We start from the raw sequence: 56023 nt of genomic DNA, 5'->3' as shown, positions 1-56023 counted from the left end.
CCATCTGGCCGGGTTCGGGCCGGACCTTGCATGCGGTCGACGAGATCAGCCTCGACGTCTATCCCGGCGAAACCTTGGGTCTCGTGGGCGAATCCGGCAGCGGCAAATCCACGCTCGGCCGCTGTCTGACACGGCTCTACGATGTCACAGCCGGCCGGCTGACCTTCGATGGCCAGGACATTTCAAAAGCTGAGAAGCGCGCCCTCATGCCTGTGCGGCGTAAGATGCAAATGATCTTCCAGGATCCCTCGGCCTCGCTCAATCCACGCCGCAAGGTGCGCGACATGCTGGGGGAAGTGCTGAAGGTGCATGGCATCCGCAAAGGAATGGCAATCGATGACCGGCTCGCGGAACTGATGGAAATCGTCGGCCTGCGTCGCGAATATCTCGATCGTTACCCGCATGAATTCTCCGGCGGTCAGCGTCAGCGTATCGGTATAGCGCGAGCGCTCGCCGTCGAACCGGCGCTGATCGTAGCGGATGAGCCAGTGTCGGCGCTGGACGTTTCGGTGCAGGCGCAGATCGTCAACCTGTTCGCCGACCTGCGCCAGCGGCTCAATCTGACCTATGTGTTCATCGCCCATGACCTGGCGGTGGTTCGGCAGGTGTCGAGCCGGGTTGCGGTCATGTATCTCGGATCGATTGTCGAAATCGGCGAGACGGATGCGCTCTTCAGCACACCGCGTCATCCGTATACGCAGGCACTGCTCTCGGCCGTTCCCCAACCGCATAACCGTGGCAAACAGAAGCGCATCTTGCTCAACGGCGAGATCCCGAGCCCGCTTAATCCGCCCAGGGGATGCAAATTCTCGACCCGCTGTCCCTACGCCAATTCGCTTTGCTACGAGGTCAGGCCGCTGCTGACCGGCGAGGCGGGCCGTCACGACGTCGCCTGCCATTTTCCGCTTGCGTGACGGCTGCAAGTAGGCTTTTCAGGCAACGGGCTTCAGGTCAGGCATATCGATGACGTCTTGGCGCAGCCACTAACGGCCGTTTTTCATCGATGAAAAATATCCTGCGGATTTGGCTGTTTATCAGTCGGGCATCTCTTCCTATTTCTACCTGCAACGGCAGACGATTGCGGAGGATGACATGCTGACTAAGGCCGATAGCGCGACCACAATGACTCTCTGGAACGGCCGAGAAATTCCACGCCTGGGCATGGGATGCTGGGCGATCGGCGGTCCGTTTTATGCCGGCGACGTGCCGCTTGGCTGGGGCGAAGTCGACGACAATGAATCGGTCCGCGCTATCGAGCGGGCGGTGGATCTCGGCATTCGCTTCTTCGACACCGCCTCGAACTATGGGGCCGGGCATTCCGAAGAGGTGGTGGGCAGGGCGATCGGTGATCGAGACGATATCATCATCGCCACCAAATTCGGCTTCGCGACGGACGAGAAGACCAAACAAGCGACAGGCGCCTTCGCCGATCCCGCTTTTATCCGTCAGTCTGTCGAGACGTCTTTACGTCGTCTGCGCCGCAAGCGTTTGGATTTGCTGCAATTTCATCTCAACGATTTTTCGCTCGAAGCCTCGGACGAGGTATTTGGGACACTCGAGACGCTCAGGGGCGAGGGTAAGATCGATGCTTTCGGCTGGAGCACGGACTATCCGGATCGCGCCGCGCGTCATGTGCATCGAGCAGGCTTCGTGTCGATCCAGCACACGATGAATGTCTTCGAGCCGGTTCCGGCGATGATCGACGTCATTGAGCGCAACGATTTGATTTCTATCAATCGCGGCCCGCTCGCCATGGGGCTGCTCAGCGGCAAGTTCACCCCGGACAAGACCGTCGGCGAGAAGGACGTGCGTGGTGCAAGTCTCGATTGGATGGTCTACTTCAAGGATGGCAAGATAGCTCCAGAATTTGCTGCGCGCCTGGAGGCGGTTCGCAATCTACTGACCGAAGACGGCCGCACGCTTGCGCAGGGTGCGCTTGCATGGCTCTGGGCGCGCTCGCCGCGCACGCTGCCAATTCCCGGTTTTCGCACGGTTGCTCAAGTCGAGGAAAACGCTGGTGCCCTGGCGAAGGGTCCATTGCAAGCAGATGTGATGGCGAAAATCGATCGAGCGCTGTCTGAATTCCATGCAAGCTAGCCAGGCCCGAGCGGCTTATGCGGAGTTGCCCAGCCGTTGCGGATGCCCGAAGCCGATCAACATGACGTGGCGTCGCAGTCTTTGCTGAGTTGACGTGACCACAATGCCAGAAAGCAGGGGCCACAGTTACCTACGAGGTGATGTGGAGTAGTGATGTCACGCTTCCTGAAATGCGGAAGAAGGAGGGGTTTGTACGCAAGGTGCAGGCTGGTTACACTTTTAGACAGCTGGAAAACTGTCGCGCTGGTAGTAGATTTCTAGTCGCTCCTTCGACACGTGGAGGGAAATGCGGTTAAGAGCGCCGGTGCGCTCACCGGTCCAAGAAAGCCGGGCTAGGCGGTTCGACTCCGCGGCCGCAACCACAGGCGTCCAACGCCGCCAGTTGTTGCTACGCGTTATGCCCTGTGAAGCACATTTCAACGTTTCTTTTGATAGACGCTTTTGTTGCCGACCCCGACTTATGTGGGAGTGGCCGATCGAATAAGGATGCTGTGTATTCTGCGTGGTGGGCAGATATGGCCCGACGAGTTGCGATCCGACTAACGTCAGTTACGGGTCCGTCTCGGCCGGGACGGCTCGGTTCCGTCGCAAGAGATCGGCAGCTAAAGACGGGATACGTCTACGATTATCCGTGTGTGATTTTCGGGGTCGACCAGGACGGGCAGCCTAGTTCCCGTCGCGGTGCGCTTTAGACGGCGTTCGGGACTGCTGAACGACATGCGCGTGATTGCGTCCCAATTCGGGCCGCCATTCGGGTCGGTCACCAGGACGGTAATGTCCCATGTGCCGCCCGGCGCGGAACTTGGCTTTACTTCAGTGGCACCCAACACTTTTGCCATAGCCGGCTCCAGCCCGACCGCAGCGCCGGCGCCAGCAAGTGCTAGTTCCGTTTGCTGCGCGGAGAGGCCGTTGACGAGTTCCGGCGAGATCACGTCGTGGTTTGGTTCGCGCCAAACATGGGGGAAGGGGGAAGGGCCGGTCCTGTCGACCTGTTCCGTGGCGCCTAACCTCGCCGCGAGGTTCTCGGTGGCCTGCCGCCACGTCGGAACCTTTTCCCATTCGATCCTATAGTGGCTGGGATCGGCGAGATCCACAGTAATCGGAAGTAGCATCCCCGTGCGGGGCCATTTCGACTTTGGTACATTGTAACCGCTGAAATGGACCGCGGTCGGTGTAACGCGCTCGGCGATGATGATTCCGTCGATGTCGCATCGCGAAAAGAATGTCACCACACCAGCGAGGTCGGGAGACGGCGAGCAGGCCACGACTTCTAACTGCCCGCTCACCGGGTTGATGATCCTGCTTTGCTTGACTTTGCTGAACAAGCCCATGCGCGCCACCTGATCAATCCGCTTCAGCCATATCTCTATTGAATCATGCTGAGATTGGTTGTTCAAGACCTGCCGGTGCGTCCCACCGCCGACCTGGGCTTGCCACTATATATTCAAGCCCGCCCTCGACCGGGGACGATCGGAGCCGCCACTCTATTTCGGTCGGTAGCGGCACGCGCTTATGCCTCAAGGGGCAACTCAAACTAACTCACAATCCACACACAAGATTTTTATAAATTAGATTCACCTAAATTCAATCTCGCTATTTTCTTCCCGGCGCCCCTACCTATCTCGCAAGTGCGAAATGATCGCGCATTCCAACCCGCCGGGCATGGGTACGCCCCCTGCCTGCCGTCCGGCCCATCACAAGGACTCGACAATGGGTGATTTGCTAAAGGGTATCTCCAGTTTTCGTGGGGCCGTCTTTCCCGACCATCAGGCACTTTATCGCAAGCTTGCGGAGGAGGGACAGCAGCCGCAGGCGCTGATGATTTCCTGCGCCGACAGCCGTGTGATGCCTGAAACGATTACGCAGTCCGGTCCCGGTGAACTGTTCGTCTGCCGCAATGCCGGAAATATCGTTCCTCCATTTTCCACGGCAAATGGCGGTGTATCGTCGGCGATCGAATATGCGGTCGTAGCCCTCGGCGTTCGCGATATCATTGTCTGCGGCCATTCCGATTGCGGCGCCATGAAAGGGCTTTGCCATCCTGATCTTCTGAAACCCATGCCGAATGTCGCTGCCTGGCTGAAGCATAGTCACGCCGCCCATTCGATTGTTTGCGAGGCCTATCCCGTCGACCTGTCCGAGCGCCAAAAGGTCAGAGCCGTCGCGATGGAAAACGTTGTTGTCCAGCTCGACCACTTGCGCACGCATCCTTCCGTCGCGGCCAAGCTGGCGACCAACGACATCGCCCTGCATGGCTGGTTCTTCGATATCGAAACGGGGGAGGTGCTCGTCTATGACGGTGCGGCCGCTCGCTTCACGGAAATCCTTGAGGACAGGCCCTTGCCTGTCGCGGTCACGGGTCGTGGCCGTCCGCATGTGATCCCGCAAGCCGCGGAGTAGGCCGATGATTTCCAGCCCTGCTCTTTCGCGCGATTTCGCATCGTCGCTCGTCGTCTTTCTGGTCGCCATACCCTTGTGCCTTGGGATTGCGGTGGCTTCAGGAGTTCCGGTGGCCATGGGCCTCATTTCAGGCATTGTCGGCGGCATCGTCGTCGGCTTTTTAGCCGGATCTCCGCTTCAGGTGTCAGGTCCGGCCGCCGGCCTGGCCGTGATTGTATTCGGCTTTGTCGAACAATATGGGGTCGCCATGCTCGGCCCGGTCCTGATTGTCGCAGGACTTCTACAGATGCTTGCCGGATTCCTGCGGATTGGTTCGTGGTTCCGGGCAATCTCGCCCGCCGTCGTTCATGGCATGCTCGCCGGGATCGGCATCCTCATTATTCTTGGTCAGATCCATGTTTTGATGGGAGCAAGACCAGCTGCCGGCGGCATCGAAAACGTCGCGGCGATGGAGCAGACCTTCAGCCGCGTATGGGGTGCAGGACCGACGCGTGAAGCGGTTGCTCTCCTCATAGGGTTGATCTCGTTGCTTGCCATGATTGCTTGGGAAAAGTTCAGGCCGAAATCGCTGATGCTGGTGCCCGGTGCCCTGGTGGGGGTTGCGGCTGGCACCCTGCTAACCGTCGCAATGCAATTGCCGATCGCCAGGGTGGAGGTTCCGTCCTCTCTGGCCGAAAGCATCTCATTGCCGACGCTTGATGGCTTTGCCAGGATGGTAGAGCCTGGCATCATCATGACGACGCTGGTCATCGCGGTCATCGCCAGCGCCGAAACGCTGCTGTCATCCGCCGCCGTCGATCGCATGCATGATGGCGTGCGAACCCGTTTCAACAAGGAACTGTTTGCACAGGGCATCGGCAACGGACTTTGCGGTCTGCTCGGTGCCTTGCCGATTACGGGTGTCATCGTCAGATCGTCCGCCAACATTCAAGCAGGCGCACATACGCGGGCGTCGGCCGTTCTGCACGGAGTTTGGATCCTGGGGCTCGTGGCGTTTCTGCCGCAGCTGCTTGCGATGGTGCCACTGACGGCGCTTGCCGCTGTCCTGCTCGTGACGGGATGGCGGCTGATCAGCCTTCATCATGTTCGCCATCTCTTCGAGCATCACGGCTGGGTCCCCGTGGGGATCTGGACTGCGACGGTGGCAATGGTGGTGCTTCAGGACCTGCTCGCCGGTGTGGCGCTTGGCCTTGCGCTGTCCATACTGGAGATCTTTCCATATCTCCGTCGCAAACTTGCGATCGGCAGGTTGGAGGATGAGGAAACCATTCACCTCGACCTCGTCGGCGTGGCGACATGCCGGGACGTTCCCACACTGCTCAATATGCTGGAAACGCTTCCCGAGGGGCGTAAGATCAGGATTGCGGGTGCTCGTCTGCATTACCTCGACCATACGAGTGCCGAAACCCTGCGCGAATGGCTGAAGCGCCAGAAGAAATCAGGGCGCCTTGTCGAAATCCAGCATCCACCGGCGGGACGCCACCCTCGGCTGAAACCGATCTTTGAACGGCTATCGGACGAGGTAGCCTGACCCGCAGGTAGGCTGCAGACACTTATTGACAATGGTCTTGCTCCGCTGGCCGGAGCAAGACGGATCCGGAGAAACCAAGAGTAAATCATTGGGACGACTGGATGCACGGGGAAATTTGCCCCGCTGCGTCGGATGGAGGACCCGTTTGGCGGCCGAGCTAATTCAATTTCTTTTCTGACGCTGCGTTGCCTTATTCTGACTCATGCTGTGTTTCGGTAGAGAACGACTATCTTTCAAGAGGTGCAAAAGCAGGTTCCGTTTTCTTCCGCGCTGGACGAGATCAATGTCGCTGACAAGCTTTGCGCCATCTGCGCGCCGCTCCAGGGTGATCTTGCGGCTATGGAAGGCTTCCAGCTCGGCGCGATGCGCTACGCTTATGATGGTGATCTTCGGCATTTCATGGATCACCATCTCCATCATCTTGTCCTGGCTCTTCTCATCGAGCGCTGACGTTGCTTCATCCAGCACAATGATATCGGGATCGTGCAGCAGGAGACGCGCAAATGCGAGCCGCTGCTTTTCACCGCCCGATAAAGTCTGGTCCCATGGGGCGTCCTCCTCGATCTTGTCGTTCAGATAATCGAGTGCCACCTTATCAAGGGCCGCCTTGATCTCATCCAGCGTCCAGCCGTCGGCGGCGCGGGGATAGGCAACGGCCCGGCGAAGCGTCCCGGAAGGAATGTAAGGCCGTTGCGGCAACATGAACAATCGTCTGTCGGCATGGAAGTTGACACTGCCGCCACCCCACGGCCAAAGACCTGCAATGGCCCGCACCAGCGTGCTTTTTCCTGTGCCGGATTCTCCGGCCACGAGCACCCGCTCGCCGGGTTCGATCACGACCTGGGTTTCCTTGACCACGGCGGTGCCGTCATCCAGTGACACGGAAAGATCGTTTAGGCTGAGCATTGCATCGCCTTCAGTTTCACCGTGCTTGATGCGGCCCAGCGTGTCGCTCTTTTCCGCGCGCTCGAGCCCGTCAAGCGACATCATCAGCGAAGCAGCGCGCCGTGCACAGGCGTTCCAATCAGCGAGCCGGGGGTAGTTGTCGACCAGCCATCCGAATGCGCTCTGGACGATTGCAAAGGCGGAAGCTGCCTGCATCACCTGTCCGAGCGTCATGCTGCCTTCGAGAAATTTAGGCGCGCAAAGCAAAATCGGCACGACTGGCGCAAACAGGCTAGACCCCTGCGATACAAGCGTCGTGCGCATGTGTTGGTGCGCCAGGAGCGCCCATTGCCGGAGCACGTTGCCGAACGTCTTGTCGAGATCGTTACGCTCCTCCTCTTCGCCGCCGAGCAATGCGATACTCTCGCCGTTTTCCCGCACATGCGTCAGCGTGTAGCGAAATTCGGCTTCCACCTGATTTTTGATTTCGGAGACATGGACGAAATGGCGGCCGATGACCGCCATCGAGCTGGAGGTAATCGCGGCGTAAAGCACCGCGGTGATGACGAGGAAGCCGGGAATAGTCACGGTTAAACCTGCGATTGCCAGGGTTAGGGCTCCGCCGATCGTCCAGAGCACCACGATGAAGGTCGAGGCCGAGAGAAAGGCGGAAATGACACCGGCGATGAAATCGACCGGCGCCTCCGTGGCAATCCGTAAATCTTCCGCGATGCGCGCTTCCGGATTCTTATGATCGCCACCGATGAGGTTCAGCTGATAGTAGCGGCCGTTTGCCAGCCAGCGCGCGATGACCGCAGTGGTAAGCCAGGAACGCCAGCGGCGCTGAATTGCCATCCGCAGCGAGACTTGTAAAACGACAAGAGCAACGGTTCCGAGGGCGAGGGGCAGGAATATAGCGCTCAGAAAATATACGATGTGGGCATTGCGTTGCTCTATGGCATCAAAAATTGCGCGATTCCAAATGTTGATCCCATACTGGAAGCAGACATTGGTGCAGATCAAGATCAATAGGCCGATTGAGCACGGCCAAGCGAGCCCATCACCGCCGCGGCCCCAATAACCTCGCGCGCTGATCCAGAAGCGCCTCAGCAAATACCTCTTGCGCACCTGCTCTGCCTCTTCAGGTGTCAACGCTGGATCGGGTTCAATGACATCTGGTGGCGGCTCGACCTCGATAGTCGATGCCTTGCGCTGGCGCGACCTCTTGGCACCATGTAATTTGGTGCCGTCGACCGATTTCGGTTTGGATTTAGCGTCGGTCATAAACACGACAACGGCTTAAAAATCAAAAAGTTTCATAGCGCCGGTGTTGGACATGGCGTCGGACCTGGCACGGCGGTTTCGCCAGTAGGCTATCGCGCAAAATCATAGTGCGACTGTTCTGAGGCCTCAGGGAACCGTCCATCGCAAATGACGTTTCGCTATTAGGAGGAATTCACTATGTGCCCGCAAAAGCCAACGACAACATCTGTCCCGGCACCTGAGCTTGGTCTGCCGAACCCCATACAATATTATCCCCATCAGTTACCCCCTCTTGCCCCTTCGGAGAGCGAGAAAGAGGCGTATGAACGCGGAGCCAAGGCTGCAAAGGATGAGGCGGAAAACAAAAAGAACCCCTATCCCGAAAACAGCGAACTGGCCAAAGCCTACGAGCATGGCTACCTTGACGGCCAGAAAATCCGGTTCACGGATATACTTTAGCGATGGACGATTTCGGACTCACTATGCGGAAGGTAACGTGCGGGCGGATCGCGATGGCGATTTACTAAACGAAGAGAAGATCGCTGCTTCTCCTAGCATTGATGTTGCATGGACATTCTGCTGCCCGGGTCGGTGCGCTCTGCTTTCGAGCCTCTGAGCCAGGCCGGTTTCACCCTTTCGGTGTCTTTGCCAGCATCTCGCTCAGCGTTGCCGCCGAGAGCATGGCTTCAGCCAAAAGCTTCTTGAGCTTCAGGTTCTCTTCCTCCAGCGCTCTCACCCTTTTGACATCGAGACCGGCGTTTCCGAACTGCATGGATTGCCACCGATAGAAGGTCGGCTCGCTGATGCCATGCTTATGGCAAACATCTGCCACCTTCACTCCAGCTTGGTGCTCCTTCAGAATGCCCGTGATCTGGTCGTCATCGAATCTTCTCTTGCCCATCACCGCTTCATTCCTCACGAAATGCTCTGTTGAAGCTGTCGAGAAGTGGTCTGACAGCATAGAACGCCACGCTGCTTTTGCCCGTTTCGATCAGTGCCTGTGCGGGCATGCCGGCGACCAGTTCGACATCGCTCATTTTCGCCAACCGCTCGTCCGTTACACGGATTGTTGCGGCAAAGTACGGCTGACCACTCTGCGTATCGGTGAGACGGTCCGCCGACACATACTCGACCCGACCTTTCAGGAGTGGAACACGTCGCTGATTGTATGGAAGGAGGTGAACCTGTGCCTCAAGCCCCGCATGGACGAGATTGATGTCTTCCGGTCTGACGTGGGCAGACACGACAAGGCGATCGGCACGTGGGAGAAGATCGACGAGCGGTTCGCCCGCGCCGATCACGCCACCGGCTGTGTGGATGCGCAGGTTCATGATTATTCCATCGTCGGGAGCACGGATATCGGTCCTTGAAAGTTGGTCGTCGATCGCCCGCAAGCGCTCGCGTAGTTGCATGATCTGGCTTTCCGTATCGCGCATGCCTTGTGCGACTTCGCTCAGCCGATCGCTCTCAAGCTTTGCGAGATCGGCCTGCGACTCGCTGATCACCTGGTAGGCGCGAGAGATCTGCGCCTCTACTTGACCTTGCTGGCCATCCAGGTCTGCTTTTTCCCGCTGGAGGTTGAGAAGTCTGCTCTTTCTTTCCAGTCCTTTGGCGTTGAGGAGCGTAACCTGATCCAGTTCTTCCCGCGAAATTGTGCCTCTGTCGGTCAGTGCTGCCTTCTGCGCGCCAAGTCCGACGATTTCCTGCCGTACCTGCGCGATTTTTTCATTGGTGATCCCGACTTCCGCCTGCATGACCTGGCGCCGCGCTTCGAAGATTTTCTGTTGCCCAGTCAGAATTGCGCTGACCGCAGGATCTCTGTCCGTTGCCGCCCTGAGGCCTTGCGGATAGTCGACATGGTCGCCGCCCGTCTGCTCCACAAGCAGGCGGGCGCGGCTTGCTTCTGCGTCCCAAAGTTGCCCTTGAATACTGTCGCGCTCCGAGCGGGACTTCGTGTCGTCGAGTTCTATGATGATTTGCCCGGCCGTGACGGCATCGCCGTTTTTGACGAGTATCCGCCGCACAATTCCGCCTTCCAGATGCTGAATGGTCTTACGGCTGGACTCTGGTTCGACAACGCCCGGTGCAATCGCAGCGCTCTTCAGCGGCGCCAGAACCGACCAGATTCCCAATCCGACAATAAAGACACCGATCAACAGGTTCCCTGTCCAAACAACGCCTCTGAGCCTCGGCATGGGCGAAGGGGGGGCGGGTCCGCAATGTTTCGCGTCGGTCACTGGCGAATAGGCCTGTTGCTTTCCTGTCGCTGTCGATCGTTGAGCGAACCGCCGGCCAGTCCTTGACGAGTTCGAAAGTCTCGTCAGCATTGCGTCCAGGTGAACAAGGGTCATGGTGGCGTCCCTCCCTACGTTCCCGTTCGAGATGGCGGTTGAAGATAGGTTTCATAAATCCGCTCGCTGTCGCCAAAGGCAGCCACCGTCCCGTTACGCATAATGGCAATCTTGTTGGTGACCGGCAGGATACCCATCCGGTGCGTTATGATAACGACGGTCATCCCCCTGGATTTCATGCGCTCAATCGCCTTGAACAGCATGCGTTCGCCATCATAATCCAGGCTCGAGTTCGGATCGTCGAGAACGATAAGAGACGGATTTCCATAGGCCGCCCGTGCCAGCCCGAGCTGTTGGCGCTGAGCTCGAAGGAGCAGGTTTCCGCCTTCGCCGATATCGGTCTCGTAGCCCTGGGGCAGCCGCATGATCGCTTCGTGCAATCCAACCAGCTTTGCGGCGTCGATCGCTTTGACGGGATCTCCTCCGTCCAGCCGGCCTATCACATCCTTGATCGCGCCGCCGAAGAGTTCGATGTCCTGCGGCAGGTATCCGACGTGGCGGGTCCCCCCGCAAAGGCGCAGAGCTGAGATATCTACCCCGCCAAGAAGAGCACATCCGCTCGTTGCTTGCACAACGCCGGCTATGACGCGACCGAGCGTCGATTTTCCAGATCCCGACGGGCCGATGAGCGCTACGCAATCGCCTGGCGCGAGACGCAACGTGATATCAGTCAATATCTTCCTGTTGGCGAATGGCTGAATATAGCTGACGTTATCGAGAATGAGGCCATTGGGTTCCGGTTGCGGCACCGTTCGGGCATCGGGTTCCGATGCGACCGCGATCAGCATTCTGTTCAAGCGATTGAAGGCATTCCGCGCAAATGTAAAGGAGCGCCATGCGCCTATTGCGCCCTCGATTGGTGCGAGCCCGCGCCCGAGCAGCAAGCTCGCAACGAAGATGATGCCGGGACTGCTGCTGCTCGCGAGCACCAGCCATGTAGCGGATCCCATCATGAGGATCTGCGCGAGCGTGCGGATTGCTTTGGAGAAACCGAGAATGATCTCCGTGCGATGCATCGCGACGTCCTGCGCCCTTCTTGCCATTTCCGCATCGCGATAGACGACCAGCGCTGCGCCATACTGCATGCCCATGGCCCGGATCACCTCGATGTTTTTGAGGGCGCTCGCAAATCGCAGATAGCTCCGCGAAAGGGCGATATTGGCGCGGGCAAGCGGCTCTTGCGTCGCAAGCTCCGTCAGGAACGCGAACAGCAGAAGTGCAACTGCGCTCAGAAGACCGATGGTCCCGAGCAGCGGATGAACAAGAAAGAGCAAGAGAAGGAAGACCGGCGCCCAAGGAACGTCAAAAAAAAGGGAGCTGGCCGGTGAATCGAGAAACTGGCGTAATATGGCGAGGTCCCTGTAGCACTCCGTAGCGGCTCCCGGATCGGCGCGAGCGGCATATTCGAATGACGCGGTGAGCACCATGGGCCGTAGCCTGTGATCCAGCCAGCTGCCGATGCGCGAAAGAGCTGCCCTGCGCACGATATCCAGCGTGGACCCGACCACCACCGCGATGGCGATGATCATCGTCAGCATCAGCAGCGTGTCAGCACTTCGGCTCGACAGGACTCTGTCATAGATCTGCAGGAGATAGATGGAAGGCGCCAGAAGAAAGAGATTGTAGCCGCAGCTATAGAGGAAAACCAACCCGAAGGCTCCGGCACAGGCCCGGAGCGCAACAACGAGCTGTGTCTGTGGGCGCGATAGCTTTGCAGAAAGCGTTGCCATTATCAGATCTCGCTGCACTTGATACTGACAAGAAGAGGTTGTTGGCTGGTCTCGCAACCTATGAGGGTCGCCAGCCGAAGCCGGCGACCTTCAGGATCGGAGTTTCATGAGCCAAGATGGCTGAGATCGATATGACCGAAGTCGTTTACGAAATGATCGAGCGCATTGTTCACCGTTGTCGTTTCGGGATCCGTGTGAACCAATGCTGACGAGATATCGCCGCCCCGGGCCATGTTTCCGTTACCGCCGTTACCGCCGACGCCTGCGAGAATGGTGGCATGCTGATCAGCCAGAAGCTGCGTATATTGTGTCCCGGTCGTGGCCGCACTCACTGCAGCCACGTCGCCGCCGCTCGAGCTTCCTTGACTGCCGTCGGAGTGAGAATCTCCCCCCGCGCCGCCGGCGCCGCTGTTCGAGATAGATGCCAGGAAGCCGTTCTGCGCTTGAGTAAAGCCACCACTTCCGCCACCGCCGGCAGTCCAATCCGCCGTCTGCCAAACGTGATCGCCGTTGTGCAGATCGGTAGATGCCCCGTCGACCGTTTGCACATTGGCAACATAGGCAACCGGGTTGTAGTCAATGTTCCCATGGCTGTAGCCATCGCCACCGTTACCGGCATTGGCGTCGCCCGCATCCGGGTTATTGAGATGAATCGTGTCTGATATTTGTGGAATAGGCATTGATGTCCCTCCTTCTACTTCGTTTCGTCCGAGTTCTATTTACGGTGTGAGTATCCAGCATCTCCTCGCTAGCCAATACAACCGCAGGTAAATATTACCCGCGATTTGATCTTCGAGCTATCTAGCTATTCGGCGACGTTCCTTCGGACGTATAGTTGGAGGCGACGGAGCGTTGTTTTGGCTTGGTACCTAATGGTTTGTCGGCGGATGACATCGGCATGATTATGTCTGCGGCCCCGTCGAAGCGGCGCCATTTTTCGAAGCAACGGCCCCAAGCGAACCGGCTGAATTCCGGGGTTCTGATCAGGCCGCGATTGGCGGAGGAGATCCTGTTCGGAGGCCGAAAAACTATCATGTTCCGTCGCGAGGAGGGGATGCACGATGTCGGATCTCTCATCCAGAGGTGGATTTAGTGACCTCAAACTCGCACAACGGGGACGCTGCAGCGATGATAGCCAAATGGCTACAGAACTAGCCGACAGGATGTAGACGAATTGCGGGCTCCGTTTTTCGTGCGTTCAGATGCACAATGACCGAACACTTCTGGCTGCATACGCCGCACGCCCGGTGGGACGGGCGGTTGATCGCGGATTGGAGACGGTAATGACGGAAATTCGTACCTTATTGGAAGACTTGCCGAAAGCCGGCACCGATCAGACCCCCGTTTCCAATTCGGCTGCGGGGCATCTGGCATTGGTGCCGACTTGGCTCCCATTGGATGTTGCTTCTGGTCCGAGCTACAATTCGGCTGGCAGCGGTGGCGACGGGATAAGCGAAGGTGTGATTGACAGCAACGCATTGGCCGTCTTCATGCCCTCCAATGCCGCTATTGCAGGCCCTCATTCAGGTGCCGACGCCTTCCAGGGCAACGATGCGCTCATCAATCAGCATCCGACCGAAATGGCTGGGATCGGCGGGAATGGCGGAAGCGGCAATGCTGCCATCGGCGGCGGTGATGCCAATCATGCCGGCACGGGGGGGACTGGTCTCTTCTACGGCGGACTCGTAAGCTCGGAAGTCGCGCTGTTTGCCCCCGTGAATACCGCCGTGGCGGCAGGCCCTGGCGGCTTGGCGCATTCTGAGCAATCGAACAACGCACTATTCCTGCAGGGCGCAACCCAGATTGGCGGCGTCGGCGGCTCGGGCGGAGATCATAACGTCGCGAGCCATGATGCGTCGATGAGCCCGGGAACTGCAGTTACATTTACCGGCGACAATTATGCGGGTCACGGCGGTGGCGGTTTTTTCGTCGGCAGCATGGTCGACGTGAGCGTGGCCATCTTCTCACCGATCAACATCGCCGTGGGCGCCGCAGGCGGCTCGGCGGAGGCCCATCAGACAAACAATGCAATTTTCGATCAGGGCACCATGCAGATTGCAGGCATGGGCGGCGACGGCGGTGGCTTCAACATGTCGTCAGGGACTATCTTTACCGGCAATCATGAGGGCGGCGGTGGCGGGATCGGATCGGCAACCGGCAGCATGGTAGACGTCAATTTCGCCTATTTCCACCCCATCAACATTGCCGTTCCCGCCGGTGGGACCGCGGACGCCCAACAGATCGATCATGTTCTCTATGATCAGCATGCGCTTCAGCTGGCCGGTATCGGCGGCCACGGCGGAGGCGGCAACCTCACCGACGCCCACTCGGCTCTAGTGGATGACATTCTGAGCTTCATGCATATCTAGCAGATAGCCTCCACTTGCGTATTGCCGAGGCTCAACCGCACGAAACCGCTCCTCGTGCCATTTTTCAAGCCATATGCTGGATCGCTTCCTCCGCTCGGGCTTTCGCCTCTTGAGCCTATGGCGCGGAACGCCTTTCACTGCGATACCGAACACTCGACCATGATCTCATCCGCATTGTCGTCGATTTTCTCCGCTTTGAGTTGAGATATGGCATCAAACCCAATTTGATCGCGAGCTTGTTATATCCAACGACCCTCCTCGTATGCATCTGCGACAGATCGATTGTCTTTTCAGTATGTTTGCAAGCTTTGTTGACTTGCTTACAGTACGCGAATTCCGCGAAAACATGTAATACCTACAGCGATAAGTCGATTCTGCATGTCCTCATAATCAGGCTTTTCAACGTATTTTTCAGGCATGGGTTGTCTCTCGCTAGGGTCTTGTAGATCATGAGAATTATCATGAGAGATAAGACTATTGATATCGAGAGTACCCCTTTTTTCTGTCGTGACCTGAAACGAGAACAGGAATAATATGTATTACTGTTGGTCTGCAAATATTCCGGGGAGCGAGCAGTTGTCCAACAGTGTTAAAGCTAAGCGCCAGATGCGGCGCAATGTACCAACTATTGTCGTTATTCAGCATTCTACACTGGCGCGGACGACCGTTGTGAAGCTTCTTGAGCATGAACTCGCCGGGTGGAATTTTATCGATATGATCTCGACCGAGAGTCTCGATAGAGCTCTTGGAGCCGAGGTGCGTTTGATTGCACTAGATCTGGCCGGCAGAGGTGTTGAGAGCGCAAGCCTGCGTGATGATCTCGCGGCAATTGCTGCGCGTTTTCCTGAGGCGCCTATCACGTTGCTCTTAGGTACGGATGACGTCAACATAGCTTGTCAGGCGCTCAAGATGGGCATTCGCGGCTTTTTTTCGACGTCGCTTCCCATTGACATTGCCCTTGCCGGTCTTCGTCTCGTTCTGGCGGGAGGCACATTCTGCCCGCAGCTATTGGGAACGGTTACCAACGGCTCAAACGAGCATGCTCCGGCCAGAAATGAGGCCGAAAAAAGCTTGGATGATAGAACGCAGTATCTGGCGATTGCCGATTTCACTCCCCGGGAGGCGGATGTTCTCGCGGAGCTGCAATGCGGCTGCTCAAATAAGGTCATTGCAGGAAAACTCAATTTGTCCGGGCATACGGTGAAGATGCATTTGCAACACATAATGCGTAAGTTGCAGGCACAGAACCGCACTGAAGTGGTTGCCCGCCTAATTCAAAGAGCCGCCGGCGGGCAAGACGCCGCGCCAACTTAGGCGGTGTCGCCAGTACTGGGAGCTGTCGCAACGTTCTGATTGGGTTGCGGAGCGCAATCTGACCCCACACAGGCGCTGAAGATTGCTCCCTGACACGCACCGCTGCCGATTGACAAGGATTGGTACACCCTTCCGTTATTGCATTGAGACCGAAGGCTGAGCTCTCCAAAAGGCAGGCTATCGTCGTCTATCCGCCCGTTGAAGCTTCGGTGGCGGTGGACGTCGGCTTCTCCCGTCGTATGGGATACGGCGCGGATGCGGTGATCGCGGGCATGTGGCTGATTTGAGAACCTGGTCGCTCACCTTCTGATCAGCGGAAACGGGTTCGCTGCCCGGCACGATGCTATCCGACGCAGCCGAACGGATTTTCCGGCTCAAAGCGTAGTCTTGCGGTCTGACGTGTGCCGGTTTTAGGCGCCTGTGGCGGCGCTATTGTCCTGTTTTCGGAGTGGTCGCCTGGGCCCGTTCGCCGGAGGGGGACAGGATCTCACAGTTTTCGGTATGCGTCTGCGCGGGTGCCTCCGCGGCAAGAGCCTTGCTGCAGATGCCGATCTCGTGCCCTTCGATCCGGAAGAAGGCGATGCCTCCCGTTTCCAGCGCCAATCGCAGCTGCGCTTCCGTCGCCCGATGCAGGCTGTGGCGATTGCCTTCATAGTCGCGGATCGTGCTGCGCGATACGCCAGAGCGGTCGGCAAGGTCCATCTGCGTCCAATCGAGAAAGCCGCGAGCCGCCCGGCAAAGCGCTGGTGTCAAAATCATCGCCATCTTAACCTTGACGCAGGGTTCAAAGCTGCCCATATTGGGCAATATCTATCATATAGGACATAATCCGCCGGATTTCCAGGGGTTTTGCTGCCGTAGCAGTCTGACGTTATCCGGCCACGCGAAGGAACGACGTTTTGGGATAGCCAGCGGGCCAGTTTTCATTCTAGCACTTTTGGTCCTGCCGTTTATCGGTAGTCTTCTTTCCGTCTGCCTGTTGCGCACGCAGTCGCGGCGCGGTCCGGCCTCGATCGCCGGCGCGGTCACATTTCTGGCGCTGCTGATTTCCGCGAGCTTCTATCCCGCCATTAGAGATGGCGGTGTGGTCCGGTACAGCATCGAGTGGCTGCCGCAGCTGGGGCTTGATTTCAGCCTCAGACTGGATGGTTTCGCCTGGCTCTTTTCGGTCGTCATCACCGCTATCGGCTTTCTCGTCATCGTCTATGCCCGCTACTACATGTCGGAAGAGGATCCGGTTCCCCGTTTCTTCTCCTTCCTGCTCGCCTTCATGGGGGCGATGCTCGGCATCGTGCTTTCGGGCAATGTCATTCTGCTCTCGATATTCTGGGAGCTGACAAGCATCTTTTCCTTCCTGCTGATCAGCTATTGGCACAATAGCGCCGCCGCCCGCGACGGCGCGCGCATGGCGCTGACCATCACCGGCATCGGCGGCTTCTGCCTGCTGATCGGGCTGATCCTGATCGGCCATATCGTCGGCAGCTACGATCTGGATAAGATCCTGGCATCGGGGGATATCATCCGCAATCATCCGCTCTATCTGCCTGCGCTGATACTTATCCTGCTGGGAGCACTGACGAAGAGCGCGCAGTTCCCCTTCCATTTCTGGCTTCCGAATGCGATGGCGGCGCCGACGCCGGTCTCTGCCTATCTGCATTCCGCCACGCTGGTGAAGGCAGGCGTCTTCCTGCTGGCGCGCTTCTGGCCGGTTCTCGCCGGCACCAACGAGTGGTTCTATATCGTCGGGGCCGCCGGCATCACCACGCTGCTGCTGGGCGCCTATTTCGCGATGTTCCAGCAGGACCTGAAAGGGTTGCTCGCCTATTCGACGATCAGCCATCTCGGCCTCATCACCACCTTGCTCAGCCTCGGCAGCCCGCTTGCGACGGTCGCCGCCATCTTCCACATGCTGAACCATGCCACGTTCAAGGCGTCGCTGTTCATGGCCGCCGGCATCATCGATCACGAGACCGGCACGCGCGATATGCGCCGGCTCAGCGGCTTGTTCCGCTATCTGCCGTTCACCGGATCGCTCGCGATCGTCGCGAGCGCCGCCATGGCCGGCGTGCCGCTGCTCAACGGCTTCCTGTCCAAGGAAATGTTCTTCGCCGAAGCCATCGAGACCCATGCCGACTCCATTCTCGACCGCATGCTTCCCTATGTGGCGACGCTTGCAAGCGCCTTCAGCGTCGCCTATTCGTTGCGCTTCATTCAGACCGTCTTCTTCGGGCCGGCGCCGACCGACCTGCCGATCGCCAAGCCGCATGAGCCGCCGCGCTCGATGCGCTTCCCGATCGAGCTGCTGGTCGTCGTTTGCCTCGTCGTCGGCATCGTTCCGACCCTTTCGGTCGCGCCTTTCCTGCAGGCAGCTGTCGTCAGCGTTTTGAATGCCGATACGCCGCAATACAGCCTCTCGCTTTGGCACGGTTTCAATCTGCCGCTCATCATGAGCATCATCGCATTGGTCGGCGGAACGGTCTTCTACTTTGCTTTCAAGGGTTATCTGTCGCGATGCGACGACGGGCCGCCCATCTTCCGCCGCCTGAAGGGGCGGCGCATCTTCGAGCGCGTGCTGGTGGAGGTTTCCTGGCACTGGGCGCGAACAGCCGAAAAGCGGATCGGCACGCGCAAACTGCAGCCGCAGCTTCGCTGGGTGGTGGCAACAGGCTTTGCGGCCGGTTTGCTGCCGCTCTATTTGTCGGGTTTCGAGGCGAGGCATTTTGCCTTTTCGGGCGCTGACCCGGTCTTTGCGTCCATTTGGGCGATCGGTATCTGCCTTGCGATCGGCACCGCCTTCTTTGCGAAATATCACCGGCTCGCGGCGCTCGTGATGCTGGGCGGCGTTGGACTGATCGTCTGCATGACTTTCGTCTGGCTTTCCGCGCCGGATCTTGCCATCACCCAGCTTCTCGTCGAAATCGTCACGACTGTTCTCATCCTGCTGGGCTTACGCTGGCTGCCGAAGCGGACGGAAGGGATCGACGATACCGTCGATCTGCGAGCCCGTTTCCGTCGCTTCCGCGACCTTGCGCTGGCCATGGTCTGTGGTGTCGGCATGATGTTCGTCTCCTACGCCGTCATGACCATGCCGGTGCCGGATGCCATTGCGAATTATTTCCTCGAAAATGCCTATTCGAAGGGCGGCGGCCGCAACGTCGTCAACGTGATCCTGGTCGATTTCCGTGGTTTCGATACTTTGGGCGAAATTGCCGTTCTCGGTGTCGTCGCCTTGACCGTCTACGCCTTGCTGCGCCGTTTCCGCCCGGCGCCCGATAGCATGGAGATGCCGGAGCAGCAGCAGATCCAGAACCGTTTCGACGAAGAACGGCCGGAGCGTTCGGCCGGCGATACCGTGCGCGACTATCTGCTCGTGCCTTCCGTGATCATGCAGTGGATGTTCCCCTTCGTGATCGCGCTATCGGTCTATATCTTCATGCGCGGGCATGATGCTCCGGGCGGCGGCTTCTCGGCCGGCTTGACGCTCTCGATCGGCTTCCTGCTGCAGTATCTCGCCGGCGGCACGCGCTGGGCGGAGGATCGCATCCGCATTCTGCCGCTGCGATGGATGGGAGCGGGGCTTCTGGTCGCGACGGCGACCGGCATCGGCGCCTGGTTCTTCGGCTATCCCTTCCTCACATCGCATTTCCAGTATCTGGACATGCCGCTGATCGGCAAGGTGCCGGCGGCAAGCGCGCTTCTCTTCGATCTCGGCGTCTTCCTGCTGGTCGTCGGGTCCACGGTCCTGATCCTTGTGGCTCTTGCGCACCAGTCGCTGCGCATCAATCGCCTGCGCGCGCTCGATGCCGACAAGGCAAAGGGGGATTGATGGAACTCATCTTGTCCATTGCGATCGGTGTGATGACGGCCTGCGGCGTGTGGCTGATCCTGCGTCCGCGCACCTATCAGGTCATCATTGGGCTGTCGCTGCTGTCCTACGCGGTCAACCTCTTCATCTTCGGTGTCGGCGGCGTGAAGACGAACGTGCCGCCGCTGCTCGGTGACGGCACGGCTTCGCATGCGCTGGCGGACCCGGTGCCGCAAGCGCTGGTATTGACGGCGATCGTCATCGGTTTTGCGACTACCGCCCTGTTCCTCGTTGTTCTGCTTGCCTCGCGTGGCTTGACCGGCACGGACCATGTCGATGGAAGGAGCGATCGGAAATGACGGGCTGGTCGCATCACCTCATCATCGCGCCGATCCTCGTTCCGCTTATTGCGGGCGCGCTGCTTGTGTTCATCGACGAGCGCTCGCGTATGCTGAAGGCGCTCATCAGCCTGGCCGCCACCCTCTTGCTGGTGGGCATCGCGCTTGCGCTCTTCCGCGCGGAAGGCGGATCGTCAGGCCAGGAGCGTGCCTATTTGCTCGGAAACTGGAGCGCGCCCTTCGGCATTGTGCTCGTACTCGACGGGTTGTCGGCACTCATGCTGCTGCTGACATCCATCGTCGCCGTTGCCGCGCTGATATTTTCGCTGGCACGCTGGCACGCGGTCGGCGCGCATTTTCACACTATGTTCCAGCTGCTGCTGATGGGCGTCAATGGCGCCTTCCTGACCGGCGATCTCTTCAACCTCTTCGTCTTCTTCGAGATCATGCTGGCGGCGTCCTATGGCCTGCTGCTGCACGGCTCCGGCCCGCTCCGCGTCAAGGCAGGCATGCACTACATTGCCGTCAACCTCGCGGCCGCGCTGCTCTTCCTCATCGGCGTCAGCCTGATCTATGGCACGGCGGGAACGCTGAACATGGCGGATCTTGCCGTGCGCATCCCGGAAATGTCGGCCGATCGCCGCATGCTGATGCAGGCGGGCGCCGGCGTGCTCGGCATCGCATTTCTGATCAAGGCCGGCATGTGGCCGCTCTGCTTCTGGCTACCGACGGCCTATAGCGCGGCGTCGGCGCCGGTTGCGGGCATATTCGCCATCCTGAGCAAGCTCGGCATCTATGTCATCCTGCGGCTGACCATGCTCTTGTTCAGTAGTGGCCCGTCCGCCGGCTTCGGCGCGACCGTGCTTCTTTACGGCGGCATGGCAACGCTGATCTTTGGAACGGTCGGCGTGCTGGCATCGCAAGCGCTTGGCCGCCTGGCCGGTTTTTCGGTGCTGGTCTCGTCCGGCACGCTTCTGATGGTGATCGGCATCAATGACGGATCGATATCGGCCGGCGCCTTGATGTACCTTGTCAGTTCGACGCTGACGATCAGTGCCTTCTTCATGCTGATCGAGCTCGTGGAGCGCGGCCAGGATGCGGGTGCCAGCGTTCTCGCCGTCACGATGGAGGCCTATGGCGATGCCGAAGAGAAGGAGCCGGCGGAAGGCGATGGCGTGACGATGCCCGGCACCATGGCGATGCTCGGCATCTGCTTTGCCGCCTGCGGCATCCTGCTTGCCGGCCTGCCGCCGCTTTCCGGCTTCGTCGCCAAGTTCGCCATGCTCTCCGCCATGATGGGAACCGGCGCGATCGGCATTCCGCCGAGCACCGCCGTCTGGGCCTTGATCCTGCTCGTGATCCTCTCGGGCATTGCTGCCCTGATCGCGATGACGCGCGCCGGTATACGCACATTCTGGAGCTCGCTCGAGGGCACGGTTCCGCGCGTGCTTGTCATCGAGATAGTCCCTGTCATGGGCCTGCTTGCCTTGACGCTGGCTTTGACGATCTGGGCCGGCGCCGTCATGCGGTATATGGATGCGACCATCCGCACGCTCAGCGATCCCAGCGTCTATGTCGATGCTGTTCGCAACGCGGTGGTTGCGCCGGCAACTGCTGCCGTTGATGCCAGCAAAGCGGGAGGTTTATAATGCTTCCTTATCCGCTGCTGGCGCTGAGCTTGCTCCTGATGTGGCTATTGCTGAACGGTTTCACGCTCGGCCAGCTTGTTCTCGGCATCATCGTTGCCATTTTCGCTTCCTGGGGCATGGCCTCGTTGCGGCCCGAAAAGCCACAGTTGCGGAAGTGGTATCTGCTGCCCAAGCTGTTTTTCCGCGTTGTCTTCGACGTCGCAAAATCGAATGTGCAGGTGACCTGGATCATTTTGAGAGGTCGTTCGCGCAAGGCAAATCCGGGTTTCGTTGTCCTGGAACTTAGAGTTCGCGATCAGATCTCGCTTGCGCTGCTGGCGGTTATCCTGACCAGCACGCCGGGCTCCGCATGGCTCGAATATGATTCCAATGACAATACCGTGCTGCTGCATGTCCTCGATCTCGAAAATGAGGCGCAATGGCGCGACGTGGTCGCCAATCGATACGAAAACCTGCTGATGGAGATATTCGCATGAGCGCAATGATCATCCAGATATCCGTCGCGGCCGCGCAGCTGATGATCGTGGCGGCGATGGCGATCGCTTCCATTCGCATGTTCCGCGGCCCGCGCGCGCAGGATCGCATCATCGCGCTCGATACACTTTATGTGAACGCCATGCTGCTGCTTCTGACCTTCGGCATCGGCACCGGGCGTGTCGTCTATTTCGAGGCAGCGCTCGTCATCGGCGTGCTCGGCTTTGTCGCAACCGTTGCTCTTGCGAAATTCCTGATGCGCGGGGAGGTGATCGAATGAGCCCGCCGTTTGAAAACTTGCCCCTATGGGCTGCAATCCCAGTTGGCGGGCTGCTCCTCATCGGTGCCTTCCTTACCCTGGTCGGCGCGATCGGCTTCCTGAAGCTTGGAACGTTCTACGAGCGCGTCCATGCGCCGACACTGGGAACGAGCGGCGGCATCGGCGCGATCATGACCGCCTCGACGATCTTCTTTTCGATCTCGACACGGTCGCTAGTCATCCATGAGCTGCTGATCGGCGTCTTCGTAACGGTAACGACGCCGGTCACTTTCATGCTGCTTGCCCGCGCGGCGCTGCATCGCGACCGTGCCGAGCAGAACAGCAACGTTCCGCCCAAACAATCGCCTGAAGGAACGTCGGCCGAGGGACACTCTTCGTAGTCACCTGATCCTTTCCCTCATGTCTCGGAAGCCGGCAGGCAAGGCTTCGTTGGTCCCAGGGCAATCAGCTTCAAGGTCCGGGATGCAAGCTTTCCTTTTCAAGCATATAGCGGCATTGAATGATGGTTTCGCGTCGCGAGCGCGAGAAAAGCTCTCTGGCGTCGATCGGTGTGAAGCCAAGTTTCGTCAGCACCCGTCCCGACGCGGGGTTGTCGGATGCATGGCCGGATTCGAGCCTCGTCAGGCCGACTTCGCGGAAGACGAACCCGATCAGCGCCTGTGCTGCCTCGAAGGCATAGGCCTTGCCCCAGGCGGATCTCTCCAGCCAGTAACCCAGGCTGCCCTCGACGCCGGCAATGCCGTCGACATCGACGATACCAATCATTCTTCCGGTCTGCTCGATGGCAAAGCGGTAGGCCGTACCGTCGACCCATTCTTGGCCGTGGCTGGAAAACCAGCTTTCGATATCTTGCAGGTCTGGGGGATAGGTGGCGTTGCTCAGCATGCGCGTCACATTCCAATCGCTCTGGATTTCGAGCGCACGTCCGGCGTCGGCCGCCGATGTGGGACGAAGCAGGAGACGGGCGGTCTGGATGGGCGAGCGGGGGATCGATCTTGCGATCATCGTACACGCCTTGCTGGCTGGGAGCCGTCCGTGGCAGGCGGCCAATATATTGCCGCATTGGGTGCGCAAAAGCGCCGCCTCCTGCGGGCATCGCCTGCGGGATATGTGGGACCGGCCGCGAAAGCGTTCCGTTTACGAGGGGCGAACCCCCTTTTGCGGTCCGGTCCTTTTCCGCCGTCATATCGTCCCGTCAATCGACGCCTCCCGCATCTAAAAACTCGGAGGCGTACAGGCACTGATGACCTCGCAAGGAACCGGACCGACACAGCGGAAGCGATGCGGCCGGCGGCTTTCGAAGTAATAGGCGTCGCCCGGACCCAGAATGCGCCGCTCGTCGTCAACGGTAACTTCCAGGCGGCCGGATAGGATGATGCCGCCTTCCTCTCCTTCATGCACCAGCGGTACCTTGCCGGTATCGGCACCCGGCTGGTAGCACTCCTTCAGGATCTGCAGGCTGCGGCCGAAGAGGTTTTCGCCGATCTGGCGATAGGAAATCGGGCCTTTGCCGATTTCCACCAATTCCTCGGCCGCATAGAAGGCCTTTTTCGGCGTTTCCGGCTCGAAGGCGAAGAATTCGGCAAGCCCGATCGGTAGGCCGTCGAGAATGCGCTTCAGCGCGCCGACCGAGGGATTGGCCGAATTGGATTCGATCAAGGAGATTGTCGAATTGGTCACGCCGGCGCGCTTGGCAAGCTCGCGCTGGGAAAGGTTGCGCGCCAGGCGCAGATGACGCAGGCGATTGCCGATATCGACGGACATCATGGCCTCGGGTTTCAGATGTTCGAAATATCGAAAATATTTCATGCCGATGAAGCAAAATCAATAGTTTAAAGCCGAAGAGAAAAGGACTTGTTCGGAACAGGAAAATCGCTGATGTCAGCAACAGTGCAATGGAGGCGACAATGGATAAGATCACCCATCCCAATACCCCGGTTCTCGACAATTTCTGGATGCCGTTCACGGCGAACCGGCAGTTCAAGGCAGCACCCCGGCTGCTCGCAGCCGCTGATGGCATGTATTACACCGATGTCGACGGCAACAAGGTGCTTGATGGGACGGCCGGCCTCTGGTGCGTCAATGCCGGCCATGGCCGCAAGAAAATCGCACAGGCGGTCGAACGCCAGCTTTCCACCATGGATTTTGCCCCGACTTTCCAGATGGGTCATCCGATCGCCTTCGATTTTGCCGCAAAGCTCGCCGCGCATGCGCCGGGCGGCCCGGAAGCCGGGCTCGACCGTGTGTTCTTCACCGGTTCGGGTTCCGAATCCGTCGACACCGCGCTCAAGATCGCCATCGCCTATCAGCGCGCGATCGGGCAGGGCACGCGCACCCGCATCATCGGCCGGGAAAAGGGTTATCACGGTGTCGGCTTCGGCGGCATTTCCGTCGGCGGTCTGGTCAACAACCGCCGCGTCTTCCCGCAGATCCCCGCCGATCACATGCGCCACACGCTCGACATCGAGCGCAACGCCTTCAGCAAGGGGCTTCCGGCCCATGGCATCGAGCTTGCCGAAGATCTGGAGCGGCTGGTCGCGCTGCATGGCGCTGAAACGATTGCCGCCGTCATCGTCGAACCGATGTCCGGCTCTGCCGGCGTCATCCTGCCCCCGAAGGGCTATCTGGACCGGTTGCGCGCAATCGCCGACAAACATGGCATTCTGCTGATTTTCGATGAAGTGATCACCGGCTTCGGCCGTCTGGGTACGCCGTTTGCCACGGAGTATTTCGGTGTCGTTCCCGATCTCGTCACGACGGCGAAAGGCATCACCAACGGCACGATTCCGATGGGCGCGGTCTTTGCCAGCCGCAAGGTCTACGATGGCCTCATGACCGGCCCGGAAAACCAGATCGAGCTCTTCCACGGCTATACTTATTCCGGGCATCCGGTCGCTTGTGCCGCCGGTCTTGCCACCATGGAAATCTACAAGGAAGAAGGCCTGCTGACACGCGCAAGCGAGCTTGCCGAGGACTGGCAGAACGCGCTGCATTCGCTGAAGGGCCTGCCTCATGTCGTCGATATCCGCAATCTCGGCCTCGTTGGCGCCATCGAGCTCGCGCCGCGCGATGGCGCTCCCGGCACGCGCGCCTATGACATCTTCGTCGATTGCTTCCAGAAGGGCCTGCTGATCCGTGTCACGGGCGATATCATCGCCCTCTCTCCGCCGCTCATCATCGAACGCGCTGAGATCGAGACGATCGTCTCCGTGCTCGGCGATGCGCTGAAGCGGGCGGCTTGATAATCCATTGCCTCGGCCGGCGCGGATCGCGCCGGCCAGGCAAGAGCACCTTGCTCGAAGATGTGGGTACAAGGCCGTGAAAACTTCAATCGCGATGGCGCTACGACGCTCGCCCTCGATCCCACCGATCAGATGCCGGAGGAGGTACAAGCAAGAATAGACGCCCGCAGTATGATAGGCTGGGATCGGGATGAATATGGATGGGGAGCGAGAGTGCATGCGCCGCTCTCGCGTGCCGTTTTGACGAACCAATATCAGTTTGCCGGACAACAAAGCAGCGATAAAAACCAAAGGCGGTATCACTTGACCCGTAGATATTCCCGCGGATTTTGGCAGCGTCACGGAGTATTTCCAGTGGGCATGCAGCTGCAGCACTTACGTGCCGAAGCTCAAATCCTGATCTCGAATGGCTGGATCGTGCCGCTCCATCGATGATGCGGCTGCTCTCACAATAGGGGAGCGCCACAAAATTCGCGCTTCCCGAGGTTCAAAAAGCGACAAATAATGCAGTCGCGAGGTCCAATTGCCGATAATAATAACGGATGATGTTGCCATTATACATCTATCCTTTACATTTGCGCGGGCATCCATGTGGAGAAGCTCCCGTCATAGCTTCATAAGCAATGGCGGCTTGGCAAGGAACGCTAACCTGAAGAGAGCAGACTAATGGCAAACTTTCTCGATAAATGGTCTTCGAAGAAGGCTGATAAGCCGAAGGCTGGCGCACGGAATGTCGTTGATACGTTTCGTGCACGAGTAGCGGAACAGAAGGCATATCTGGAGGAGTACGAGCGCGATGGTACCGGCTTCAAGAAGTGGCGCTCCACTTGGTTCCAGCGTGTGCCCGGCGGTTTTGGCGTAACGGTCGGTCGTGATTCCATCAATGCCGGTCATGGACTGAGCTATGTTGTCGTCGAAACAGTCAAGGACGTCTCGGAGTTTCTCGACGATCTTGCTTATCATGCGGAAAATGATGTCGGCTTCCAGCAAGCACTTGAGAACAACCGCCAGCGTCGCGTTGCACTTCTGAATGCGGCAAAGACTGGTGGCAAGGCAGCTGCTTCGAAGGGCAAGGCAAAGGCCAAGCCTGCAGCGGCAAAGCCGGTGGCCAAGCCTGCCGCAGCCAAGTCCGCACCGAAGGCCACTCGAACGAAAGCTGCTCCTGTAGCTGCCGCACCGGTCGCCGCAGAAGCGGCAAAGCCGAAGCGCGCTCGTAAGGCGAAGGCTGCAAGCGCCGCCGAGTAAGATGATGAAGCCCGCTGCGAGCGGGTTTAATCTTGCAGTTATCGATTGGCTTTGAGACTTCTTGTTCGATCCGGGATCAAGCAGGAAGTCTCCAAAGCGTTGAGACTTGCGCTATCGCCGAACGCTCCCATCGGTCCCTGTTCAAAGGGAATGGATAGCGATCCATCGGCAAGGTGGACAACGTCGAGCTTTCGGCCAATCGCTCAGGCATGCACTCGCCAAGAGGAACATTCGCGTTCAGGCCGTTCTGCCTGCGGCGACGGCCACGAAATTCTGGCGGTCACGGCGCATCCGGGAACATTTGCCTGCCGCGATGGTAATGTCCGCAGAAGAGATGATCGATGAATCCCTGGCGAGGTTTGACCCAGGTGGGTCGGTGTCGATCCCGGCGCGGGAAAATGGCGAATTGCAAAAGACTTATGAGGATGCGCGGCAAGCCCTGTTGTCCCATTTGTCGCGCTCTTCCGCCGCTCAATGTTACCAGGCAAATTGAAGCGACAGCGTAGCGGATGGAACGCGCGGCATTCAAAGCGGGAGTGACGGTCATTCAAAAGCCATAAAACTGAAGAGGCTCGGGAATGAAGGACGGATCGACATGATCCGGACAGCCGCCGCTTTATATATTCGTCGGCGCCATTCGTGCGTCATCCCCATCCCGCCGGCAGCGGGTTCAATCACAGAACCTGATGAGAAGGTTCGCCGCGACCAAAGCAGATCTGCGAGGTTCAATGCGATGTATTCCATCGAAGACCGCATTCCCGTTTCCATCATTATTGCAAACTACAACTACGCCCATTTTTTGAGGCGCAGCATCGACAGCGCATTGGGGCAGGACTACGACAATGCCGAAGTCATCGTCGTCGATGATGCATCGACGGATGCGACAGCCGATGTCATTGCCTCCTATGACACACGAATTAAGACATGCATCAGAGAAGTGAATGGCGGACATGCCGCAGCATTCAACACAGGCTTCGCATCCAGTCGCGGCGAGATCGTGCTGTTTCTCGATGCGGATGATTATCTCTATCCGAATGCAGTGTCTGAGGTTGTCGAAGCCTGGAAAGAGAAGACGGCTCAGGTGCAGTTCAGGCTGCATATCGTCGATGAATACATGCAGGTGAAGGATGTGTTTCCACCTGCGGAGCTACCCTTCGATTCCGGCGACGTCACTCCGGAGCTGTTGCGAAAGGGGCGCTATCAGACGACCGTTACGAGTGGCCTGGCATTCAACCGCGCGGTTCTCGACAGGGTGATGCCCGTTCCGGAGCGGGATTTTCGCCAGGGAGCTGATGGCTATCTGGCGACGGTTGCGCCTCTGCATGGGGAGGTGACATCCATCGATGATTGCCTCGGCGCCTATCGCATTCATGGCGCCAATCATTCCGTCTTTGCAGAAAGGCTCGGCCAGCGCGCGCGCTGGCGCATACGGCATGATTTTCGCCGGCTGCAGGCCCTGTCGGATCAGGCAACGGAAATCGGCCTGAAAATACCTCAGGATGCCGGCCTGCGTGATCCGGCACATTTGGAGGAGCGCCTGGCATCGCTCTGCATCGACAGCGAGCGACACCCCGTTGCCGACGATTCCCGGCTTTCTCTCGCCGCCGCCGGCGCGGTCGCCAGCCTGAAAATGAATGCGTCCAGAAGGCGCCGTGCGATGCTGGCCGCCTGGTTTCTTTCCATCGGCGTTCTTCCCCGCCGCATGGCAAAAGCGATTCTCTCATGGAAGCTCGTTGCCTCGTCGAGGCCTCGGTTTCTCTTGCGCCTGTCGAAGACCATCCGGCACGCGGTGGGTTAGGACGAATTCAGCTACGCGAATTGATCAAGCGGTTCTGAAGCGCATTGCGACCTTTGAAGGTCACTTCTTGCACTTCACGTTCTTGATCCTGTGCATGTCGTTATCGCAAAACCGCCGCACACTTTTGCGCGACTGCCCTAATTGGGTGCGCCTTTGCGTGAAGCCCCCATCAATGCGTCGACCACGCCTTGGTGCTGGATATTCCGGTCGAAACGGCTGTCGGTTGCCAGCTGCATCAATCCCGCAAAGGCATGCTTGGCCGAAGGTCTTTTGCCTTCGCCGTGAAGATAGGCGGCCAGTCGGCGGTAGTTTGCATTCGTCTTGATTTCGAGTGGGTTGCCAGCGCCGATTTTCTTCAAGGGCCACCACGACCAGCCGATGCCGTTTTTCTCCTGCAGCGCCACGGCGCGCGCGTACCAGTCGTTATTATTCTCGCCGGATTCGCCGTTCCACAGCGGCATGTCGTATTGCGCGCGCAGCTTCAGGAACGGTTCGATCGATTCCTGCGTCGTCGGCGTCCAGTATTTGTGAAAGCTGAGCGCCGTGTTGCGATCCTCAATCGGCAGCACGCCGGCATAATTGTTGCCCCAGCAATTGCCTTCGATGATCAGCATGTGGTTGCTATCGATCGCGCGGATTGCGCGGATGGTGCGCTGATAGATGTCGCGCAGTGGCCGGTTCTCGGTTTCGCGGCAGCCGCCCTTGTTGCTCTTGTCCTCAAAGTTCCAATTCGGTTCGTTGAGCAGATCGTAACCCGCGATCGTTGGTTCGTCCTTGTAACGACGCGCGATTTCGCTCCAGAGGGCGATCATCGTCGCCTGGTTTTCGCTGCTGTCCCAAAGCGATGGCTTGTTGGGATCACGGTCCGAGATAGCGATATCATGCCCTTGGCCACCGGGCGCCGCATGCAAATCGAGGATCAGATACATGTGGTTGGCCTTCAGCCAGCCGATCAGCGCATCGACACGCCGAAAGCCTTCTTCGTTCCAAACGATATGTCTTGAACCATCCTTGCCGCGTCTGTCCTTGATGAACAATTTCCAGTGCATCGGCAGGCGCACGCTGTTGAAGCCCCATCCGGCCATTGCGTCGATATCGGCTTCCGTTACGCCATTGTCGCGCCAGGATTGGTAGAACTGCTCGGTCCGTTTTTGGCCGATGATCTTGAAAATGCGGTCGCGAATGATGTGCTGCGCCTTCAGATTGGAAAGGCCCATCATATAGCCTTCCTGCACCATCCAGCCGCCAAGGCCGAGACCGCGCAGAAGCAGCGGTTGACCCTTGCCATCGACGATTTGGCGATGATCGGCGCGGACGAATCCCTCCGCATGCGCCGGTGGCGCAAGTGAGCCCAGGCAGACGACGGATAGGCTGGCGAGCAACAGCAGAAAATGCCTCATGAACCTCAACTCGCCCGAAACTTGGGCGCCATGTGGGCATGGTACCGCGCGCGCGATTAAAATCTTGCGACGAAATCTATGCCGGCCGATCCAGCGGTGCGCCGAAGATGATCTGCTGACAGGCAGCAAGCAGCGCGGGCTCCTCGATGGAGCCCCGTGATGAGGAAGCTGCCGCCAGGCGCCACGTGCAGGGTCGAGGGGGCATTCGTGGCGGGGCCTGTCAGCCATCCCGATCTCGATCCCGAGCTGGTTTTTCGCGAAGAGCTCGTTCTCGTCACCTCACCTGCAATTCGTGCGATGCAAGATTTGGCCGGTATCGCCGATCTGAAGACCATCGTCTTCCAGATCGGATGTTCCTATCGGCAGCGGCTGGCGTCCCTTCTTACCGATATCGGCATCGTCACGTCGAAGCCGCTGGAATTCTGCTCCCTCGACACGATCATCAGCTGCGTGTAGCCGCCCGGGAGGGCCGGGTTGCGATCAACGAGCTTTCGCCGGAGCGATCGCTGGTGGATACGCTCTTCGTGCGCCGCTCGGATGCCTATACATCCAGTGCCATGACCGCGTTTCTGGACATGGTGCGCTCAATTTATTCCGCTTAGCTCGAAGCCATGATCTCCTGCCAGGCGCTGTAGGCCGAAAGCACGGTTTCCATCTGCGCGGTATGGCCGGCGATAAATGCCTCGCCGTAGATGGTCTCATCCGGATATTCCGTGATCAGCGTCATCGGCACCGTGTGGCGATCGTCGATGTTGGCGAGGCAGGGGAAGCCGTTGATGATGCGGAAGCTCGTTTCACCGGCATGCGTTTCGTAAAGTGCGATCTGACTGTTATTGTAGTCCAGCAATCCCGGTATGGAGCCGAGGTGCTTGGTGACCTTGTCCAGAAGCCGCTCCGCCTGAGCTGCCCAACCGGCATGATAGCGGGCAATCAGGAAAAAGCCCTTCGGCAGCGTCCACATGGCGAAATTGCGCGGGACATAGCCTGAAAGCGGACGTGTCCATTCATGTGCGGGGTAGCCATGCAGGTTGACGTGCAGCTGCGCGCCGCTCAGCCTCTCCGCCTTGAAGCGGATTTTCTTCTCATAGAGATAGGGGCCGGCGTTTTCCTCGGTGCGGTATTCGAGATCGTCGCCGAGCGCCGTATAGCGGGCGGCATGATACATGTGGCGCGGGCTATCCTTGCGCAGGCGCTGATGCAGCGCGTAACCGTCCGGATTTTCCAGTGGCGAGATGGTAAAATGTGCGCCTTCGATCCCTGCGAGCTGTTGTGCGGCACGCAGCGCGCCCGCGCCACCGGTCGTCTCATTGGCGTGCTGTCCACCGCTGATCATCACGGCCGCGTCGCGGCCCTTGATATAGCGTGCCCTGACGGCCCGGCCGGAGCGGGTTACGGCCTCGAACGCCTCGCCGCCGATCTCGGTGAGCACGGCTTCGATCTGCTGTACGGCCAAAGGTTCCGTTGCCGTCTCGATCCGCTGTTCGACCCCGTCCCAGTAGCTGGAAGTCAGCGGCTGCGTTTCCACCTTCACTGAGACTTCGCCTGATGATGGCAGGATCTGCGGAACGATCTGCCCGGGCTTCAAGCCGCGGTCGCCGAGCGGCCGGCCGGATTTCTTCTGGAAGAATTCGAGCAGCGAGAAATAGAAGTCCTCGTGCAGCGCTTCCCGCAGGCTCATGACTTCGTCGCCGACGGGCAAGGCCTCATCGGTCGCCGGCAGGGTGACGCGGATATTCAGTTCTTCGAAATAGGGTTCGCTTACGCCCCAGTCGAAATGAGTGATCACGGCGATGGTCTCCTCGAAGAGCTCTTCGTAGTCCGTAAGCAGCCGCTCGCCCGTAACATTGCCCTCGTGCGCCAGCCAGCCGGTCGGAGAAACGCTCGTTTCACCCGCCGCATCGATATGGACGTGGTTGGGCACCAGCACCTTCAATTGGCGCTCTTGGCCGGCATCGCTCTTCAGCAGAACGTCGTAATGAAATTCGCTGTCGGTTCTTGCGACGAAGGCGATCTTGCGATTTCCGACCATCGCCGCAAGCGGATAGGCTTCCAGCCGAAAGCGATTGTCAGGCGCATTGGGATGCACAGGGTATTGGATTTCGATCGTATCCACACCCTGCAGATCGATGTCTTCGATGAAGGCATTCACCAGTGGCTTGTAGGCGCTGCGAATGCGGGCCTTCACGCCCTTTTCCTCAAGCTCGCGCTCCGCCTGTTGACGGCTCTGCCTGTCATCGAAGGTCCACGCCTCGAAATTACGGCCGGCCTTCGCATCCGCGACGAGCCGCAAGAGCGTCCGCTCGAAGCGTCTTTCGAAAATCAGAGTCATGATGTCTTACCTTGTCGTTCTGCCGGTCGGATCGAGGCTGTCGCGCAGCCAATCGCCGAGGAGATTGAGGCCGAGTACGGTCAAAAGGATTGCGACGCCCGGGAAAAGGCTCACCCACCAGGCTGTCTGCAGATAAGTGCGGCCATCGGCCAGCATGCCGCCCCAGCTCGGAATTGTCGGGTCGACACCCATGCCAAGGAAGGTTAAGCTGCTTTCCAGGAGAATGTTGGTGGCAATGTTCAGCGTCATCAGCACGATCACGGGGCCGATGAGGTTCGGCAGCAGATGCTGGAAGATGATGCGCCAGTCTTTAACGCCGATCGCGCGCGCCGAGAGGATGAACTCGCGCTCGCGCAGGCTTAGCACCGAGCCGCGCACGAGGCGCGCATACTGCACCCATTGTGAGACGATCAGTAGGATGATGGTGTTGGTGAGGCTGCCGCCGACGATGGCGATGAAGGTGATTGCCAGAAGAATGAAGGGCATGGCGAGCTGGATGTCGGCGAAGCGCATCAACAGCATGTCCCAGATGCCGCGATAGTAACCCGCTGCAAGCCCCACCAGTACGCCGAGGACCACGCCACCGAGCACGGAGGTAAGGCCGACCAGCAGAGATATCTTGCCGCCCGCGACGACGCGGGCCAGCACATCGCGCCCAAGCGGATCGGTGCCGAAGGGATGGGCGAGGCTGGCGAAGGGCCTGGCAAGCCTGGCCATCAGGTCGATCTTTTCAGCGGAACCGGGAAAGAGGACGTCGGAGAGAAGAACGGCGAGGCAAATGACGACGGTGAACAAAGCGCCGAATATGAATTCGAAGCTGAGGAAGCGCGAACGCCGTGAGATCGTGGCGGCCATCGGCATTACTCCGTGCGGATACGGGGATCGACGAGCCCATAGGCGATGTCGACGAGAAGGTTGACGCCGACGATGAACAGCGCCAGCACGGTGATCACGCCCTGCAATACGGGGTAGTCGCGGGCACCTACCGCATCGAAGGCCAGAGTTCCGAGACCGGGCCAGTTGAAAACGCGCTCGATGACGACGATACCGCCGAGCAGTCCGCCGAACTGGATGCCGAAATAGGTGATGAGTGGTATCGCGCAATTGCGCAGTGCATGCTTGTAAAGCACCTTGTTTTCGCTAAGACCCTTGGCGCGCGCAACCATAATATATTGCGATTGCAGTGTTTCCAACATGGCGGTGCGCACCAGGCGTACATTCGTCGCCGTCAGGATCACGCCCATGGTCACGGCCGGCATGACATAGCTCGAAATCCCGACCATGCCGCTCGGCGGCAACCAGCCGAGCGTGATGGAAAACAAGAGAACAAGCATGAGGGCCAGCCAGAAGTTCGGGAAGGAAAGGCCAAGCAGCGAGAGAACACGGATGATCTGGTCTGCCGTCCTGCCGCGCGCCGTCGCTGCCTTGATCCCGAGCGGAATGGACAGCGCGATCGACACGACCATGGAGATGAAAGCAAGCAACAGCGTCGCAGGCAGGGCGTTGGCGATCAGTTGCGAAACAGGCGTGCCGCCGGTGAAGCTGCGGCCGAAATCAAGCGTCAGCAGCCCCTTCAGGAAGGTGAAATACTGGGCAAGGAAGGGTTGATCCGTGCCAAGGGCTGCGCGAATGCGCGCAAGATCCTCTTCCGTCATGCTGCCGCCGCCCTGGAACATCATCACGGCAGGATCGCCGGTGAGGCGGATGGCGAATGAGACGAGAAGGGTGATCGCGATCACGACGAAAATCGCCTGCAGCAATCGCTTGATGAGAAAACCGGCCACGTTCTTACCCCGAGAGCTTTCGCAAGACGCCGCCGTCCGAACCGGCGGCGTCTTGCTTGATGATTAGTCGACGGTGACTTTGTTCAACTTGATGCGGGTATCGGGTGCGGGCACGAAGCCCTTGACCCGCTTGCTGACGCCATAGATCGCATTGCTGTTGTAGAGCGGCAGTTCGAGCGCCTTGTCGGCGACATACTTGCCGATGTCCTTGAGCACTTTCTCGCGCTCGGCGCGATCGGTGAGAGGACGCTGCGATTCCAGCAGTTTGTCGAGAGCGGCATCCTTTTCGTAGGGATTCCACTTTTCGCCGGAGTGGTACATCGAATAGGCGGTGTTGTCGTAGTCGAAGGTCCAGCCACCCCATTTCTGCTGGAACATCGCGCCGGTCTTGCCCTGCGGGATGATGTCGTTCAGCAGAACGTTGGTTTCGTATGGCTTGATGGTCGCCGTCAGGCCGACCATCTGCAGGTAGCTTGCCACGACCTGCGCCACCTCGTTCATCGTCGCGTCGTTGCCTCGAATGTCGATCTGCAGTGTAGCGCCGGGCTTCACGCCGGCTTCGGCGAGCAGCTTCTTGGCGCCTGCCGGATCATAGGGAAGTGGCTTCAGGTCGGCATCGTAGCCGAAGGACAGGGAGTTCTGGAAGCTGACGATTTCGGTCCCCTGGCCTGCGAGGATCGACTTGACGATCGTGTCGCGATCAACGGCCATGACGATCGCCTTGCGCACGCGCGGATCGGCGGTGATGCCGTCGCGGGTGTTGAAGCGCAGCGCATCGACCGTCGGGCCGGGAACGCTGGCGATTTCCAGCTTGGAATCGCCCTGGACGACCGGGAGCATGCCGATGGGGATGGTCGGCGGGATGACGAGATCGACGCGGCCGGCCTGAAGCTCGGCAACAGCGGTCGCCGGCTCGCTGATGAAGCGATATTCGAGCTCGGAAAGCTTCGGCGCGCCGCCCCAATAGTCCGGATTGGCTTCGAGCTTGATGTTCACCTTCGGCGTATAGGAAACGAATTTGAATGCGCCGGTTCCGACCGGATTGAGGTTGAAATAATCCTCGCCCTTTTCCTTGATGTATTTCGGCGGAACGATCATAGCGCCATAGCCGGCAAGCTTGGTCAGCAGCACCGGATCGGGCGTTTTCAGCTTCATGTCGACCGTGTAGTCGTCGATGATATCAACGCTTTCGATCGCGGTGTAGTTCGAACGCTGCGGTCCCTTGGCGCCCTGTTCGCCAAGCAGGCGATCGAAGGTGAACTTCACCGCTGCGGCATTGAAGGGCTCGCCATCATGAAACTTGACGTCGTGGCGGAGCTTGAAACGGATGCGCTTGCCCTGATCCAGTTCTTCCCAGGATTCGGCAAGGCCCGGCACCAGCTTGAGGTCGGGGCCGCGATAGGTGAGGCCATCGAAAATATTGGTCGAGACAGCAGCCCATGCCACAAGGAACGTATCGATCGGGTCCCAGCTACCGGGATCCTGCGACGACGACACGGTGAGCTTACCTGCCGCAAAAGCGGGCTCGGCGTTGATGGCGGCGCTCGACAGGACGAGCGCTGTCAGAGCGGTCTTCAATCCCCATTTCATTCTTTTCATTGAACCTGTTCCTCTTCAGATTGTTGCAATAGCTCAGAATTGCTCAGGCGCTTTTCGCGATGAAATGGCCCGAATTAATTTCCTCGCGTGCGAGAATAGCTGGCTCGTCGCCGACGCGACGGACTGGATTAGGAATTTCGCCCTCGATCGGCGCAGTCTTGCGCTCGATTGTCGGATCGGCGACCGGCACTGCGGAGAGCAAACGACGGGTGTAGTCGTGCATCGGCGTTTCGAAGACCTGCCGGCGGCTGCCGATCTCCATGATCTGGCCGAGATAGAGCACGGCAACGCGGTGGCTGATCTTCTCCACCACGGCCATGTCGTGGCTGATGAATAGATAGGCAAGGCCGCGTTCCGCCTGTAGATCCATTAAGAGATTGATGATCTGGGCCTGGATCGAAACATCGAGGGCGGAGAGCGCCTCGTCGGCGATGATAAGCTTCGGGTCGGAGGCGAGAGCGCGGGCGATGCAGACGCGCTGGCGCTGGCCGCCGGAAAACTCATGCGGATAGCGATCGACATGGGCTGACGTCAGCCCGACGCGTTCCAGCAGCTCGTCCACCCGGCGGCGAACCGCCTTCGATCCAGTGATGATGCCGTGCGTGTTGATCGGTTCTGCGATCGAGAATCCCACAGTCTTGCGCGGATCGAGCGAGGCGAAGGGATCCTGGAAGATATACTGCACGTCGCGGCGAAGCCGGAAGCGTTCGAGTTGCGACATGGCGGCAAAGCTCTTGCCGCTGAAGGTGATTTCGCCGGAGCGTGCCTTCTGCAATTGCTGGATGGTGCGGCCGATGGTCGACTTGCCGGAGCCGGATTCGCCGACGAGGGCCAGCGTCTCGCCGGGATGTATGTCGAAAGCGACCTTCTGGACGGCACTGCAGCGATGCGTGACCTGGCCGAATATGTTCTTCTTGATATCGAAGCGCACAAAGAGATCGCGCACCTTCAGGAGCGGCGGCTGGTCGTAGCGGGCGGTATTCTGCACCCGCTCCTCGCCGACGACTTTCGGCGTGCCGCCGTCGAGGACGGTCAGCGGCATGCGTTTCGGAAAATCCTGACCGGTCAAGCTGCCAAGCTTCGGCACTGCGGCCAGGAGTGCCTTCGTATATGGATGCTTCGGATCGGCGAATATCTCGCGAACCGGGCCTTCCTCGACCTTCTTGCCCTTCCACATGACCACGACATCATCAGCCATCTCGGCAACCACGCCCATGTCATGGGTGATGAAGATCATACCCATGCCGAGTTCCTTCTGCAGATCCCGCATGATGTTGAGAATCTGCGCCTGGATCGTCACGTCGAGCGCCGTCGTCGGCTCGTCTGCGATCAACAGCTTCGGACGGCAGGCAAGCGCCATGGCGATCATGACGCGCTGGCGCATGCCGCCGGAGAGCTGATGCGGATAGCGGTTCAAAAGGGCCGCCGCATCCGGCAGGCGTACCATCTCCAGAAGGCGACGCGCTTCCGCCATGGCGGAGGATTTGCCAATGTTTTCATGAAGAAGAAGGACTTCGCAGATCTGGTCTCCGATGGTGAAGACGGGATTGAGCGAGGTCATCGGCTCCTGGAAGATCATGGCGATCTCCTTGCCGCGAACGGAGCGCATGTCCTTCTGCGAGAGCTTGAGCAGGTCTTTCCCGTTGAAGAGGATGCTGCCGGTCTCGAAGCGCGCGCCCATCATATCGGCAAGGCGCATGATCGAAAGCGAGGTCACCGATTTGCCGGAACCGGATTCTCCAACAACCGCGAGCGTCCGGCCCGGTTTGACTGAAAAGGAAAGCCCCTCGACCACGCGGTTTTCGCCGAACCGCACGGTCAGATCCGCCACAGACAAAAGCGGTTTGTTGTCGCCCGTCGCATTCGTCATGCTCTTACCTCGGCCTTGGGAAGGTTATTCATGGCGCACGAATTGGCAGCGCCGTCGCCCTTTTCATCAAACACGCTGAAAACCTCGCCGAGGTCGCCTTTGAGATCGGATACTAGCATGTACGCGCTCATATCAATTCAAGCCTGGCAAGGCGGGGTGATGTTTTTCTACAAAACGGGCGTTCCATGAACATCTGTATCCGCGTTCCCATTATATTTGTTGGGGCATGAGATAGCATCAAACAACAATCGGGTCTATATTGTTCAACAATTTCTGTACGCGCAATCGAAAAAGGGGACAACCTGCACAAAATCGTCCAACGGACTTTGCTGTTGGGGTAATTCGCCAGCTGAAGGCAAGCATGGGATCGCCACTCGCTTTCCAGCAAATGCTTGATATAGGCAAGCATCGGAAAAGATTTTGCGCAGGCGCCGGGAGAGCAAATGAAGCAGACACATCTTGCAAGCATCGAGCCGACGGCCGTGGCGGAGACCGGGCAGACGGTTGCGGAGCTGACCGCCGCTCGCATCCGCGAGCGCGTGATCAGCGGCACGCTTTCACCCGGCAGCCATCTGTCAGAGGCCGCTCTTTGCGAGGAGCTGCAGGTCTCGCGCAACACATTGCGCGAAGTTTTCCGGCTGCTGACGAAAGAGGGCGTACTGCGCCACGAAGCCAATCGCGGCGTCTTCGTCTCCACGCCGAGCATCTCGACGATCATGGATATCTTCCATATTCGCCGCCTGATCGAATGCTCGGCGCTCGCCAATGCACACCACCGTCACCCGAGCGTCGACAAGATGCGCGCCGCCATCGATGCCGCCGTCCAGCATCGCGATCGTGGCGAATGGCTGGAGGTCGGCAGCGCCGATATCGCCTTTCATGCCGCCATCGTCGAGCTTACCGACAGTCCCAGACTTTCCGCCTTCTATGCGCAAATCTCACTGGAGCTGCGTCTCGTCTTCGGCCTGATCCGCGATCCCGAATATCTGCATGCTCCCTATGTCGGCCAGAACGCGACCATTCTTGCGCATCTGGAGGAGGGGGCACCCGCGAGTGCCGCCGACGCGCTGGAGAAATATCTGTTCCAGGCCGAGCGCTTCATCCTGGCTGCCTATTCGAGGGCGATGCCCGGCTGACACCAGTTTCTGTCATTGATATGATGAATGATGTGGACAATCCCCGCCGGATGGGTCCAGGCTCGATGCAAGCATTTGCGTCTGGATCCGCTTTGACGGAAGGATATGCAGCACCCCGGATGTAGGCGTGATGTCCATCGGGCAGCAAAGCCGGCTTTTGCTGCAATCGATCAGGGCGGCTCTGCGCCGATCAATCGGAAAATCAATTTTGCAACGGGTCAAGACGGATGATGAGGTTATGGACGCGCAATCCTTGACGACCTCGAGCATGGCCACGGCGATCCAGCAGGTATGGGCGTCGCCGCTTTATCGCGGCGCCACGCTTGCGCTGTTTCTGTCCGGGCTCGCGACATCCGCTTCGCTGCCGCAAATCGTTCTCTTTCTCGTCAAGGAACTCGGAGCCTCCTTGCCGGTGGCGGGGCTCTATTATCTGACCGGCCTCACCGCGCCGATCGCCGGCTACCTCGTCGGCAGCTACTCCGACAGGACCGGACGACGTCTTAGTCTCTTCCGGCTTTGCGCCATCGCCGGCGCTGTCGGTTGGGCGGGGATTGCCCTTTCGACCAAGTCGTGGATGCCGTTCACGATCGGCACCATCGTTCTGGGTTTCTCCGGATCTGCGACGTCGCAGCTTTTCACCGGCATTCATGACGATCTCAAAGCAAGGGGAACCGCCGCCAACGACAGCGTGGTGGCGATCATCCGAATAGCCCTGACGGCCGGCTGGGTCATCGGGCCGTTTCTGGGCGCCTGGTGCGCTGTTGAAATCGGCCTTCGCCCCATGCTGTGGGGAACGGCGATTTGCTTCTTCGCGCAGATCATTCCGCTCGGAACCCAATACACCCTGGCCGCCCCCCGGCAGCGAGCGGATAAGAAGACCGATGCCGCCAGTCGCGTCGGCTGGTCCGAAATGCTGCCGCTTCTGGCATTCACCGGCCTCTACGTTCTCGTCTATGCCGGCGAGCCGATCAAATACGGTTTCCTGCTGCTCTACATGCAGGACCAGCTCAAGCTCGACCCCTCCATTCAAGGATCAGTGATCGGAACGCAGCCGTTTATCGAACTCATCCTGATGCCGTTCAGCGTCCTTTTGGCGCGACGGATAGGCATTCTCTGGATGATGTGCATCGCCGCGATCTGCGGCGTGATGGCCAATCTGTGCTTTGCGGCCTGGCCGACGGCCGCGGGCATGTTTGCCGGCCAGATTCTGATGGGCGGGGTATGGGGGCTCTATATGGTGCTCGGGCTGATCGTTGCCCAAAGGCTTCTCCCGAATGCGGTCGCGACGGCTTCGGCGATCTTCATGAGCTCCTCTGCGCTTGCCAGCGCGCTTGGCGGCGGCGTTGGAGGTGCAGGTGTCGCCTATCTCGGGCTTCCGAACGTTTTCTATCTTCCGGCACTGTTCTCCCTGGCCGCGGCCATCGGCCTGGCGGCCATGGCGCGATCGGGTGCCATCAGATAGGGACTTCATGCCACAAGACCGGTATTATTTCATTTCGTCAGGTTCCGGCCGGCGCCAAACCTGCTACAAGCGCTTCGCCCGGATTTCGGGTGATTTGCCAGATCCTCGACCCCGCCAATGATCCGCATTCTTCCTGATGTTTTCCGCGACCCGACCATTCGGGTGAGCATGCTTGCCATTTTTGCCTTTGGTTTTGCCGGCGCGGCCACATCACCCTATCAGTCGATCGTCGGCATCCGCGAACTTGGCCTCAGCAATGGGCTCTATTCGACGCTGATCTTCTGCGCGGCGGCGGTGAATGTCGTCGTCAGCATTCTGCTTGGAAATCTGGCGGATCGGCTGGGCCAATACCGCGTGATGATGCTGACGGTCGCCGTTTTCGGCGTGCTGGGTTATGGCGCTGTCTATGTCGTGCCGGCGCAGGCAACCTTCGTTCTCAGCGCCTTGTTCTTCCTGCCGGTCTATGGCTCGCTCAACTCGCTGCTCTTTGCCAATGTCCGCATTGCGACAAGCGGAATGGAGCGCAACGATGTCGCCACGGTCAATTCCGGCGTGCGGGCGATGATCTCGCTCTCCTGGGTGTTGGTGCCCGGCATAACCGGCGCCCTGCTTGCAAATTCGGCGAGCATGCTGCCGGCCTATCTGTTTGCCGGACTTGCCTGCGTTGTCTGCTTCGGATTGATCGCCGTTTTTCTTCCGCGCCAGGACGGCACCGACAAGGCGGCCGCACACCATCTTTCCTATCTTGCGGCACTGGGCGAGGTTATTTCGCCACCGGTCTTCGTGCGCCTGATCGCGGTGGCACTGATCAGCAGCACGCTGCATGTCAATGGCGCCATCCTGCCGCTCATCGTCACCGGCGCGGCGCACGGAACCGTGGCCGACATCGGTATCCTCGTTGGGATCGTAGCCCTTCTCGAAGTCGTCTTCATCATCGTGTGGGGACGCGCGCAGCGGATCATGACCCATGTCATGGCGCTTGCGATCGGCACGGTCATCTATGTCGTCTATCTGCTGCTGCTCGGATTGGCTTCGGCGCCCTGGCACGTCTATGCGCTGACCCTCGTCAGCGGCATCGGCGCTGCGGCGCTTATCAGCATTCCCATCACCTACCTGCAGGAGCTGATTGCCGAGCGCCCGGGTTTGGGCAGCGCTCTCATATCGGTCAATATCTTCCTGAGCGCGGGCTTGAGCGCTTTTCTCTTTGCCATCGGCACGGCGATCAGCAGCTATTCCGGGACGGCCCTTATCGGTGCTGCCGCCGGCTTGTTGGGCCTTGCCTTGCTGCTTTTCTTCGAAAAGGCCAGGCGGCATAACTAGCCTGCTGATCATCTCCGACAATCGGTATTGACGAGGAACCCTCCGTCGACTAAATCATCAAGTCATCTGATGACTTGATGATAACTGATCATGCGCGCCCTGACCAAAACCACACTTGCGGACAATGCCGTCGAAGCAATTCGCGGTGAAATCACCGCCCGGCGTTGGGTCGTCGGTGAAAGGCTGCCGAACGAAGCCTCGCTCTCGTCCATGCTGTCGGTCAGCCGCGGCACGATCCGCGAGGCGGTGAGGGTGCTGGTCTCGCAAGGCTATTTGGAGACGCGGCAAGGGTCCGGCACCTATGTGCGTTCGGCGACGGATGTCAGCCGCCCCCTGGACATGGCCCGCCGCGCCGGATTGCGCGATCAGTTCGAGGCCCGGCTTGCGCTTGAGGTCGAGGCCGCGCGGCTCGCTGCCTTGCGCCATTCGCCGGAAGTTGTTCCGCAGTTGCGCGCCTTGCTGGTGAGGCGCGGAAACTATGCCGGCGGTGACAAGGCCGCGTTCATCGAGCGTGACCTTGCCTTCCACAAGGCAGTCGTCGCAGCTTCACGGAACAGGGCGATGATCGAACTCTACGAATTCTTCTCCCTCTCCATTGCCGAGACGATCGAGGCGACGCTTGGCGAGGATATTCCAGAACCGGATATGCAGGCACATATCGCGATCGTCGATGCCATCGAAGCCGGCAATCCCGAAGCGGCCGATGCCGTCGTACGCCGCTTCATGGCTCCCATCGTTGCCACTCTTGATCGGTTGCTGACGTCATGACCATGTCTTCGCAAAATGCTGCTTCCGTCGAATTGATCGATGCTGAAGCCGATGAGATTCCGGCGCCGCGGCCACACCGGGCCAAATCGCCGATCGGCAGGTTTCTGCTGGGTGCAAGCCTCGTGCTCATCGCGTTCAATCTCAGGCCGGTCTTTTCGAGCGCATCGGCGCTTCTGCCGGAAATCAGGACCGGACTTGGCATTTCGGCCCTCGGCACCAGCATCCTCACGACCTTGCCCGTGGTCTGCATGGGGCTGTTTTCGCCGTTCGCGCCAAGGCTTGCGCAGCGCATGGGAACCGAGCGTGTCTTGCTCGGTGTCATCTTCCTGCTTGCGCTTGGCACGATGCTACGCGGATTTTCCTCCATTTCCCTGCTGTTTCTCGGAACGGCATTGACCGGTGCATGCATCGCCATTGGCAATGTGCTGCTGCCTGGGCTCGTCAAGCGCGATTTCCCGGACAAGGCCGCCCTGATGACGGGCTGCTATACGATGGCACTATGCGCCGGCGCGGCAAGTGCCGCCGGGCTCACGCTTCCGATCGAGCATGCTCTCGGTGGATCGCTCGGCGGCGCGCTTGCCGCGTGGGCCTTGCCCGCCCTCGTGGTTGGATTCCTCTGGTTGCCGCAGGTGATCAAAACGCGCAGCCAAGTGCGTCGGAATGGATTTCGCGTCACCGGCCTCTGGTCGGATCGCATCGCCTGGCAAGTGACGCTTTTCATGGGGCTGCAATCGGCATTGGCTTACTGCATCTTCGGCTGGCTCGTGCCTATCCTGCGCGAACGCGGTCTCGACGGCGTGACCGCCGGCGCGATTGTCTCCGCCTCGGTCATGGTGCAGGCGGCAGCGTGCCTCGTCGCACCTCATATCGCCGTCAAGGGCAGGGACCAGCGCGCTATCAATGTCATCCTCTGCCTGATAGCGGTTGCAGCACTGCTGGGCCTGCTCTTCGCACCACTTTGGACGGTCTGGTTCTGGGCCGTGCTGCAAGGCATCGGGCAGGGCGGATTGATTGCCGTGGCGCTGACGGTGATCGTGTTGCGGTCGCCCGACGCGCATGTGGCGGCCCATCTCTCAGGGATGGCGCAATTCGTCGGCTACCTGCTCGCCGCGATCGGTCCGCTGGTCGTCGGCATGATCCACGGCTGGACGGGAAGCTTCGCCTGGAGCTCCGTATTGTTCGTGCTGCTCGGTCTCGGTGCCACAATCAACGGCTGGTTTGCCGGCCGCGCGATCACCGTCAATGCCAAGACGATTGAAACGCCCTGATCCCGCAGCGTCCTGATCGCGCAGCGCAATATCGCCAAGGTGCTGGCGGGACGGGCCACGCGAAGGCGGATCGAAACGTCGTCAGAGCATTTTCAGGAGCGCACGCAGCAATTTCCCGTCCCGAAGGCGCTGGAAAAGGGCGTTTCCGCGATTCGAAGAAAGCGGAACTGCTTCAAGTCAGCCGGCTTTCCGCTGCCGTCGAACCGGTTCAGCAGCCGGCGTAGTTTCGGTCGCGTTCTTGGCATGGCCTAGGAGCGCTTTCTTCGCCAGCGTCGATCGCGTGGCTGCATAGGTCGCCGAGACCATCGGATAGTCCGCGGGCAAGCCCCATTTCCTTCGATATTCTTCGGGCGTCAGGCCGTACTTGGTGTTGAGATGCCGCTTCAGCGATTTGTACTTCCCGCCGTCTTCCAGGCAGATCAGATATTCATCGGTAATTGATTTCTTGATCGGTACCGCCGGCTTCAGCGACTTTTCTAATGTCGACGGCTCAGCTTGCGGGGAACCCGTAAGCGCGGCATATGTATCTAAGATGAGTCGCGGCAAATCCTCCGGTGCGGTCGCGTTGTGGAGAACGTAGGCCGAGACGATCTTGCTTGTCAGCTCAATAAACCTCTCATGGCTGGCAGTATTTTCTCTTTTCATTTCCGGCCTCACGTCGTGTTTTTTTACTCATGTATCTAAAGTTGTTTTTACTTTCAATTAAAATAACGAAGGCCTTATGTATTCTGCGTATGTTATCATATTCGTAGTAAATATGCTCACCGCTAAAGTTGAAATCCATTAAATTTTCATTTTGTTACAATATTTAAATTTCACTCTCGGTCCAGGTACAGCGGCGCACAATTGGTGGCTGGCCTGCCCGTGGGCAAAGCGTCTGCCGCGCATCGGTGAACAGGTGGGCGAAGTTGTGTTCTACGCCATATTCCAGGCCAGGAATTTCCGAGAAATCGGCGAAGTCGCCCTCCGTCCGTTGCGAGCCAGGTGCAATTCGACGTCATCTGCCCGCGGACATAGTCTGCTGCCGATAATGGGGAAGGATATGATGCTCGGTCAGGGGAGCCATAGCTATATGTCCGGGATTGTGGGGCGATACCCAGCGGATCTCTTCGATCTCCGCCGCTGCCGCAATTGCCGCATCGCCCACATGCAGCCGGAATATATCCGCAATGACGGTATGATCCGGTTCGTTGGCAGCAGGCGCCTGGAAACGGCCGATGAAAATCAGGTCCTTCGTCTCTGCTGCAAGGCCCAGCTCTTCGAAGAGTTCTCTGACGAGCGCCTTTTCCGCCGTTTCCTGCGGTTCCACCTTGCCGCCGGGCTGCATAAAGGCGGCGGTACCGCGCTTGCGCACGAGCAGCGTATCGCCATCCGGGCGCAGCACCAGGGCCGCCGCTATGCGTATCGTTTTCGTCATGCCATGATCTGATCGGATTCGCGGGCGAGTTTCAACGCTCATAATGTCCGTGCATAGTTCGATGTCATATGGACGCTTCGCGCGCGGGCATGTTCGCTGCTACGGCTTCATCAGATGCTGGCGGAAAAATTCCGCGACTGCGGCGTTGAATTGCCTATGAAACGCGATGCGATCGAACCCCGGCGCGTCGGTGCAGGCATCGGACGATGGCCGTATTTCCGGACAAGGCGTCAGAAACGACAGATGTACGGCATTGGGGACGACCCGAAAGTCAGGCCTTTCTGGCAATAGCCGTGCAAGCGTTGCGACGTTTTCGGGCGATGCTCCACCGCCTCCTCCAAGTTCTGAGCCCCAAAGCTGAAGCGGAACTTTGACATCTTTCACGCTGTCGGTGGTCGGGAATACGATGCTCAATGGGGCGGCGACAATGACCGCCTTAGTGCGGGGGTCGTGGGTCAATGACTGCGGCGGCAATGGCCGCCGGGGAGGCTGAGTTTGGCCCGCCGACGGGCAGCCAGCTGCTTTCGGATCTGCACAGCGCGGTGGCAGCTTGGTGAAATCCGGATTAGCTCCCGCAACGACGAGACCCGTATATCCACCCTGGGAAAATCCGTAGAAGCCGATCCGCTAAGGGTCGATCTTCGCGGCATCGGGGGAAACGTCAAGCATGAAATCGATAGTGCGTTTGATATCGGCAGGGCGCTCGATCAATACGCCAAGACCGCTTGCCTTGCTCATGTCGGCATGATTGGCATGCGGATGATTGATGGCAACGACAATGAAGCCGGCGTCGGCAAGTGCTTCTGCCGTATCGTGATGGCCCAGATACCAGCCGCCATAGCCATGCGAGACGATGATGAGCGGTAACGCCTCGCCCGCAATCGGGCAATCCGGCGTTGCTGGTACTACCAGAGTTCCGATCCTCACCTCTGTTGGAGGGGTTGCGCAAGGAAACCACATGGCGGCGTCGATCGCCGGGTTATCCGCGTCACCTGAAATGTGAATGAACTTCAAACCTGCCGCATATCCCGATGGCGCGACAAGAGAGAGTGCGGCCGCGAGGACAAGGCTGAAGCGGATCATTACAGCTGCTCCATTTAACCAGAGATATACGCTGCGCGATGGGCTGCGATAGCAAGGTACGCAGGCCTGTAAACCACATGACGACGCGAAGGCGGCATATGCTGACCGCGAACGCCATCTAGCTACCTTGCATAAACAGATAGCTTGTTATATTCATCTTGTAAACAGAGGCGTTCATGACTGACTCGATTCAAGTTCAATTGCGGAAGGGTGTTCTCGATCTATGCGTCCTGGCCGTGCTGTCGCGGGGCGAAAGCTACGGCTATGAGATCGCCAGCACGCTGGTCGCAGCCGTCGGAATGGGGGAGGGAACGATCTACCCGTTGATGCGCCGAATGCAGAATGACGGCCTCGTCGCCACCCGTATCGTCGAGTCGAGCAATGGTCCCCCGCGCAAATATTATCGGCTCACGCCGCTCGGCCGTTCGATTTTTGAAGCCCATCGCCGTGACTGGCGCTCGCTAGCAAGCTCCGTCGACAAGCTACTTGAGGATTTGCCATGACCAGGGACGCATTCTTGCGCACGCTGAGGCTGGGACTTGCGGGCCTTCCTCCAGACGAGATCGACGATATCGTGGCCGATTACGCAGCCCATTTTGCTGAATCCGAGGCCTCCGGCCGAAGCGAGGAGGAGGTTGCAGCCGCGCTTGGCGATCCGGGCAGAATTGCGCGGGAGCTGCGTGCGGATGCGGGGCTGCGCCGCTTCGAGGCCCATTGGAGCGTGCCGAACCTTCTGGCCGCGATGATGGCGCTGGCCGGCCTCGCCATCGTCGATATCTTCTTCCTGCTACCTCTGCTCCTTGCCGCGATCTTCGTCACGCTTGGCCTTGCGATCGCACTGGTAGCCGTCGGCGCCGTCGGCCTGAAGATCATCGTTATGACCGTACTGTTTCATATCGGCTTGCCCTCCGTCGGTATGCTGGCCCACCTGCTTATCGGTGCCGGGCTGGTGAGCTGCTTCGTGGGCGGTGGCGCATTGCTACTGATGGGATTGAGTTTGGGCATACGCATGCTTGGGCAATATGCCCGACTGCATTTCCGCTTGGCGCAAGTAGACGAAGGTCGAGCTTGATCGCCGGACTGCACATCGTTGGAGGAAATGGACAATGAACGGGAAATTGGCGACTGTCGCGACGACCGGATTGATTTGTGCATTCGTTTTTCTAGCGCTTGGTATCGGGCTTTCCGGGCCGGATTGGGCAAACGCAGGGCATTGGTGGAGTGGCATACAGTCCAGTTGCGGATCTGCAGCATCCGGCAGCCGGCAGGTTATCCTGCCTTTCAGCTCCAATGGCAGCCTGGCGATCGATATTCCCGCCTCCGTGCAATATCAGCCGGGCGGAAAGGCGGAGGCCGTCATCAGCGGCGATCCCGCTCTTCTTAGCCATGTGAGGCTGGAAGGTGGGAGGCTGAGCCTGGACTGCAACCCGGGCTGGTCCAGCTCCAAATTCGAAGTCAGCCTGTCGGGTCCGCTCGTCACAGACTGGAAGGTGCGCGGCAGCGGCGATCTTGCCTGTCGCAGCTCGATCAATCCGATCTGCGTTTAAGCATATCCGGAAGTGGCAGCGTCGCCGCCACGGGTAGCGCACGCACCGTCGATCTGGAGATTTCCGGCTCAGGTGCCGCACGGTTGAAAGATCTTGCCGCCCAATCGGTAAAGATCAGGGTTCGGGGCAGCGGCGACGCCCAGGTTGCCGCTGCCGCCGATGCGGACATATCGATCAGCGGAAGCGGCAATATCGAGCTGTACGGGCATCCGGTCCTGCGGCGCTCCGAGATCAGGGGCAGCGGCCGCCTCGTGCAGGTGCCATAAACCTGCTCCTGGCGGCCTTTTCCTGGTCTCAGACGACGCCGCCGAGGCAGACATATTTGATTTCGGTGAATTCCTCGATGCCGTAGCGCGATCCCTCGCGGCCGAGGCCGGAGAGCTTGACGCCGCCAAACGGCGCTTCGGCCGTCGAGATCAGGCCGGTATTGACCCCGACCATGCCGTATTCCAGCGCTTCGGCGACGCGGAAGACGCGGGCGAGATCCTTGGCATAGAAATAGGAGGCGAGACCGAATTCGGTGTCGTTGGCCTGGGCGATGACATCGGCCTCGTCCTTGAAGCGGAAGAGGGGAGCGACCGGTCCGAAGGTCTCTTCTCTCGCGACGGCCATCGCCGGTGTGACATTGGCAAGTACGGTCGCCTCATAGAAACGTCCGCCGAGCTGGTGGCGATGACCGCCGGCAACGATGCGGCCGCCTTTGGAGAGCGCATCGGCGACATGCTCCTCGACCTTGGCAAGGGCTGCCTCGTCGATCAGCGGGCCGAGATTGATGCCTTCATCGAAGCCGTTGCCGGTCTTAAGCCCGCCGACGGCTTTTGCGAGCTTGTCGGCAAAGGCATCATAGACGCCGTCCTGCACATAGAGACGATTGGCGCAGACGCAGGTCTGGCCGTTGTTGCGGAACTTGGCGATCAGCGCGCCTTCGACGGCGGCATCGAGATCGGCATCGTCAAACACGATGAAAGGTGCGTTGCCGCCGAGCTCCAGCCCGAGTTTCTTGATGGTCGGCGCACTCTGCCTGTAGAGCTCGGCGCCGACTTCGGTCGAGCCGGTGAAGGTAAGCTTGTGCACGATCGGGCTTGCGGTCATCTCGGCGCCGATGGCGCGGGCAGAGCCGGTCAGCACGCTGAACAACCCCTTGGGCAGGCCGGCGCGTTCAGCCAGGATCGCAATGGCGATCGCCGAGAACGGTGTCTGCGAGGCCGGCTTCAGCACCATGGCGCAGCCGGCGGCAAAGGCAGGACCGGCCTTGCGGGTGATCATGGCGTTGGGGAAATTCCAGGGGGTGATCGCCGCGACAACGCCGATCGGCTGCTTCATCACCAGAATGCGCTTGTCCTTCTGGTGGCCGGGGATGATGTCGCCATAGACGCGGCGGGCCTCTTCGGCAAACCATTCGATGAAGCTCGCGCCATAGGCGATCTCGCCCTTGGCCTCGGGCAGCGGCTTGCCCTGTTCGGCCGTCAGGATGCGTCCGAGATCGTCCTGGTTTTCCATCATCAGCTCGAACCAGTGCCTGAGAATGCCTGAGCGTTCCTTGGCGGTGCGGGCGGCCCATTCCTTCTGCGCGACTTCGGCCGCGGCAATCGCCTTCTTGGTCTCGGCAGCTCCGAGATTGGGAACATAGCCGATGATTTCGCCCGTCGCCGGATTGTCGACCTTGATCGCGTTGGATGGATCGGCCTCGATCCAGTCGCCGCCGACCAATGCCGCCTGTCGGAACAATGTTGCGTCTTTCAAATTCATGACTGCCTCCTCGCGCTTTCGAACGTTGATGAAAAGCGGCGTCCTCGTCCGCTCTCAAAGGGTAACGCTTAAGGAACGATAATCGGCTGTGCCTTTATTGAAGCTTCGCCACTTCCGCACCGGTAAACAGGCTACCATGTTCGCACCAGGATTTGGGAGCGGATACTCCGGCTGCCAAACCTGAAACGGAATTCCATCCGGCGGCGCGGCGGCGCGGTGAACGGATGGTTGCGACGAGGCGGCCGAGTCTCGACCGTTCAGCTCCTCCTGAATCGTGAGCGAAATTCGCGCGGCGTGCAGTTTTCCCGCTCGTGGAACAGCCGCGAAAAGTAGAACGCGTCGTCGATTCCGACCTTGGCGGCGATGATCTCGATCTTGTCGTCCGTCGTTGCCAGGAGTTCCTTGGCATGATCCATGCGCACCCTGAGCTGAAAGCCTTTCGGCGGCAGTCCGACTTCCCTTGCGATCTTTCTGCGGAATGTCGCGGGCGACATTCCATATTCGGCGGCGAAGGCCGCGATATCGAGGGGTTGCGTCGCCCTGCGCCGAAGCGCCTCGACGATTTCGCCCATATCCGCTCCTTCCTGAAGGGAAGGCGTGGTCTGGCTGGCCTGTTGCGCCGCCAGGATGACGATCTGGTGGAGCAAAGCGGCCGCTGAGGCTCTCGCAAGGTTCGAATCTTCGAGCAGATCGGCGTGAATGCCGCCAAAAAGGCGCTGGATGCGATCGAGATTGCGCAGATTGACGAGCGGAGCCTGCTCGCTGATGATGTGCAGCCTCAGAAAGTCCCGCACCAGAGAGCCTTCGAAAAGCGCCCACCGCTCGCTCCAGCCATCTACATCCGGGCCGTATGAGTGCTGCCGGTTTGGAAAGAGCCAGAAGAGGGCCGGGCCTTTCACATTCCGGCGACCGCAAGCGTCGGTATCGAGAAAGCCCTGGCCGTTCTCGACGAGAACCACCGCATAGCTCGGCAGTTTCCGCGCCTTGACGGCGTGCATGGCATGCTGCCTTCCGCTGCCGGTGATAGCTAATCCGCCAGCGGCCGCAAGGGGTGATCGGTAAACGGCTTCTGTCGGTCTCACGATGAGCGAAAAGTCCAGTATAATTTTCGTCCATGTAATGAAACATCACCAGTGGTTAGATTCAATGGGCAATTACATCGAACCATGGGCGAGTGAAATGTCGATTTCCCTGCAGGCCATGCAATCCGGCGGGCGCGAGCTCAATCTTGTCGCCAACGGAAAAGTTCTTTCCGTCGCGCCTGATCGGCTCGGCTATCTGACGCCGACCGATCCAGCGATCGGCATCGAAGCCATACGCCGCAGTTACGAAGAGAATGGCTATGTGTGGCTCAAGCGTTTCCTGCCGCGCAAAGACGTCATCGACTTTCGCGGCTGGGTCTTCGGCCATATGGCGACTACGGGACTGATCGAGAAGGGAACGGATCCGAAAGATGGGATCGCGTCTGCCGCCGCACCCGAAGGCAGGGACGTCGATCGCTGCCTGATGTCGCTCGTCCGTTCGGTCGCTTATGAGGGCTTCTGCGCGCAGCCCCGCATGTCCCGCTTTATGGACGAATTCCTGTCGGGCATTTCCTATCTGCACAAGCGCAAGATCATGCGCCATGTCCGGCCGGGGACCACGACGGCGACGCCGGCTCATTACGATCTGGTCTATCTTCGCGGCGGAACCAGCCGGATCGTGACGGCATGGATACCGATCGGCGATATCCCGATCGAAATGGGTGGCCTCACCTATCTAGAGGGATCGCATGCCATCGGCGCCAGGATGGAGCGCGAGTTCAGCGAGCAGAACAAGGATCTCAGCCCCGAGGAGCGTGTGAGTGCGTATAACCGCAACATGACGGAGGGGGGCTGGGTTTCAAAGGATCTGCCCGATATGGCGGAGCGCTTCGATACGCGCTGGCTGGTCGCCGATTATGAGGCCGGGGACGTCATGCTCCATTCGCCCTTCATGATTCACGCCTCGACCACCAACCAGGACAGGCGGCAACGACTGCGTCTCTCCACGGACATTCGGTATCAGAATGTCGAGGACGAGATTGATATCAGGTGGAACAACCATTGGACGCTCGGCGACATGCTGTGATCATGCCGCCGCCGGCTTGCGGTCGATTGGCGAAGTCAAAGCAGGAAACTGGGCAGCGCGCCTCAATCGTGACCGCCAAGGATGCGCTCGATTTCCTCGACCCGATCGCGGCGGCGCTTCAGGCGTTTGCCGATGCGGCCGAACCAGCGTTGGCGTTTGGTCGCCTCCCGGCTTGCCTGGAGCTGCTCGATGAAGATTTCGCTGACTGGCTCATTTTCGAGCCGATCGAATATCCAGCAGAAGGACACAGGCAATTTAACCACCTGGAATTGTGGCTTCGCGGTGGCGGCATCTTCGGCGATGATTTCCTCCAGAACGATCTGGTCCCACATGTCAGGCTTGGCAAGGCAGCCTTCTCGCCAGCGCTCGATGAGTTGCGCCGCCCCAGGGGTATCGTTGATGAGAATCGTCGCGCTGATGAGGCGTTCATTGGCTTCGTAATAGACCGCAAGGTCGCACTCGAGCTTGCGAAGTTCCGGCCAGGGATTGCGATGGAAGACCGCGTCGACGTCGACGTAAAGCATAGGTCCGCGCTGCCTCGCCCTTTCCCGCTGCAGGAAGCCGGGTTTCAGCCCGGCATTCAATACCCAGCTGCCGGCGCTCGGCACGGGCGTCGCCTGAATGCTCAGCCCGATACGCTTGGCGGAGCGAACCATGCGGTCCTTCTCGTGTTCGTAAAAACTGCCTTCGGTGAAGAAGGCGACGATCGGGCCGTCGGCGGTGGTTGCCGTGGATTTGCGGTCGGCCAGATCTTGTTCTGCCGGAAATGGGACAATCAATGCACGCTGCTGCGCCGTCCAGGGACGAATTTTATTGAGGATATTCAAAAGGCACCTTCGGAGTTAGTGGATTTCAATCGGATATCCGCCGCCACAGCCCCAAAAGCGTTGCGGACAAGATTGAATGTTGGGATGAATTGAGCGCTTTGTCCGGCCGCTTTTGGAAACGTCACCCCTGACGTCGATACCGGATTGGCAAACTGTTTGATCTTCGCTAATCGATTGTCATGTCCGATAATGTCATCAAGTTTGAACGTCGTCCTAAGCCAAAACCGCCGAGGCAAACGCCTCCTTGGCTCAAGCGTCTGCTGGCGATCCTGGCCGTCATCGCATTTTTCGTAGCAGCCTTTGCTTATTTCACGCTGAAGGGCGGCGCGGCCGGCCCGACTTTCTGATCAGCACGCGATTTATGCGGTCTTGGACCGATTTCTTGATCGTCTGAGAAGCCGTCGCTTAATTGCGGAATAAACGCTGCGCGACGCCGTATAAGATTTTCCGTTGCCGACGAACGGGTATTTACTCAGCTATTTCAGGTCGTTGGCGAGAATATCTCGTGCGTGCATAGCCCAGCTATGGGTGGAAGTTTATCCTCGAGTTTCTATATTTTAGGGATGTTCATGGTCTGGCAAACAGGAAGAGGAGCAGGACATGACATTGACCTCGCAAGACGTCACCTCCGTACTCGGCCCTGTGGACGAGACCCTTATCGCCGAAATTGTTGCAATAGGCGCAACGCCGACGGAATTGTCCGAGGCTTGGGCTTGGGTCAACAGCGATGAGGCTTTGATCGGCGAAGGCCGCCATCTGCCTGCCGGCAACGTGGCAGCCTTGGTGGATCTGCTTTCGGCCGATGAAGAGGAATGGGAAGAATAGGATTTCATGCCCTCTGGTTCGGGCTTTACGCGAACCATGCCGGCCCTGGGTGCGGCATGGCTCGCGGGCGATCTATCGCTTCTAAAGCTCGACTTTCACGTTCTCGCCCATGTCAGGCCTCGAATTCGAAACGGCGGCAGCGGCCATCTTGATGTAGCTGATGATGGTTCCGGGGCTGTCCCAGTATTCGGCGAAAGATGGCGTCACTTTCAAGACGCGAATGGATGGATCGTCGGCGCTGTGCCACCGGGCCTTGGCAGCCGTCGTCCAGAGGTCTTCCACGCGCTCGCGGTCGTTGCTGATTTCCGCCATGCCGGATATCGAGACATATTTCTGGCCCTTCGTGTCAGCGAAGGCCAGGCAGACATTCGGCCAGCGAGCGATCTCCTCATCCTTGTGGCCGGCGACATCGGTCAGGAAATAGATTGCATTCTCTATCGGTTCTGGATGTGCGGCCATCGGTCGGGCGCGCAGGCTGCCGGACGTTTGAGTGGTCAGCATACAGATGCCGATCTTCTCGACAAGTTCCCAAACGCGGGCGTTCTCATCGGTATCCATAATGGTGATCTCCTTGAGTTACTTTTGGCGTGGGTGTGGGGACAGTCGGCCCGACGCAATCTCACGGCTGTTCGCGGGTTCCCGGTGAAGCCTCGCGCTCGTCCGCGTCTTCAAGGTCGCTTTGCACGATGAAGGCGTCATCGGGCTGACGCGCTGCTTCCTTTGCCGCCTCGATGTTGGGCAGGTCGTCGGGACCGCGCTCTTTGAGATGCTCCGAGGCGGCGTCGAGTTCACCTTTGGTCTGATTGGCTGCCGTCGGCCGATGGCTGGGAGAACCCGTATCGCGCTCAGCCGCCGTCTTGCTATTTTCTCGTCGCGGATCCGTCATGTCGATTACCCGTTCGTCTGGTTTGCAAGTTCGTCTGGTTTGCAAGAGCTCGCTTCATCTAGGATGCAGCGCGGCCGAAGACCTTTCCGGATGAGGAGATGTCCGGCCACATCAATCGAACCGTACGGCGGCCACAATGTTCCGCATTGGCGAGGGCGATACCTTTCTTTGCGCGTGGCGAAGGTCGATCGTCCTATCGACGAGATCACGATTTCGCCGATACCGGGTCGAACAAGGGAACCTTGAACCCGCATTTGCGTCTTCCTACGTGAGCAATAACCGAGGCTTTATGAGCTCGGTTGCCATCACGTCTATGAAGAGTGAGTAATTAAAATGGAAGATAAAACCAAAACTATCGAAGATCTCAGCGTTGAAGAGCGCGAGGAAATTCTCATCGATGTCGCCCGGACGCTGGAAGGCACGGCGCGTGAAGCTTTTGTCGAGGGCAACAAGCAGTTTGCGGCGCTTTCCACCAACATGGCGGAAGCAATCCGGGTCAATGCCGACGAACTGGCCCGCGATGATCCAGAACAGGCCGAAGAATTGTTGCAGCAGGCTGTCGCAATGATCTCGCAGTTCAATGCTACTCATCCTTACCGGTTGATCAGCACAGCTGTTCACTGATCGGCTTGAGGTCCTAGTTCCTGCTTCGACAAAAAACCCCGGAGGATTTCGATGTCAGAACTCATCGTGCTTGGTTTCGATAATGCCGACAAAGCGGACGCCGTTCTTAATCGTCTCGTCCAGCTCGAGAAGGAATATCTGATCGACCTCGAAGATGCGGTCATTGCCGTTCGCGACGAGGCCGGCAAGGTCCGTCTCAAGCAGAGCGTCAATCTGACGGCGGCAGGTGCCGCAAGCGGCGGGCTTTCCGGCGCGCTGTGGGGTTCGCTCGTGGGCCTGCTGTTCCTCAATCCCCTTGCCGGACTTGTGGTCGGCGGCGCAATCGGTGCCGGTTCCGGCGCTCTCGCAGGATCGATGGCCGATTACGGCATTGACGACGATCTCATCAAGAAACTCGCCGAAGCCATTCCCACGAACAGTTCCGCGCTCTTCCTGCTGATCCGCAAGGTCCAGCCGGAGAAAGTGCTTGCCGAATTCAAGGGCGAGCATGCAAGGTTGCTGCGCACCTCGCTTTCGCCCGATCAGGAAACGCGACTGCGGCAGGTTCTCGTCGACGAGACGACGCCGACATCCGCGGCTTCCGCCACGGTTTGAGCTCAAAGCCTGATCTGTGACCATCGATTAAGGACCGTGCTTCCGGATAGGAAGCGCGGCAGAAGGTGGTGCAACCAGACGCTCGCCGTAAATGCGCGTGGCTTCCATATTATGCCGAATGCTGCCATTCTGAGCATCGGGTTCATCCGGTGATCGGCGGCATTGCAGCAAGGGGAGGGGCAAGACCCGAACGGCTATTGTCAGCATACGTTTCCAGACGAAAAGTTGCGCGATGACCGAGCCCATATCTCGCCAAAGCCAGCCTCCGTCAAAACCCAAAACATCCCTGGACCAGACTCAGCGCGCGGCGGTGCAGGCGCTGCGAGTAATGATTGCATGCACGATCACCTATGCCGTCTCCCAGCTTCTTCATCTTCAGCAGGGTTATTGGGCCGTGTTCACGGTGCTGATCGTCATGCAGGCGTCGGTTGGCGCGACGGCCGGTATGGCTGCCGATCGCTTGGTGGCGACGGTCGCCGGGGCAGTGCTTGGAGGTGTGGCGGTGTTCGTGACACCGCAGGAGCCGCTTGCTATCGGGATCGCGCTGATCTGCGTCGTCGGCTTTTCGAGCTTCGTGGCGGCGCGCGTGCCTCGCCTGCGCAATGCCGGGCTGACGGCAGCGATCGTCATGCTGACGCATTCCGCCGCCGTTCCC

The 56023-nt window shown here is 59.2% G+C and carries 53 protein-coding genes and 2 pseudogenes (2 of these 55 running past the window's edge); 31 read left to right on the top strand and 24 right to left on the bottom strand.

What is annotated here, in order from left to right:
* Nucleotides 1-914: the 3' portion of an ABC transporter ATP-binding protein gene (locus tag HGP16_RS12980; RefSeq protein WP_168840403.1), read on the top strand. The gene continues 73 nt to the left of window position 1, outside the view; only the last 914 of its 987 coding nucleotides appear in the window; the start codon falls outside the window, past its left edge; it ends in the stop codon at nucleotides 912-914.
* 178 nt (nucleotides 915-1092) lie between these two features.
* Nucleotides 1093-2097, top strand: coding sequence for an aldo/keto reductase (locus HGP16_RS12975; RefSeq protein ID WP_168840402.1), 1005 nt, complete (start codon nucleotides 1093-1095; stop codon nucleotides 2095-2097).
* A gap of 602 nt (nucleotides 2098-2699) precedes the next feature.
* Here the strand turns inward: HGP16_RS12975 and HGP16_RS12970 are convergent.
* On the bottom strand, nucleotides 2700-3494 hold the full coding sequence (locus HGP16_RS12970) for a hypothetical protein (protein ID WP_246703477.1): 795 nt from the start codon (nucleotides 3492-3494) through the stop codon (nucleotides 2700-2702).
* A 313-nt stretch (nucleotides 3495-3807) separates the two neighbouring features.
* Between HGP16_RS12970 and HGP16_RS12965 the strand changes: the two genes are divergently transcribed.
* Together HGP16_RS12965 and HGP16_RS12960 are read left to right on the top strand one after the other, a co-directional pair.
* Nucleotides 3808-4497 (top strand): carbonic anhydrase, encoded by a 690-nt coding sequence (locus tag HGP16_RS12965; protein WP_168840401.1) that lies wholly within the window; start codon nucleotides 3808-3810, stop codon nucleotides 4495-4497.
* A gap of 4 nt (nucleotides 4498-4501) precedes the next feature.
* Nucleotides 4502-6028 carry a SulP family inorganic anion transporter gene (locus HGP16_RS12960; protein WP_168840400.1) on the top strand — a complete coding sequence of 509 codons (1527 nt, stop codon included), beginning with the start codon at nucleotides 4502-4504 and terminating at the stop codon, nucleotides 6026-6028.
* A 162-nt stretch (nucleotides 6029-6190) separates the two neighbouring features.
* Here the strand turns inward: HGP16_RS12960 and HGP16_RS12955 are convergent, their stop codons facing one another.
* The gene (locus HGP16_RS12955; RefSeq protein WP_168840443.1) at nucleotides 6191-8197 is read right to left on the bottom strand and encodes an ABC transporter ATP-binding protein/permease; all 2007 of its coding nucleotides are present in this window, start codon (nucleotides 8195-8197) and stop codon (nucleotides 6191-6193) included.
* 177 nt (nucleotides 8198-8374) lie between these two features.
* On the opposite strand from HGP16_RS12955, the gene HGP16_RS12950 reads away from it, so the two are divergent.
* Complete coding sequence (locus tag HGP16_RS12950; protein ID WP_168840399.1) at nucleotides 8375-8635, top strand: hypothetical protein; 261 nt, start codon at nucleotides 8375-8377, stop codon at nucleotides 8633-8635.
* Nucleotides 8636-8804: 169 nt separating this feature from the next.
* Here HGP16_RS12950 and HGP16_RS12945 read toward each other — a convergent pair whose 3' ends face one another.
* From HGP16_RS12945 to HGP16_RS12930, 4 genes are all read right to left on the bottom strand, one after another.
* A complete protein-coding gene (locus HGP16_RS12945) occupies nucleotides 8805-9077 on the bottom strand; it encodes a transposase (protein WP_168840398.1) in 273 nt (90 codons plus the stop codon).
* Between the two features lie 7 nt (nucleotides 9078-9084).
* A complete protein-coding gene (locus tag HGP16_RS12940; protein ID WP_168840397.1) occupies nucleotides 9085-10527 on the bottom strand; it encodes an HlyD family type I secretion periplasmic adaptor subunit in 1443 nt (480 codons plus the stop codon).
* A 14-nt stretch (nucleotides 10528-10541) separates the two neighbouring features.
* Nucleotides 10542-12257, bottom strand: coding sequence for a type I secretion system permease/ATPase (locus HGP16_RS12935; protein WP_168840396.1), 1716 nt, complete (start codon nucleotides 12255-12257; stop codon nucleotides 10542-10544).
* Between the two features lie 104 nt (nucleotides 12258-12361).
* The gene (locus tag HGP16_RS12930) at nucleotides 12362-12937 is read right to left on the bottom strand and encodes a PE-PGRS family protein (RefSeq protein WP_168840395.1); all 576 of its coding nucleotides are present in this window, start codon (nucleotides 12935-12937) and stop codon (nucleotides 12362-12364) included.
* Between the two features lie 603 nt (nucleotides 12938-13540).
* Between HGP16_RS12930 and HGP16_RS12925 the strand changes: the two genes are divergently transcribed.
* Together HGP16_RS12925 and HGP16_RS12920 are read left to right on the top strand one after the other, a co-directional pair.
* A complete protein-coding gene (locus tag HGP16_RS12925) occupies nucleotides 13541-14626 on the top strand; it encodes a hypothetical protein (RefSeq protein ID WP_168840394.1) in 1086 nt (361 codons plus the stop codon).
* Nucleotides 14627-15232: 606 nt separating this feature from the next.
* On the top strand, nucleotides 15233-15940 hold the full coding sequence (locus HGP16_RS12920; RefSeq protein WP_409526836.1) for a LuxR C-terminal-related transcriptional regulator: 708 nt from the start codon (nucleotides 15233-15235) through the stop codon (nucleotides 15938-15940).
* A gap of 540 nt (nucleotides 15941-16480) precedes the next feature.
* Here HGP16_RS12920 and HGP16_RS12915 read toward each other — a convergent pair.
* Nucleotides 16481-16766: pseudogene (locus HGP16_RS12915) on the bottom strand (helix-turn-helix transcriptional regulator); the annotation flags it as partial.
* 99 nt (nucleotides 16767-16865) lie between these two features.
* Here HGP16_RS12915 and HGP16_RS12910 point away from each other — a divergent pair.
* From HGP16_RS12910 to mnhG, 6 genes are read left to right on the top strand one after another with little or no spacing between them, the layout of a single operon-like run.
* Nucleotides 16866-19766: a monovalent cation/H+ antiporter subunit A gene (locus HGP16_RS12910; protein ID WP_409526835.1), complete on the top strand. Its 2901-nt coding sequence runs from the start codon at nucleotides 16866-16868 to the stop codon at nucleotides 19764-19766.
* On the top strand, nucleotides 19766-20104 hold the full coding sequence (locus HGP16_RS12905; protein WP_168840391.1) for a Na+/H+ antiporter subunit C: 339 nt from the start codon (nucleotides 19766-19768) through the stop codon (nucleotides 20102-20104). The genes HGP16_RS12910 and HGP16_RS12905 overlap by 1 nt, the downstream gene beginning before the upstream one ends.
* A complete protein-coding gene (locus HGP16_RS12900) occupies nucleotides 20101-21732 on the top strand; it encodes a monovalent cation/H+ antiporter subunit D (protein WP_168840390.1) in 1632 nt (543 codons plus the stop codon). Before HGP16_RS12905 ends, HGP16_RS12900 begins: the two co-directional genes overlap by 4 nt.
* Nucleotides 21732-22208 carry a Na+/H+ antiporter subunit E gene (locus HGP16_RS12895; protein WP_168840389.1) on the top strand — a complete coding sequence of 159 codons (477 nt, stop codon included), beginning with the start codon at nucleotides 21732-21734 and terminating at the stop codon, nucleotides 22206-22208. The genes HGP16_RS12900 and HGP16_RS12895 overlap by 1 nt, the downstream gene beginning before the upstream one ends.
* Nucleotides 22205-22486, top strand: a complete 282-nt coding sequence (locus HGP16_RS12890; protein ID WP_168840388.1) for a K+/H+ antiporter subunit F — start codon at nucleotides 22205-22207, stop codon at nucleotides 22484-22486. Before HGP16_RS12895 ends, HGP16_RS12890 begins: the two co-directional genes overlap by 4 nt.
* Nucleotides 22483-22866, top strand: a complete 384-nt coding sequence (mnhG, locus tag HGP16_RS12885) for a monovalent cation/H(+) antiporter subunit G (RefSeq protein WP_168840387.1) — start codon at nucleotides 22483-22485, stop codon at nucleotides 22864-22866. The genes HGP16_RS12890 and mnhG overlap by 4 nt, the downstream gene beginning before the upstream one ends.
* A gap of 70 nt (nucleotides 22867-22936) precedes the next feature.
* On the opposite strand, the gene HGP16_RS12880 is transcribed toward mnhG, so the two are convergent.
* Nucleotides 22937-23491, bottom strand: a complete 555-nt coding sequence (locus HGP16_RS12880; RefSeq protein ID WP_168840386.1) for a GNAT family N-acetyltransferase — start codon at nucleotides 23489-23491, stop codon at nucleotides 22937-22939.
* A 210-nt stretch (nucleotides 23492-23701) separates the two neighbouring features.
* Nucleotides 23702-24250: a cupin domain-containing protein gene (locus tag HGP16_RS12875; RefSeq protein ID WP_168840441.1), complete on the bottom strand. Its 549-nt coding sequence runs from the start codon at nucleotides 24248-24250 to the stop codon at nucleotides 23702-23704.
* Between the two features lie 143 nt (nucleotides 24251-24393).
* On the opposite strand from HGP16_RS12875, the gene HGP16_RS12870 reads away from it, so the two are divergent.
* Together HGP16_RS12870 and HGP16_RS12865 are read left to right on the top strand one after the other, a co-directional pair.
* Nucleotides 24394-25728: an aspartate aminotransferase family protein gene (locus HGP16_RS12870; protein ID WP_168840385.1), complete on the top strand. Its 1335-nt coding sequence runs from the start codon at nucleotides 24394-24396 to the stop codon at nucleotides 25726-25728.
* Nucleotides 25729-26394: 666 nt separating this feature from the next.
* Nucleotides 26395-26973, top strand: a complete 579-nt coding sequence (locus HGP16_RS12865; protein WP_168840384.1) for a hypothetical protein — start codon at nucleotides 26395-26397, stop codon at nucleotides 26971-26973.
* Between the two features lie 543 nt (nucleotides 26974-27516).
* On the opposite strand, the gene HGP16_RS12860 is transcribed toward HGP16_RS12865, so the two are convergent.
* Nucleotides 27517-27717, bottom strand: a complete 201-nt coding sequence (locus HGP16_RS12860; RefSeq protein WP_168840383.1) for a hypothetical protein — start codon at nucleotides 27715-27717, stop codon at nucleotides 27517-27519.
* Here HGP16_RS12860 and HGP16_RS12855 point away from each other — a divergent pair.
* Nucleotides 27707-28771, top strand: coding sequence for a glycosyltransferase (locus tag HGP16_RS12855; protein WP_168840382.1), 1065 nt, complete (start codon nucleotides 27707-27709; stop codon nucleotides 28769-28771). The genes HGP16_RS12860 and HGP16_RS12855 overlap by 11 nt on opposite strands.
* Nucleotides 28772-28908: 137 nt before the next feature.
* Here the strand turns inward: HGP16_RS12855 and HGP16_RS12850 are convergent, their stop codons facing one another.
* Entirely contained in the window at nucleotides 28909-30171 is a 1263-nt protein-coding gene (locus HGP16_RS12850) for a glycoside hydrolase family 5 protein (RefSeq protein ID WP_168840381.1), read from the bottom strand.
* Nucleotides 30172-30330: 159 nt separating this feature from the next.
* Between HGP16_RS12850 and HGP16_RS12845 the strand changes: the two genes are divergently transcribed.
* Nucleotides 30331-30627 (top strand): LysR substrate-binding domain-containing protein, encoded by a 297-nt coding sequence (locus tag HGP16_RS12845; protein WP_246703476.1) that lies wholly within the window; start codon nucleotides 30331-30333, stop codon nucleotides 30625-30627.
* 142 nt (nucleotides 30628-30769) lie between these two features.
* On the opposite strand, the gene HGP16_RS12840 is transcribed toward HGP16_RS12845, so the two are convergent.
* The 5 genes from HGP16_RS12840 to HGP16_RS12820 all read right to left on the bottom strand — a co-directional run bounded on the left by HGP16_RS12840 (nucleotide 30770) and on the right by HGP16_RS12820 (nucleotide 37753).
* A complete protein-coding gene (locus HGP16_RS12840; protein ID WP_168840380.1) occupies nucleotides 30770-32500 on the bottom strand; it encodes a M14 family metallopeptidase in 1731 nt (576 codons plus the stop codon).
* A 6-nt stretch (nucleotides 32501-32506) separates the two neighbouring features.
* Complete coding sequence (locus HGP16_RS12835; RefSeq protein ID WP_168840379.1) at nucleotides 32507-33355, bottom strand: ABC transporter permease; 849 nt, start codon at nucleotides 33353-33355, stop codon at nucleotides 32507-32509.
* A 5-nt stretch (nucleotides 33356-33360) separates the two neighbouring features.
* Nucleotides 33361-34284 carry an ABC transporter permease gene (locus HGP16_RS12830; RefSeq protein ID WP_168840378.1) on the bottom strand — a complete coding sequence of 308 codons (924 nt, stop codon included), beginning with the start codon at nucleotides 34282-34284 and terminating at the stop codon, nucleotides 33361-33363.
* A gap of 63 nt (nucleotides 34285-34347) precedes the next feature.
* The gene (locus HGP16_RS12825; protein ID WP_168840377.1) at nucleotides 34348-35883 is read right to left on the bottom strand and encodes an ABC transporter substrate-binding protein; all 1536 of its coding nucleotides are present in this window, start codon (nucleotides 35881-35883) and stop codon (nucleotides 34348-34350) included.
* Between the two features lie 43 nt (nucleotides 35884-35926).
* Entirely contained in the window at nucleotides 35927-37753 is a 1827-nt protein-coding gene (locus HGP16_RS12820; RefSeq protein ID WP_168840376.1) for an ABC transporter ATP-binding protein, read from the bottom strand.
* A gap of 443 nt (nucleotides 37754-38196) precedes the next feature.
* Between HGP16_RS12820 and HGP16_RS12815 the strand changes: the two genes are divergently transcribed.
* The 5 genes from HGP16_RS12815 (at nucleotide 38197) to HGP16_RS12795 (ending at nucleotide 43707) form a co-directional block, all read left to right on the top strand.
* Nucleotides 38197-38889, top strand: a complete 693-nt coding sequence (locus tag HGP16_RS12815; RefSeq protein ID WP_205926535.1) for a GntR family transcriptional regulator — start codon at nucleotides 38197-38199, stop codon at nucleotides 38887-38889.
* 238 nt (nucleotides 38890-39127) lie between these two features.
* Complete coding sequence (locus tag HGP16_RS12810; RefSeq protein WP_168840375.1) at nucleotides 39128-40351, top strand: MFS transporter; 1224 nt, start codon at nucleotides 39128-39130, stop codon at nucleotides 40349-40351.
* Nucleotides 40352-40468: 117 nt separating this feature from the next.
* Entirely contained in the window at nucleotides 40469-41671 is a 1203-nt protein-coding gene (locus tag HGP16_RS12805) for an MFS transporter (protein WP_168840374.1), read from the top strand.
* Between the two features lie 90 nt (nucleotides 41672-41761).
* Nucleotides 41762-42439 (top strand): FadR/GntR family transcriptional regulator, encoded by a 678-nt coding sequence (locus HGP16_RS12800; RefSeq protein ID WP_168840373.1) that lies wholly within the window; start codon nucleotides 41762-41764, stop codon nucleotides 42437-42439.
* Complete coding sequence (locus tag HGP16_RS12795; protein ID WP_168840372.1) at nucleotides 42436-43707, top strand: CynX/NimT family MFS transporter; 1272 nt, start codon at nucleotides 42436-42438, stop codon at nucleotides 43705-43707. Before HGP16_RS12800 ends, HGP16_RS12795 begins: the two co-directional genes overlap by 4 nt.
* Before the next feature lie 177 nt (nucleotides 43708-43884).
* Here the strand turns inward: HGP16_RS12795 and HGP16_RS12790 are convergent, their stop codons facing one another.
* From HGP16_RS12790 to HGP16_RS34540, 3 genes are all read right to left on the bottom strand, one after another.
* Nucleotides 43885-44352, bottom strand: coding sequence for a MucR family transcriptional regulator (locus HGP16_RS12790; RefSeq protein ID WP_168840371.1), 468 nt, complete (start codon nucleotides 44350-44352; stop codon nucleotides 43885-43887).
* Nucleotides 44353-44704: 352 nt separating this feature from the next.
* Nucleotides 44705-45124 carry an NUDIX domain-containing protein gene (locus HGP16_RS12785; protein WP_168840370.1) on the bottom strand — a complete coding sequence of 140 codons (420 nt, stop codon included), beginning with the start codon at nucleotides 45122-45124 and terminating at the stop codon, nucleotides 44705-44707.
* 627 nt (nucleotides 45125-45751) lie between these two features.
* On the bottom strand, nucleotides 45752-46207 hold the full coding sequence (locus HGP16_RS34540; protein ID WP_312862918.1) for a hypothetical protein: 456 nt from the start codon (nucleotides 46205-46207) through the stop codon (nucleotides 45752-45754).
* Between the two features lie 176 nt (nucleotides 46208-46383).
* On the opposite strand from HGP16_RS34540, the gene HGP16_RS12775 reads away from it, so the two are divergent.
* The 3 genes and pseudogenes from HGP16_RS12775 to HGP16_RS12765 all read left to right on the top strand — a co-directional run bounded on the left by HGP16_RS12775 (nucleotide 46384) and on the right by HGP16_RS12765 (nucleotide 48020).
* On the top strand, nucleotides 46384-46710 hold the full coding sequence (locus HGP16_RS12775) for a PadR family transcriptional regulator (RefSeq protein WP_168840369.1): 327 nt from the start codon (nucleotides 46384-46386) through the stop codon (nucleotides 46708-46710).
* Nucleotides 46707-47279 (top strand): DUF1700 domain-containing protein, encoded by a 573-nt coding sequence (locus HGP16_RS12770; RefSeq protein WP_168840368.1) that lies wholly within the window; start codon nucleotides 46707-46709, stop codon nucleotides 47277-47279. Before HGP16_RS12775 ends, HGP16_RS12770 begins: the two co-directional genes overlap by 4 nt.
* Before the next feature lie 34 nt (nucleotides 47280-47313).
* Nucleotides 47314-48020 (top strand): annotated as a pseudogene (locus HGP16_RS12765) (GIN domain-containing protein).
* A 28-nt stretch (nucleotides 48021-48048) separates the two neighbouring features.
* Here HGP16_RS12765 and gabD read toward each other — a convergent pair.
* Nucleotides 48049-49503, bottom strand: a complete 1455-nt coding sequence (gene gabD / locus HGP16_RS12760) for an NADP-dependent succinate-semialdehyde dehydrogenase (RefSeq protein WP_168840367.1) — start codon at nucleotides 49501-49503, stop codon at nucleotides 48049-48051.
* Between the two features lie 257 nt (nucleotides 49504-49760).
* Nucleotides 49761-50585: an AraC family transcriptional regulator gene (locus HGP16_RS12755; protein ID WP_168840366.1), complete on the bottom strand. Its 825-nt coding sequence runs from the start codon at nucleotides 50583-50585 to the stop codon at nucleotides 49761-49763.
* 97 nt (nucleotides 50586-50682) lie between these two features.
* On the opposite strand from HGP16_RS12755, the gene HGP16_RS12750 reads away from it, so the two are divergent.
* Complete coding sequence (locus tag HGP16_RS12750; RefSeq protein ID WP_168840365.1) at nucleotides 50683-51612, top strand: phytanoyl-CoA dioxygenase family protein; 930 nt, start codon at nucleotides 50683-50685, stop codon at nucleotides 51610-51612.
* A 62-nt stretch (nucleotides 51613-51674) separates the two neighbouring features.
* On the opposite strand, the gene HGP16_RS12745 is transcribed toward HGP16_RS12750, so the two are convergent.
* Nucleotides 51675-52439, bottom strand: a complete 765-nt coding sequence (locus HGP16_RS12745; RefSeq protein WP_246703474.1) for a putative nucleotide-diphospho-sugar transferase — start codon at nucleotides 52437-52439, stop codon at nucleotides 51675-51677.
* A gap of 179 nt (nucleotides 52440-52618) precedes the next feature.
* On the opposite strand from HGP16_RS12745, the gene HGP16_RS12740 reads away from it, so the two are divergent.
* Both HGP16_RS12740 and HGP16_RS12735 read left to right on the top strand, forming a co-directional pair.
* The gene (locus tag HGP16_RS12740; protein WP_168840364.1) at nucleotides 52619-52786 is read left to right on the top strand and encodes a hypothetical protein; all 168 of its coding nucleotides are present in this window, start codon (nucleotides 52619-52621) and stop codon (nucleotides 52784-52786) included.
* A 253-nt stretch (nucleotides 52787-53039) separates the two neighbouring features.
* Nucleotides 53040-53264, top strand: a complete 225-nt coding sequence (locus HGP16_RS12735) for a hypothetical protein (protein ID WP_168840363.1) — start codon at nucleotides 53040-53042, stop codon at nucleotides 53262-53264.
* Nucleotides 53265-53345: 81 nt separating this feature from the next.
* Here the strand turns inward: HGP16_RS12735 and HGP16_RS12730 are convergent, their stop codons facing one another.
* Nucleotides 53346-53822: a pyridoxamine 5'-phosphate oxidase family protein gene (locus HGP16_RS12730; RefSeq protein ID WP_205926534.1), complete on the bottom strand. Its 477-nt coding sequence runs from the start codon at nucleotides 53820-53822 to the stop codon at nucleotides 53346-53348.
* Between the two features lie 61 nt (nucleotides 53823-53883).
* Nucleotides 53884-54150 (bottom strand): hypothetical protein, encoded by a 267-nt coding sequence (locus HGP16_RS12725; RefSeq protein ID WP_168840089.1) that lies wholly within the window; start codon nucleotides 54148-54150, stop codon nucleotides 53884-53886.
* Between the two features lie 333 nt (nucleotides 54151-54483).
* On the opposite strand from HGP16_RS12725, the gene HGP16_RS12720 reads away from it, so the two are divergent.
* The 3 genes from HGP16_RS12720 to HGP16_RS12710 all read left to right on the top strand — a co-directional run.
* Nucleotides 54484-54774: a hypothetical protein gene (locus HGP16_RS12720; RefSeq protein ID WP_168840362.1), complete on the top strand. Its 291-nt coding sequence runs from the start codon at nucleotides 54484-54486 to the stop codon at nucleotides 54772-54774.
* A gap of 51 nt (nucleotides 54775-54825) precedes the next feature.
* Nucleotides 54826-55368 carry a DUF1269 domain-containing protein gene (locus HGP16_RS12715; RefSeq protein WP_168840361.1) on the top strand — a complete coding sequence of 181 codons (543 nt, stop codon included), beginning with the start codon at nucleotides 54826-54828 and terminating at the stop codon, nucleotides 55366-55368.
* 232 nt (nucleotides 55369-55600) lie between these two features.
* Nucleotides 55601-56023, top strand: the 5' portion of a protein-coding gene (locus HGP16_RS12710) for an FUSC family protein (RefSeq protein ID WP_281408224.1). It continues 675 nt past the right edge of the window; 423 of the gene's 1098 nt are visible here — the first part of the coding sequence; its start codon is at nucleotides 55601-55603; its stop codon lies beyond the right edge, outside the window.

Source organism: Rhizobium sp. P40RR-XXII, from assembly GCF_012641405.1.
In the GTDB taxonomy this organism is placed as follows: domain Bacteria; phylum Pseudomonadota; class Alphaproteobacteria; order Rhizobiales; family Rhizobiaceae; genus Rhizobium.
The sequence above is the reverse complement of the archived record's forward strand: the minus strand, read 5'-3'. Positions and strand labels throughout refer to the sequence as shown.

What these genes read in the sequence shown, in the direction of transcription:
- HGP16_RS12725 (WP_168840089.1), bottom strand. Translation starts at nt 54,150, where the DNA reads ATGACGGATCCGCGACGAGAAAATAGCAAGACGGCGGCTGAGCGCGAT.
- HGP16_RS12790 (WP_168840371.1), bottom strand. Translation starts at nt 44,352, where the DNA reads ATGAAAAGAGAAAATACTGCCAGCCATGAGAGGTTTATTGAGCTGACA.
- HGP16_RS12770 (WP_168840368.1), top strand. Translation starts at nt 46,707, where the DNA reads ATGACCAGGGACGCATTCTTGCGCACGCTGAGGCTGGGACTTGCGGGC.
- HGP16_RS12975 (WP_168840402.1), top strand. Translation starts at nt 1,093, where the DNA reads ATGCTGACTAAGGCCGATAGCGCGACCACAATGACTCTCTGGAACGGC.
- HGP16_RS12950 (WP_168840399.1), top strand. Translation starts at nt 8,375, where the DNA reads ATGTGCCCGCAAAAGCCAACGACAACATCTGTCCCGGCACCTGAGCTT.
- HGP16_RS12905 (WP_168840391.1), top strand. Translation starts at nt 19,766, where the DNA reads ATGGAACTCATCTTGTCCATTGCGATCGGTGTGATGACGGCCTGCGGC.
- HGP16_RS12930 (WP_168840395.1), bottom strand. Translation starts at nt 12,937, where the DNA reads ATGCCTATTCCACAAATATCAGACACGATTCATCTCAATAACCCGGAT.
- HGP16_RS12730 (WP_205926534.1), bottom strand. Translation starts at nt 53,822, where the DNA reads ATGGATACCGATGAGAACGCCCGCGTTTGGGAACTTGTCGAGAAGATC.
- HGP16_RS12965 (WP_168840401.1), top strand. Translation starts at nt 3,808, where the DNA reads ATGGGTGATTTGCTAAAGGGTATCTCCAGTTTTCGTGGGGCCGTCTTT.
- HGP16_RS12840 (WP_168840380.1), bottom strand. Translation starts at nt 32,500, where the DNA reads ATGACTCTGATTTTCGAAAGACGCTTCGAGCGGACGCTCTTGCGGCTC.
- HGP16_RS12855 (WP_168840382.1), top strand. Translation starts at nt 27,707, where the DNA reads ATGTATTCCATCGAAGACCGCATTCCCGTTTCCATCATTATTGCAAAC.
- HGP16_RS12935 (WP_168840396.1), bottom strand. Translation starts at nt 12,257, where the DNA reads ATGGCAACGCTTTCTGCAAAGCTATCGCGCCCACAGACACAGCTCGTT.
- HGP16_RS12740 (WP_168840364.1), top strand. Translation starts at nt 52,619, where the DNA reads ATGTCCGATAATGTCATCAAGTTTGAACGTCGTCCTAAGCCAAAACCG.
- HGP16_RS12875 (WP_168840441.1), bottom strand. Translation starts at nt 24,250, where the DNA reads ATGTCCGTCGATATCGGCAATCGCCTGCGTCATCTGCGCCTGGCGCGC.
- HGP16_RS12775 (WP_168840369.1), top strand. Translation starts at nt 46,384, where the DNA reads ATGACTGACTCGATTCAAGTTCAATTGCGGAAGGGTGTTCTCGATCTA.
- HGP16_RS12850 (WP_168840381.1), bottom strand. Translation starts at nt 30,171, where the DNA reads ATGAGGCATTTTCTGCTGTTGCTCGCCAGCCTATCCGTCGTCTGCCTG.
- HGP16_RS12835 (WP_168840379.1), bottom strand. Translation starts at nt 33,355, where the DNA reads ATGGCCGCCACGATCTCACGGCGTTCGCGCTTCCTCAGCTTCGAATTC.
- HGP16_RS12870 (WP_168840385.1), top strand. Translation starts at nt 24,394, where the DNA reads ATGGATAAGATCACCCATCCCAATACCCCGGTTCTCGACAATTTCTGG.
- HGP16_RS12800 (WP_168840373.1), top strand. Translation starts at nt 41,762, where the DNA reads ATGCGCGCCCTGACCAAAACCACACTTGCGGACAATGCCGTCGAAGCA.
- HGP16_RS12795 (WP_168840372.1), top strand. Translation starts at nt 42,436, where the DNA reads ATGACCATGTCTTCGCAAAATGCTGCTTCCGTCGAATTGATCGATGCT.
- HGP16_RS34540 (WP_312862918.1), bottom strand. Translation starts at nt 46,207, where the DNA reads ATGATCCGCTTCAGCCTTGTCCTCGCGGCCGCACTCTCTCTTGTCGCG.
- HGP16_RS12805 (WP_168840374.1), top strand. Translation starts at nt 40,469, where the DNA reads ATGATCCGCATTCTTCCTGATGTTTTCCGCGACCCGACCATTCGGGTG.
- HGP16_RS12735 (WP_168840363.1), top strand. Translation starts at nt 53,040, where the DNA reads ATGACATTGACCTCGCAAGACGTCACCTCCGTACTCGGCCCTGTGGAC.
- gabD (WP_168840367.1), bottom strand. Translation starts at nt 49,503, where the DNA reads ATGAATTTGAAAGACGCAACATTGTTCCGACAGGCGGCATTGGTCGGC.
- HGP16_RS12865 (WP_168840384.1), top strand. Translation starts at nt 26,395, where the DNA reads ATGGCAAACTTTCTCGATAAATGGTCTTCGAAGAAGGCTGATAAGCCG.
- HGP16_RS12925 (WP_168840394.1), top strand. Translation starts at nt 13,541, where the DNA reads ATGACGGAAATTCGTACCTTATTGGAAGACTTGCCGAAAGCCGGCACC.
- HGP16_RS12810 (WP_168840375.1), top strand. Translation starts at nt 39,128, where the DNA reads ATGGACGCGCAATCCTTGACGACCTCGAGCATGGCCACGGCGATCCAG.
- HGP16_RS12945 (WP_168840398.1), bottom strand. Translation starts at nt 9,077, where the DNA reads ATGGGCAAGAGAAGATTCGATGACGACCAGATCACGGGCATTCTGAAG.
- HGP16_RS12820 (WP_168840376.1), bottom strand. Translation starts at nt 37,753, where the DNA reads ATGACGAATGCGACGGGCGACAACAAACCGCTTTTGTCTGTGGCGGAT.
- mnhG (WP_168840387.1), top strand. Translation starts at nt 22,483, where the DNA reads ATGAGCCCGCCGTTTGAAAACTTGCCCCTATGGGCTGCAATCCCAGTT.
- HGP16_RS12940 (WP_168840397.1), bottom strand. Translation starts at nt 10,527, where the DNA reads ATGACCCTTGTTCACCTGGACGCAATGCTGACGAGACTTTCGAACTCG.
- HGP16_RS12825 (WP_168840377.1), bottom strand. Translation starts at nt 35,883, where the DNA reads ATGAAAAGAATGAAATGGGGATTGAAGACCGCTCTGACAGCGCTCGTC.
- HGP16_RS12785 (WP_168840370.1), bottom strand. Translation starts at nt 45,124, where the DNA reads ATGACGAAAACGATACGCATAGCGGCGGCCCTGGTGCTGCGCCCGGAT.
- HGP16_RS12860 (WP_168840383.1), bottom strand. Translation starts at nt 27,717, where the DNA reads ATGGAATACATCGCATTGAACCTCGCAGATCTGCTTTGGTCGCGGCGA.
- HGP16_RS12960 (WP_168840400.1), top strand. Translation starts at nt 4,502, where the DNA reads ATGATTTCCAGCCCTGCTCTTTCGCGCGATTTCGCATCGTCGCTCGTC.
- HGP16_RS12955 (WP_168840443.1), bottom strand. Translation starts at nt 8,197, where the DNA reads ATGACCGACGCTAAATCCAAACCGAAATCGGTCGACGGCACCAAATTA.
- HGP16_RS12845 (WP_246703476.1), top strand. Translation starts at nt 30,331, where the DNA reads ATGAGGAAGCTGCCGCCAGGCGCCACGTGCAGGGTCGAGGGGGCATTC.
- HGP16_RS12900 (WP_168840390.1), top strand. Translation starts at nt 20,101, where the DNA reads ATGACGGGCTGGTCGCATCACCTCATCATCGCGCCGATCCTCGTTCCG.
- HGP16_RS12890 (WP_168840388.1), top strand. Translation starts at nt 22,205, where the DNA reads ATGAGCGCAATGATCATCCAGATATCCGTCGCGGCCGCGCAGCTGATG.
- HGP16_RS12815 (WP_205926535.1), top strand. Translation starts at nt 38,197, where the DNA reads ATGAAGCAGACACATCTTGCAAGCATCGAGCCGACGGCCGTGGCGGAG.
- HGP16_RS12715 (WP_168840361.1), top strand. Translation starts at nt 54,826, where the DNA reads ATGTCAGAACTCATCGTGCTTGGTTTCGATAATGCCGACAAAGCGGAC.
- HGP16_RS12895 (WP_168840389.1), top strand. Translation starts at nt 21,732, where the DNA reads ATGCTTCCTTATCCGCTGCTGGCGCTGAGCTTGCTCCTGATGTGGCTA.
- HGP16_RS12720 (WP_168840362.1), top strand. Translation starts at nt 54,484, where the DNA reads ATGGAAGATAAAACCAAAACTATCGAAGATCTCAGCGTTGAAGAGCGC.
- HGP16_RS12880 (WP_168840386.1), bottom strand. Translation starts at nt 23,491, where the DNA reads ATGATCGCAAGATCGATCCCCCGCTCGCCCATCCAGACCGCCCGTCTC.
- HGP16_RS12920 (WP_409526836.1), top strand. Translation starts at nt 15,233, where the DNA reads ATGCGGCGCAATGTACCAACTATTGTCGTTATTCAGCATTCTACACTG.
- HGP16_RS12750 (WP_168840365.1), top strand. Translation starts at nt 50,683, where the DNA reads ATGTCGATTTCCCTGCAGGCCATGCAATCCGGCGGGCGCGAGCTCAAT.